Source organism: Leptolyngbya sp. FACHB-671 (assembly GCF_014695745.1).
In the GTDB taxonomy this organism is placed as follows: Bacteria; Cyanobacteriota; Cyanobacteriia; order Elainellales; family Elainellaceae; genus JAAUTN01.
Genome location: NZ_JACJOV010000062.1, coordinates 1 through 41,907, shown reverse-complemented (window position 1 = coordinate 41,907; position 41,907 = coordinate 1). Strand labels below are relative to the sequence as shown.

At 50.2% G+C, this 41,907-nt stretch carries 31 protein-coding genes; 13 read left to right on the top strand and 18 right to left on the bottom strand.

Annotated elements, in window-relative coordinates; all coding sequences use genetic code 11:
• Positions 1–306: 306 nt before the first annotated feature.
• Positions 307–1,071: a sterol desaturase family protein gene (locus tag H6F93_RS07235; protein ID WP_190679894.1), complete on the bottom strand. Its 765-nt coding sequence runs from the start codon at positions 1,069–1,071 to the stop codon at positions 307–309.
• 1 nt (position 1,072) lies between these two features.
• Positions 1,073–3,391: an NACHT domain-containing protein gene (locus tag H6F93_RS07230; RefSeq protein ID WP_190679893.1), complete on the bottom strand. Its 2,319-nt coding sequence runs from the start codon at positions 3,389–3,391 to the stop codon at positions 1,073–1,075.
• A 427-nt stretch (positions 3,392–3,818) separates the two neighbouring features.
• On the opposite strand from H6F93_RS07230, the gene H6F93_RS07225 reads away from it, so the two are divergent.
• Both H6F93_RS07225 and H6F93_RS07220 read left to right on the top strand, forming a co-directional pair.
• Entirely contained in the window at positions 3,819–4,274 is a 456-nt protein-coding gene (locus tag H6F93_RS07225) for a metallophosphoesterase family protein (RefSeq protein ID WP_190679892.1), read from the top strand.
• 25 nt (positions 4,275–4,299) lie between these two features.
• Positions 4,300–4,563 (top strand): hypothetical protein, encoded by a 264-nt coding sequence (locus H6F93_RS07220; RefSeq protein WP_190798669.1) that lies wholly within the window; start codon positions 4,300–4,302, stop codon positions 4,561–4,563.
• 39 nt (positions 4,564–4,602) lie between these two features.
• Here the strand turns inward: H6F93_RS07220 and H6F93_RS07215 are convergent, their stop codons facing one another.
• Both H6F93_RS07215 and H6F93_RS07210 read right to left on the bottom strand, forming a co-directional pair.
• Positions 4,603–6,699: a CHASE4 domain-containing protein gene (locus H6F93_RS07215; RefSeq protein ID WP_190679890.1), complete on the bottom strand. Its 2,097-nt coding sequence runs from the start codon at positions 6,697–6,699 to the stop codon at positions 4,603–4,605.
• A 276-nt stretch (positions 6,700–6,975) separates the two neighbouring features.
• Positions 6,976–7,455 (bottom strand): hypothetical protein, encoded by a 480-nt coding sequence (locus H6F93_RS07210; protein WP_190641507.1) that lies wholly within the window; start codon positions 7,453–7,455, stop codon positions 6,976–6,978.
• 46 nt (positions 7,456–7,501) lie between these two features.
• Between H6F93_RS07210 and H6F93_RS33635 the strand changes: the two genes are divergently transcribed.
• Positions 7,502–7,654 carry a hypothetical protein gene (locus tag H6F93_RS33635; protein WP_206755712.1) on the top strand — a complete coding sequence of 51 codons (153 nt, stop codon included), beginning with the start codon at positions 7,502–7,504 and terminating at the stop codon, positions 7,652–7,654.
• A gap of 69 nt (positions 7,655–7,723) precedes the next feature.
• Positions 7,724–9,340 carry a WG repeat-containing protein gene (locus tag H6F93_RS07205; RefSeq protein WP_190679889.1) on the top strand — a complete coding sequence of 539 codons (1,617 nt, stop codon included), beginning with the start codon at positions 7,724–7,726 and terminating at the stop codon, positions 9,338–9,340.
• A 124-nt stretch (positions 9,341–9,464) separates the two neighbouring features.
• Here the strand turns inward: H6F93_RS07205 and ilvA are convergent, their stop codons facing one another.
• Positions 9,465–10,973, bottom strand: coding sequence for a threonine ammonia-lyase, biosynthetic (gene ilvA, locus H6F93_RS07200; RefSeq protein ID WP_190679888.1), 1,509 nt, complete (start codon positions 10,971–10,973; stop codon positions 9,465–9,467).
• 120 nt (positions 10,974–11,093) lie between these two features.
• Between ilvA and H6F93_RS07195 the strand changes: the two genes are divergently transcribed.
• Both H6F93_RS07195 and H6F93_RS07190 read left to right on the top strand, forming a co-directional pair.
• Complete coding sequence (locus H6F93_RS07195; protein ID WP_190679887.1) at positions 11,094–11,729, top strand: Uma2 family endonuclease; 636 nt, start codon at positions 11,094–11,096, stop codon at positions 11,727–11,729.
• A 215-nt stretch (positions 11,730–11,944) separates the two neighbouring features.
• The gene (locus tag H6F93_RS07190; protein ID WP_190679886.1) at positions 11,945–12,874 is read left to right on the top strand and encodes a prohibitin family protein; all 930 of its coding nucleotides are present in this window, start codon (positions 11,945–11,947) and stop codon (positions 12,872–12,874) included.
• Here the strand turns inward: H6F93_RS07190 and H6F93_RS07185 are convergent.
• From H6F93_RS07185 to H6F93_RS07170, 4 genes are all read right to left on the bottom strand, one after another.
• Positions 12,871–13,683 carry a peptidase gene (locus tag H6F93_RS07185; protein ID WP_190679885.1) on the bottom strand — a complete coding sequence of 271 codons (813 nt, stop codon included), beginning with the start codon at positions 13,681–13,683 and terminating at the stop codon, positions 12,871–12,873. The genes H6F93_RS07190 and H6F93_RS07185 overlap by 4 nt on opposite strands.
• 14 nt (positions 13,684–13,697) lie before the next feature.
• On the bottom strand, positions 13,698–13,937 hold the full coding sequence (gene secG / locus H6F93_RS07180) for a preprotein translocase subunit SecG (protein WP_190641501.1): 240 nt from the start codon (positions 13,935–13,937) through the stop codon (positions 13,698–13,700).
• A 102-nt stretch (positions 13,938–14,039) separates the two neighbouring features.
• Entirely contained in the window at positions 14,040–15,638 is a 1,599-nt protein-coding gene (gene gpmI, locus H6F93_RS07175; RefSeq protein ID WP_190679884.1) for a 2,3-bisphosphoglycerate-independent phosphoglycerate mutase, read from the bottom strand.
• Positions 15,639–15,769: 131 nt separating this feature from the next.
• Positions 15,770–17,476, bottom strand: coding sequence for an ABC-F family ATP-binding cassette domain-containing protein (locus tag H6F93_RS07170; RefSeq protein ID WP_190679883.1), 1,707 nt, complete (start codon positions 17,474–17,476; stop codon positions 15,770–15,772).
• Between the two features lie 262 nt (positions 17,477–17,738).
• Between H6F93_RS07170 and H6F93_RS07165 the strand changes: the two genes are divergently transcribed.
• Positions 17,739–20,438 carry a sensor domain-containing protein gene (locus tag H6F93_RS07165; RefSeq protein WP_190679882.1) on the top strand — a complete coding sequence of 900 codons (2,700 nt, stop codon included), beginning with the start codon at positions 17,739–17,741 and terminating at the stop codon, positions 20,436–20,438.
• Here H6F93_RS07165 and H6F93_RS07160 read toward each other — a convergent pair.
• From H6F93_RS07160 to H6F93_RS07150, 3 genes are all read right to left on the bottom strand, one after another.
• A complete protein-coding gene (locus H6F93_RS07160; protein WP_190679881.1) occupies positions 20,435–21,628 on the bottom strand; it encodes an ABC transporter permease in 1,194 nt (397 codons plus the stop codon). The genes H6F93_RS07165 and H6F93_RS07160 overlap by 4 nt on opposite strands.
• A gap of 37 nt (positions 21,629–21,665) precedes the next feature.
• The gene (locus H6F93_RS07155) at positions 21,666–22,619 is read right to left on the bottom strand and encodes an isoaspartyl peptidase/L-asparaginase (protein WP_190679880.1); all 954 of its coding nucleotides are present in this window, start codon (positions 22,617–22,619) and stop codon (positions 21,666–21,668) included.
• Positions 22,620–22,723: 104 nt separating this feature from the next.
• Entirely contained in the window at positions 22,724–22,876 is a 153-nt protein-coding gene (locus tag H6F93_RS07150; RefSeq protein ID WP_190641495.1) for a DUF2256 domain-containing protein, read from the bottom strand.
• A gap of 87 nt (positions 22,877–22,963) precedes the next feature.
• Between H6F93_RS07150 and H6F93_RS07145 the strand changes: the two genes are divergently transcribed.
• A complete protein-coding gene (locus H6F93_RS07145; protein WP_190679879.1) occupies positions 22,964–23,731 on the top strand; it encodes an RNA methyltransferase in 768 nt (255 codons plus the stop codon).
• A gap of 703 nt (positions 23,732–24,434) precedes the next feature.
• On the opposite strand, the gene H6F93_RS07140 is transcribed toward H6F93_RS07145, so the two are convergent.
• Positions 24,435–25,388, bottom strand: a complete 954-nt coding sequence (locus H6F93_RS07140; protein ID WP_190679878.1) for an NAD-dependent epimerase/dehydratase family protein — start codon at positions 25,386–25,388, stop codon at positions 24,435–24,437.
• A 156-nt stretch (positions 25,389–25,544) separates the two neighbouring features.
• Entirely contained in the window at positions 25,545–26,609 is a 1,065-nt protein-coding gene (hemE, locus tag H6F93_RS07135) for a uroporphyrinogen decarboxylase (protein WP_190679877.1), read from the bottom strand.
• Between the two features lie 308 nt (positions 26,610–26,917).
• Here hemE and H6F93_RS07130 point away from each other — a divergent pair, with 308 nt between their 5' ends.
• On the top strand, positions 26,918–27,442 hold the full coding sequence (locus H6F93_RS07130; protein WP_190641490.1) for a phycobiliprotein lyase: 525 nt from the start codon (positions 26,918–26,920) through the stop codon (positions 27,440–27,442).
• Positions 27,443–27,493: 51 nt separating this feature from the next.
• Here H6F93_RS07130 and H6F93_RS07125 read toward each other — a convergent pair whose 3' ends face one another.
• From H6F93_RS07125 to H6F93_RS07115, 3 genes are all read right to left on the bottom strand, one after another.
• Complete coding sequence (locus H6F93_RS07125; RefSeq protein WP_190679876.1) at positions 27,494–28,474, bottom strand: hypothetical protein; 981 nt, start codon at positions 28,472–28,474, stop codon at positions 27,494–27,496.
• An 83-nt stretch (positions 28,475–28,557) separates the two neighbouring features.
• Positions 28,558–31,731, bottom strand: coding sequence for a DUF3769 domain-containing protein (locus H6F93_RS07120; RefSeq protein ID WP_190679875.1), 3,174 nt, complete (start codon positions 31,729–31,731; stop codon positions 28,558–28,560).
• Between the two features lie 100 nt (positions 31,732–31,831).
• Positions 31,832–31,948 (bottom strand): photosystem II reaction center protein I, encoded by a 117-nt coding sequence (locus H6F93_RS07115; protein ID WP_190641487.1) that lies wholly within the window; start codon positions 31,946–31,948, stop codon positions 31,832–31,834.
• 282 nt (positions 31,949–32,230) lie between these two features.
• On the opposite strand from H6F93_RS07115, the gene H6F93_RS07110 reads away from it, so the two are divergent.
• Positions 32,231–32,971: a Uma2 family endonuclease gene (locus H6F93_RS07110; protein WP_190679874.1), complete on the top strand. Its 741-nt coding sequence runs from the start codon at positions 32,231–32,233 to the stop codon at positions 32,969–32,971.
• 47 nt (positions 32,972–33,018) lie between these two features.
• On the opposite strand, the gene H6F93_RS07105 is transcribed toward H6F93_RS07110, so the two are convergent.
• A complete protein-coding gene (locus tag H6F93_RS07105) occupies positions 33,019–34,623 on the bottom strand; it encodes a hypothetical protein (protein ID WP_190679873.1) in 1,605 nt (534 codons plus the stop codon).
• Between the two features lie 91 nt (positions 34,624–34,714).
• Here H6F93_RS07105 and H6F93_RS07100 point away from each other — a divergent pair, with 91 nt between their 5' ends.
• The 3 genes from H6F93_RS07100 to H6F93_RS07090 all read left to right on the top strand — a co-directional run bounded on the left by H6F93_RS07100 (position 34,715) and on the right by H6F93_RS07090 (position 41,719).
• Positions 34,715–38,044, top strand: a complete 3,330-nt coding sequence (locus H6F93_RS07100) for an alpha-mannosidase (RefSeq protein WP_242043339.1) — start codon at positions 34,715–34,717, stop codon at positions 38,042–38,044.
• 234 nt (positions 38,045–38,278) lie between these two features.
• Entirely contained in the window at positions 38,279–40,390 is a 2,112-nt protein-coding gene (locus H6F93_RS07095; protein WP_190679872.1) for a serine/threonine-protein kinase, read from the top strand.
• 63 nt (positions 40,391–40,453) lie between these two features.
• Entirely contained in the window at positions 40,454–41,719 is a 1,266-nt protein-coding gene (locus H6F93_RS07090) for a tetratricopeptide repeat protein (protein ID WP_190641483.1), read from the top strand.
• Positions 41,720–41,907: the final 188 nt, after the last annotated feature.

Genomic DNA, 41,907 nt, shown 5'->3' with positions numbered 1-41,907 from the left:
CAGCTTAGTAAATGTCATCGCAATCGCTGTTTGATGCACTCATACTGGAACTGTAGCGAGCATAGCTCAACTTAACCACCCCCTATCCCTAGTGCCGCTGCGTAAGTCCTGTTTTGATAATACTCATGAGTCAGCTCCTTAAGGATGGGAATGAATGTTCAAGCTAGTTCGCTATTTTTTGATTAGTCTCAGCGGCTAGCTGGTTCACCCTCTAGGCCTATAACTATGACCGATCAGCGTTTGATTTCGTGAATGAGTTGATTGACTCCAACACGATGTGCAAAAAATATTTTTCAAATCGAGCTATTAAGGGCTGAATCGGCGATCGCTAATTTTCTTCCTATAGCTAGGATCATCAGTGCCGAGTAAGATGTCCCAAAAAGTAAAATACAGCCCGTAATGGGTGGTGTACTTGAGATGATGAATGGAATGATGGGCAGGTCCAATAAACCACCGACCAAACCAGTGGTGAGGAAATGAAGCGGGTAAGCGATCGATTCCAAGATGGTTTAATGCTGCCCATACTGTCATCGTTGTGAGAACCGCAATCAGCGTGACGAAATGCAACGGTATAACAAAAATGATGCCGATCAGGAAAAAGGACTGAACAACTGCCTCTAAGGGGTCAAAGGCAAATGAAGTCCACGGGGTAGGATGGTGCGATCGATGATGTCCCTGGTGCAGCCAGGGAAAGAGATTTGGGTGGTGAAATAAGCGATGGGTAAAGTAAAAGTAGGTATCTTGGAGAACTAACACCGCGACATAACTCATCCCCAGATACCACAGCCCATACTGTTGAGGGTGGCTATACAGTCGAGTAATGCCCCAACTGTAAGCGGATAGAGTAAATGCTGCCGCCAGCGCAAACACCCCTGCTGAAAGAACAGAGAGTTGAATATCGCGTTGAATCGATCGCCAAGAAGGAGTCCGGTGTTGCAAGTTACGATCAACAAAGGATTGACTGAATCGCGAGTAGAACAATAAGTAAGTTCCTCCTGCCACCAGAAAATATCGCAACAAAATAATTCCAAAAGAAGCAATACCGTAAAATCCAAACGAGTGACTGATCAATTTAATCTCCTTGCCATTCCCGATCCTCTAATTCCTTTTGAGGCAGCAGCAATGTAGTTTCAATCTCTTGCCGGATTGCTGCTGTGACTTCACAGTTACTATTCAAGCAATCGACTAGAAGCTGATTGGCATCGTAGTAGCTTTGCAGCACTTGCTTTTGCTCAGGGCTAAACTGCCAGGAATGGTGAATATTTCGGTAATCGGCAGTTGTGTCGCGCAATTGTTTTATCCAGGCAGAATAGTGAGTTTGCCACCAAACCTGAAACCGTTCTTGATTTTGATTAGGAGAGGGTAACTGGTCTCTCAACTGTTGGAGCGACTTGTAAAATCCCGCATCTAAAACCATTACCATAATGTTGTTAAGTGCTTCGCCACACGCATTCGCATGGGCAAAATCCTGACTGTGATTAATGGCACACTCTAGCAGTAAATTGTCTAATGCCGCATCTAAAAACATCCCTTGATCAAGGGTACTAGCTAAAGCAAAGTGAGTCGCTGTATGGGGATTTTGGGCAAGAGCAAGGTAAAACGCTCGTGAAGTTGCAACTTTGGGTTGAGATGAAAGGGTTTGGGATTTTTGACTAGCCCACATCAAAAATTCCTGCAAATAGGGGTCTTGAGCAACCAATCCATCAATCTGTTGCTTCATCAACTGCACCAGGGAATCGGCACTCCGCAACATGGCAGCTGTCAACAAGAAAACTTCGCGCCAATGCTGATCGGTAATGTGGCTGACCAGTCCTCCCAGGGTTTGCTCTAGTGCCCGCAAGTTGTGGCTGGCAACAATTTTGCGCGCCGTGAAGTATTCTTGAAATGCCAGATAGGAAAACGAAAAAATTCCTCTTGCCCGCTCGGTCAATAACCCGTGCTGTGCCTCGATCGCATTTAACATGGCCTCGCTTTCGAGTTGCAATTCCTCTGGCTCTAAGGGCACACCCGGCAAGTTCCGCAAATAGTCACCGATATATTGCTCGATCGTGCGCTGCTCAAAGAAATACTGCCCCTGTTCAAAGGTTACTGCTGCTAGCTGACTCAACAGCCTCAGTTTTTGGGGTAACAAAAACCCTCGATACACATCATCGCGTTCAACTCCTTTTGCTTCATCCCATTGGCCCAGCAGCAGATCTAACCCTTGTTTATAAAACTCACTTCGCTTAGTTGGAAACTTTTCTTGACCATGAAACACCCAGCAGGCGAGATGCAAAAACAAAGGGGTGACCACCAGTTGCCGAAACTGCCAGTTTTCTGGCAAGTCTAGCTTCTGAATAAACTGAGCAGCCTGCTCCTGTCCTGATCGAGTTGTTGTTTGGGTGAGCGCCAAAAACCACTTTTGCGCGAAGACAATAATTTGAGCTTGAGTAAAGGGAGCGACTTCTACATCCGTGAACCCTTGCAGCTGCAGCCGTTGGGCAGCAGTGCGACAGGACACAACAAATCGGTTGCGGTGATACTGGTTAGAGAATTTGCGAATCTCTCTCAGAACTGGTGTGATGTCCTGATTCAGCACCTCATCCATGCCGTCCAACAATAGCAAAACTCGCCCCGCTTGCAGCAGAGCTTCCAGCACCGACGGGTTTGAAATTCCGGTGGTGAGAAAGGTCTGACGGATATAGCTTAAGAGGCTAAACTTGCCTGTATCTCTGGATTCTTCAGCAAAATCTCTCAGGGCAATGAAGATTGGCACTTGATGGGCAGCAAACTCACCTTGGTTGCACTGAATCGCTAGATGCTGCAAAAAAGTGGTTTTGCCTACGCCTGGTTTGCCCAATACCCTCAGCTTTGAGTAGGTTTCAACCGCCTGCATTCCTGGTATTTGCTTTTGCTCAACCGCTCCCAAACCTACGCGATCGAATTCGGTGGGCTTCAAGTTTTGCAAATCAGCAATTTCAAACCACTGTTGGCTGGCAATTTCCTCCAGAATATTTACATCCACATAGATGTCATCCAGGCTAACTGGATGGCTGATGTCGAGCAACTGCAAGATTCCGCATTGGGTTTGAATGGTATCTCGATGTTGCGATCGCACCTGTTGCGTCAACCGATCAATATCTAGAGGAATAGTCCCACCTATCTCTCCAGGGTCTAAAAAATCGACCGGCGGACTGTCTGAGATTTCTCGCCAATCTAAGTCAAGGATCGAGCAGATAGATAGAAAAACCTGGCGATCAACAGGTTGCCCCGTGAAAAATCGCCAGATCGGCTGGCGGGTCTTTAGGTTTACCTCCCCTGCTAAATTTTCCTGAGTCCAGCCTTTGAGAGCAAAGGCTCGTTTAGCCTGTTGAATACCAGAAAGGGATACTCGGAGCGATCGCTTGACCATAAAATAAATAGCTCATATCTTAGGCTGAGAAATTTAAACTTTTATAAAAAATAGGCATTTCACGGGTTCTTTTATGTTAACTGCCTTTCAAGGTAGTGAAATAATACATATCCTAAAGACACTGCGTTAATTCTCATCCGGTTGAAATCAAATCAAACTTTCGGCTGCAAAAAATAATCCCTGTTTTTCTAGAAAACTCTCTCAAAGTTCTTTTTTGCTCCTCGCTTCAGTATTTTCGGTTGATTTGGCTTTCACATCATCAGGAGGTAGGCTAACGTCAAATTTCAATTTTGTAACGAATTAAAACATGGCGATCGCAATCTTATACCCCTAATTTTTTTGCCAAATAGATCTGAGAACTACACTAGAGAAAGGAAATCCCGATAAATCACGATCAGGAAGCAATTTTGAACACTCTGAGGAAGACATGCAGGTTGGCGTAATCTCTGACACACACGGGCTGTTGCGCCCTGAAGCAGTAGCGGCTCTGGCAAATTCTGAGCTAATTCTTCATGCGGGGGATATTGGTAACCCGGAAGTTTTGGCAGAGTTGGAAGCGATCGCCCCTGTAGTTGCAGTGCGTGGCAACAATGATACGGATGAATGGGCAAAGGCGATCGCTGAACGTCAAACTCTCAAAATTGAAGATGTATCCGTTCATATCCTGCACATCGGACGAGAGTTCAATCTGTTTGAAACCACCGGTGTACAGGTTGTGATTAGCGGACATTCCCACAAGCCGTCGATTGTAGAAAACAATGGAATTCTTTTTCTCAACCCAGGAAGTGCTGGGCCACGACGATTTAAGTTACCGATCTCAGTGGCTCACCTGCGCGTAGAGGGAAAAGCTGTCCACGCAGAAATTGTGGAACTGGCCGTATAAAGTGAGTTTTTGAGTGACTGATTCAATGTCCGACCTCTCTCCCCAAAGCGTTGCTGAGCAGCTTCTGGCTGATTTTCGCCAAGAGCAACAACTGGTGAATCTAATCATTCAAGGCTGCATTGAACATCGTTGGGCAGTTGGAGAAGCAGAAAAAGAGATATCCAAAGCGATGATTTACAATGCCTTCGAAACCTATGCGGTTGAGCGAGGGATTTCCCTAGAGCAAGCAGAACAATTCTGTGAACAGCATCTAGATGAGTTGATTCAACGAGTGCAATCAGCCCTTTGATTTGTTTGGAAATTTAGGAGCGCCCCAGCAACTTAATTCTTAATTGTGCTCCTCATTCAAAACCTCCTGTTGAATTGGCAACTCGATGATAAATTCAGCTCCTTGCCCCGGTGTGGAAATACACTGTAAGTTTCCTCCATGCCTTTCGGTGATAATCCGATAGCTGATGGATAGCCCTAACCCTGTTCCCTTACCGACCGATTTAGTCGTGAAGAAAGGGTCAAACAATTGACGTTGAGTGGTTTCGGAAATACCTGACCCATTGTCTGCAATCCGAATAGCAATCCGTTGAGAATTGAGCCTCTGAGTTCTGATCCAGATTGTTGCTGATAGCTCCGGATGTAACTGAAAGTGCTGCTGATATTCCTCTAGTGCATCAATTGCATTGCTCAGAATATTCATAAAAACTTGATTAATCTGTCCGGCATCACACTCCACTAAAGGCAGATCACCATACTCTTTGATGATAGTAATGCCAGCAAATCCTGACTTGGCTCTAAGTCGGCTTTGCAGAATGAGCAGCGTACTTTCAAGTCCTTCGTGCAGGTCGGATGGTTTGAAATTTGCACCATCAATGCGAGAGAAGTTTCGCAATGCCAAAACAATCTCTTGGATGCGATCGACTCCAACCTGCATAGAGGACAGCAGCTTGGGCAGGTCATCTATCAAGAAATCCAGGTCGATTGAGTTAGCTTCTGCCTGAATTTCGGCTGCAGGGCAGCAATAGTGTTGTTGATAGCGCTCCAGCAACCCCAGCAAATCATGAATGTAACTGTTGGCATAAGTGAGATTGCCCGCAATGAAAGTTAGGGGATTATTAATTTCATGGGCAACGCCTGCGACAAGCTGTCCGAGAGAAGACATCTTCTCACTGTGAATGAGCTGAGTTTGGGTTTCTTTCAGTTGCCATAGAGCTTGTTCTAGCTGCTGAGCGTATGTTCGCAGATAGTTTTCTGAGCTACGCAGTTGCAGTTCCACCTGGTGACGTTCTGCCATTTCTGCCAACAGGTCTTCATTGGTGCGTCTTAAGTCGATAGTACGCTGTTCAACTCGTTGCTCTAACTCCTCTTTGGATTGACTCAATGCTTGCTGAGAGTGTTCTAATGTGACTAACAACTGATTGAGCATCCTAATCAAACGGGACAGCTCGTCGCGACCACCCTCCTGTAAGCGCAAGGATAAGTCTTCGGTATCACGAATATTGCTAACTTCCCGGCTCAGCCTGGTTAGTCTGGATAAAACGAGCTTTTCTAGTAGCACTAGGGTGACGATGCCAAACAGCAAACCAGTAGAGAATAGGACTTGAATCAAGTACCTCCAGCTTCTTAGCCCCTTGTGATAAACGTCTCGCTCACTGTCTACCCGTATCAGCAGAGCAGGATTGTTGTAGATGTCGCGGATTTGAGTATAGCCAGCAATGCGATCGCGGCTTAGGGGTTCTACATAAATGGATGAAGAGTCACCTAGAGCCATCTGTGCTGCCCGAAAGTCCTCAGGCAAGGGCTGTTGTGCAGGAAAAGCAGCGATCGATAGGTGAGTTAATGCTTCCAGCTTCTTAAATTTAGATGCATCCAGGCATCGTCCAAAAATTAAAGTGCCTCGTATGGGGCCAGAGCGATCGCTGCGTCGAATCGGTTGTGAGGCAACTAGAAAGGGGGCTTCGGGCAGCATCAGAATGCCGCTCAGTTTGCTCTCAAGTTCAGCGTGACGCGCCAAACGGGGATGATTAGTCAGGTGTTCTTGTAAGCCTGAGGGCAAAGGAGTGACTTCATGCTTTTGAAGATCAAAACCTTGAGCAAAAACAATCTTCCCAGCTTGGTTGATGTAAACAACAAGATTTAGTTTGAAATTAGCAATGGAACTGTTATCTAAATTTCCTGCAATGTATGCTGCGTTGCGATCTTCAATGAACTGATAGGTTTCATCCCAAGGCGACCAATCCCCTACCATTGCCTCTAACTCTGCCATATCATTGGCGATCGCATCTGAGACTCGTTGAACATTCTGGTAAGTCTGCTGTATTTCAACCCGTTCAAACCCGGTCAACCAAATCCGGGAGAGAACCAGCGACAGCACCAGCAGCAAACCCAGCAAAGTAGCCGCAATGATCAAGAGCGTCTTGTGGCGAAGCGTCACAGCATTAGTTCCTTACCATTACGGCAATCTCGTTCTGCTTGACTTAACCTTAAGTAGATGAAAAACCCTGCTCAATCAAGCGTTCTATCGCACCCGCTTTCATATAGAACATAACTGAGGTACTTTACCTGAACTGATACCTATATTTGCTCTTTCGCTATGAAAATAGAACCTACTGATATAACCGATATATTAGCTAACCGAAACCAAGCAAGAAGGGATCTATCAAGCTAGTTCTCTAGTAGGTCGCACACTGATCTAGTTTCTAGTTTGAATCTAGCTTGTTGCGGGTGTGAACGGGCTTTCTCCTACAGAAAGCTTCACTTGTTCGTCTAACTTGGACGCAATTTCTTGCAGAGATGTAAGCGGCGTTGGATGATTTGGGTGAATGATAAACACGGTGTTGAGCATTGCACCTCTGCGAAATAGCCCGATGTCTGCTGCACCGATCGCCTCTACTGTTCCTCTAAACCCAACTGCTGAATCACCAATACCTTTTAATTCCAGGAATTCTAAATCTGCCGGTTTTTCTTGCCCCAACAGTTGAGATAATGCATCTGGATTGCTTAACATGGCATCCAAAAATGCCTCACCAAGAGCAGAATTTGACTCACTATCCCCAAAGATATTGCTGATTGGCGATGAGGTCACACAAACCCGTTCAATGATCTCACCGTCTTGCTGCAAGGCAAAGGCATATCCCTGAGCTTCAGCCGCCTCACAGTTGGCGATCGCCCCGGAGGAGCTGTTTTGCATCCCCTCACTCGAATAGTAAGTAAACCCAGGCGGCAAGTCCTCTAGAGTGAGTAACGGTGTAGATGTGAATGCCCAAGCAGCTTGGTTGGACAAGGAGAAGGTCAAAAAGCAGGTCAAGCAGATCAACAGAACTGCAAAAGTGAGTATTTTAGCTATCGGTTTAACCATTAATTTTTATACACTCACAGGCGAAATTTAGATCTTAACGTTTGAAGAGAGCATATTAAGTTCTGTGCTTTATGATGAACACCTTCATCCCTCTCAATTTATGGTTATGAATCTATTGAAACCGATTCTTCTGAGAAGTAAAGTTTCACTCCTGACTGTCGCTCTATGGGGTGTGGTTAGCCCGATCGCCCTTGCTTTTTCTGATACGCAAAGCCATTGGGCAAATCCTTGCATTAACCAATTGTCGACTCAGCGCCTCGTCAGCGGCTATCCTGACAACAGTTTCAGACCCCAATCGACAGTCACCCGTGCAGAGTTTGCGATTCTGATGCTCAATGCCTTCTCGCGGGTTGAGCCAACTCGACAAGCGCCTGCTTTCAGCGATGTGCCGTCTAGCCACTGGGCTTATCGGGCAATTCGAGATGCTTATGCGCGGCAGTTTTTCTCTGGCTATCCAGATGGCAGCTTTCAACCGTCACAGCCAATTCCTCGGACTCAGGCGATCGCCATCCTCGCCAATGCCGCAAACATGAGTAGCTCTGAAGCAGCAGAAGTAACCCTACACCGATATTTTGACGATGCCCAGCAGGTACCAGCTTACGCACGACGGGCGATCGCTGCGGGAACCGTTGGACGCATTGTGGTCAACTATCCTAATGTGCGTCAGCTTCGCCCCAATCAGCCTACAACAAGAGGTGAAGTAGCAGCGCTGCTGTGCCAATCTCTCAATTTGCCGCGTACCGTTCCTTTGGAATATGTGGGGGGCGATCGCAGTCTGTTTGCAATTCCACCCGAGATGGGCGGTGTGTCTCACTTTTCGGCAGGTTTAGCAACCGTTTACGTGAATAGCAAGCTAGGCTACATGGACACGCAAGGAACCATTGTGATTCAACCGCAGTTTGATGAAGCGTTGCCCTTCTCAGAAGAACTGGCGGCTGTTCGGGTAGGAGAGCGTTGGGGCTTCATTGACCGAACTGGGCAACTCGTCATTCAGCCGCAGTTCAACTATGTTCCAGAAGGCTTCTCAGACGGACTGGCGAGAGTTTTTACCAATAATGGTGAAGTTGGCTTTATCAATAAGACAGGGCAGTTTGTGATTCAGCCCCAACTGTATAGCACCACTGCTTTTTCAGAAGGGTTGGCTAGTTTTAGCGTCAATGGCAATTGGGGCTACATGGATAAGACAGGGGCGATCGCCATTGAACCTCAATTTAAGGACGCGAAAGCTTTTGCTGACGGATTAGCCCCTGTGCAGATAACCAGCGGCTATTGGGGTTACATCAATCGCAGCGGTGAAATGGTGGTTGAACCCCAATTTTCTAATGCTGAACCTTTTTCTGAAGGCTTAGCTGCCGTTGAAATGAACGTAGTTGATGCGTCCAATCGCTGGGGCTACATCGATCGCAACGGCAATACCGTGATTCCAGCCCAGTTCTATCTTCCCAATTACGAATTCCGAGGCAGCGTATTGACTGCTTTCTCGGGTGGCATCGCGATGGCTCGTATTGGCGATCAAGTTGGTTTTGTCGATCGCTCCGGTCGATGGACCGTAATACCTAATGCAGTAGCTCTACATAGCGTTTCGGCAGGTTTAGCAAAGGTGAACGTCGGTGGAACCTGGGTCAGAGAGCAAACGGGTTGCACTCACAGTGACGGCTGTTTTTACAGCATCAATTTGCAGGGAGGCAAGTGGGGGTACATTCGAGTGCCTCGATAAAATTAGCGACTATCCCTGTAAGGGCTTAGCGTTCGGGCAAAGAACCTCGGTCTATTCCGGAGCTATCCGCCGAATGCCAAGCCCTTACATATCTTGGGTTACGATTCAGCTTTTCAAACATCGTCTACCCCAAAAACAGCTTATAAGCCGGATTCTGGCTCTCATCCCAATAGCGATAACCCAGGGTATCCAGGAAGGTTTGCCACTCCTCCATTTCGTGGGGTGGCACCTGCATTCCCACGACAATTCGCCCGTAGTCTGCACCGTTGTTGCGGTAGTGGAACATGCTGATATTCCAGTTGGGGTGCATGGAGCCGACAAACTTCATCAGGGCACCGGGACGCTCAGGAAACTCGAAGCGGTAAAGCAACTCGTGGTGAGCTAAGGGCGATCGCCCGCCAACCATGTGCCGCAAATGCAGTTTGGTTAACTCGTCATCAGTTAAGTCCAGGGTTTTGAAGCCTTTTGCCTCGAAGGTTTCAGCCATCCGAACGGCATCGGCTCGGTTCTCAATCTGTACACCTACAAAAATGTGGGCTTCTTGCTCATCCGCAATTCTATAGTTAAATTCGGTGAGATTGCGTTTGCCGATACACTCACAAAAGTTACGCAGGCTGCCCCGCTCTTCAGGAATCGTGACAGCAAAGATAGCTTCGCGGCGCTCGCCCAGTTCTGCCCGTTCTGCCACAAACCGCAGGCGATCGAAGTTCATATTTGCGCCACAGGCGATCGCGATCAGGGTTTGCTCTGTAATTTGCTCTCGCTCAACGTAGGCTTTGGCAGCGGCGATCGCCAGTGCTCCAGCAGGTTCTACGATCGATCGCGTGTCTTCAAACACATCTTTGATTGCAGCGCAAATATCATCGGTTTCTACCAGGATGATGTCATCTACATATTGCTGGCATAGGCGAAAGGTTTCTTCACCCACCTCGCGCACCGCAACCCCATCGGCAAACAAGCCAACCTGAGGCAATCGCACCCGATGTCCGGCTTTGAGCGATTGATACATTGCGTCTGCATCAACGGGTTCAACCCCAATAATTTTAATTTCAGGACGCAAGCGTTTTACGTAGGCGGCAATTCCAGAGATCAAACCGCCACCGCCAATCGCCACAAAGATTGCATGAATGGGCTTCTGACACTGTCGCAACAGCTCCATTCCAATCGTGCCCTGTCCTGCAATCACATCCGGGTCATTAAACGGATGAATGAAAATCAGCCCTTTTTCTGCTTCAAGCTGACGGGCATGGGCATAGGCTTCGTCAAAAGTATCGCCGTACAGCACCACTTCTCCGCCTCTGGCTCTGACCGCATCAACCTTGACCTGAGGAGTGGTGACGGGCATGACGATAATCGCTCGTGTACCCAAGTGTTGAGCGGCAAGGGCAACTCCCTGAGCATGGTTTCCCGCAGAAGCGGCGATCGCTCCCTGCGCCAGCACGTCTGGCGGCAGTTGCGCCATTTTGTTATAGGCACCCCGCAGCTTAAACGAAAACACCGACTGCATATCTTCCCGCTTCAGCAAAAGCCGATTGTTCAACCGAGCAGACAGATTTGGCGCATAGTCGAGCGGCGTTTCCTGAGCCACATCATACACACGAGCAGTCAGGATACGTTCCAGGTAGTCAGGCATGAGGAGATGAGGGTTGGCAAATGCTTAATATAGGCAATTCTACTCTATAGAAGGGGTGCCTTATCCAAAGGTAAACTGCTTTAGACTGAAGCAAGAAATATCAGTCGCTAAAGTGCCGTGATGAGTCAGCTACAGGCAAAGATGCCAACCGACACTTGGGTGAATGCGTCCTGGGAAGAGTACCTTCAGGTCATTGATAATCCTGCCCATGCGGAAACCAAAGGCTATTACTACAACGGACGCATGAGGCTCGAAATGTCTCCTCTTGGTAATCCCCATTCACGCGATCATTTCATTGTGATCAGTGCGATCGCTCTGTTCGCGAGTGTCCGAGGAATTGACTTAGACGGACATGACAACTGCACCTATCGCAAAATGGGCTATGAAGAGGCTCAACCCGACGTTTCTTTTTACCTGGGTGCGAATGCAGAAGCAGTACCCTGGGAAGCAACAATTATCGACCTGGACGTCTACCCGCCGCCTGATCTGGTGGTTGAAGTCGCTTATTCTTCTTTAGCAGATGACAAAGGTGAAAAGCGGCTACTGTATGAGGGATTAGGGGTGCGAGAGTACTGGATCATCGACGTGCAGAATGTGCAGATTATCGCCTTTGAGGTGCAAAACGGAGGTAGCCGTAGGATTGCTCAATCCCAAGTTTTTTCAGGGTTAGACATAGGACTACTGGAGGAAGCACTGCGTCGTAGCCGCCAGATGAATCATGGCAAAGTGAGTGCCTGGCTGCTATCTCAGCTTTAAGTTATCTCATACTAATTCTCTTTAAGGCTGCATATTTTGGAGTGTGCTCCACATACGCGGAGCACACTCCAAAATATGCAGCTTCAATGTAGAAACGGTATCAGCTTTATAAATCTGTGGTTAAGCCGAAATTTATTCAGGAGCAACTGTTGTATCCAGTGTGGGTTGTGGGAAGAGTTTGGCTAGACCTTTCATCTTTAACTTAGAAGAGGTTTATGGCTTTTGTTGTTTCTCTCTTGACGACTCTAGTTGCGCTACTGGTTTATTTCTCTAGCAAAAAGATGACGAGTTCTCGCAATCGTTCTGGTGTGCAGGCGATCGCCGCTCTCATCGGGTTAGTTTCAATCCTGGTTTGTTTCTCACGCACGTTAAGAATCATTTCGGCTGGCAATGTTGGAGTAGTAGAGTCCTTTGGCAAGGTTGCGGAGCGTCCTCTCACTCCGGGAATTCATGCGGTTAATCCATTCTCTGATTTAGAAGTTTTCTCAACTCGCCTCAGAGACGTGACCGAAGAGATTGAGGTGACTTCCCAGGAAGGGTTGACCTTCAATCTGCATGTTAGTTTGCAATATCGCTTGGAACCCCAGCAGGTCGTTAATTTCTACCAGTCGATTGGGGATGACGAAACAGAAATTGTTCGCTCTCGGTTTCGCTCTATCGTTCGAGAAATCACGGCAAGTTATCCAGTCGAATCGGTTTACTCTAGCCGACGGCAGGAAGTATCGGAGCAAATGCAAGAACGACTGAGTGAACAACTTGAACCGTTAGGATTTAGCGTAGAAGGCGCTTACCTGCGAGAGGCGATTTTGCCTGAAACACTGCAAGCTGCAATTCAAGAAAAGCTAAGCGCGGAACAGGAAAGTCAGCAAATGGCGTTTACCCTGGAGCGCGAACGCCAAGAGGCAGAACGCAAACGAGTTGAGGCGCAAGGCGTAGCAGATGCTCAGGCAATTGTGGCTGAAAGTTTGACGGCTGAAGCCTTGCAGTTGAGGGCGATCGAGGCAACTGAAAGTTTAGCTACGTCTGACAATGCCAAGGTAGTTGTGATTGGTGGTGGCGAAGGCGGAGCGCCCCTGGTGTTTCAGCTGAATTCAGACTTGGCGGGACAATCTTCAGCCCCACAAGTTTCGACTGCCCCAAACTAGTCCAATGCCCAACCTAGTCGAGTTGGCTGTTCATAAATCCGTTTGAGTGTGTTGACATCCCTGGCTGATATTTGAGGAGGGTTACGAACCTGCGAGAAATAAAGTGCATCGGTTTCTGACAAGCTGTGTCCCCAGATGCCCAGGGCATGACCTAGCTCATGTCTTGCCGCTGCGCGAATGTAGTGGTCGGTTTGGCTGGGGCGCAGCAGAATGTTGAAGCGTTGGGTGAGATAGGCGGGCGCGTTGACTGGACGTACCCGATAAATTTGATAACGGGTCTCCGCAGAGCGGGCACGGAGATTCCCTTCCTGCCAGCCTTCAATGGGTGGGGTCGATCGCCAAATAGAAATATCAGCCGCTTCAAAGGAATCAATCTGCTCTAGCGGCAAATAGGCATTCCACTCCTGAACCGCCTGCGTGACTACCTCAAACCAGGCTTGAGAGCGGTTGCCTCCCACCAAGGCTTCCGTAGGCGGCTGCACATAAACTTTCACTGGAAGCCTTGACCACACCAGATAGCCCAGCTCAGTGGGAGTGATTTCTGAAAAGTAATCACCTTGATTACTGGAATCTGCCCATTGCGCCAATGTCAGCGGTAGCGGATGCACCTGGGGCGCAGGCAAACTTAGCGGCGATGAGGGTTGCGGCTCTACCTGAGCTAGAGCAGGAATGGGAAATTGAAAATGTAGAAAGATCGATAGGAGAACGGCGATCGCCACTCCACTCCAGAACAGACTCACCTGCGGCAAAAATCGCCACCTGCAACTCAGATGGCGATTTAAAGAAGCTGAAGGGCAATCGCCTTTCATTCTTGAGCAATATCCTACTGGGGAGGGTTTAGCCAACCCGCACTCAGTACAATGGTCAACCCCATAAAGATGATAGTGAGCGTCCAGGTGATGCGGTTGAGGGTTGTCTCAGCGCTCTTGGTGCTGGTAAAGAGCTGCGCCTGTCCGCCCAGTCCGCCTAGACCGTCACCTTTGGGACTATGCAACAGCACAAGAACAATCAAACCAACAGCGGACAATAACCACAAGATTTCTATTGCACTGGTCAACGTCATAACGGATACCTGGATAGCTGACTCTATTCTACAGACAACAGGGATGAGTTAGTTTTTTTGGTGCAGAAGCGTCGCTCTTGCACCAAAAACCTGGTGAAGCTCCTATAGAGAAACTCGCACGGGCGTGCGGTTTGCTTTGACTTCAAATCCAACTGGCTCCAGAATGGAGAGCCCAGTCATCTCTGGAGGCTGCGGCAGCTTCAAGATTTCCAGGATCGTCGGGGCAATGTCTGCCAACCGTCCGTCTGAGCGCAAGCTAACCTCTGTGCCGTGTCCGGGAATTTTGCGTCCCTCTCCCTCAACCAGGATGAAGGGTACCAGATTGGTCGTGTGAGCAGTCCAGGGATTGCCCTGCTCATCGTACATGTACTCAGCGTTACCGTGATCAGCAATGATAATGGTTGTGCCGCCAGCCCGAACAATGCTTTCCAACAGCCGACCGACGCAGCGATCAACCGTCTCGATCGCCTTCACAGTTGCTTCCATCTGGCCAGTGTGACCGACCATATCGGGGTTGGCATAGTTGATCACGATGAGCGAATAAATCTGCTTTTCGACAGCAGCGATCGCCACATCTGTCACCTGCTTAGCCGACATTGCGGGAGCGCGATCATACGTTGCCACCATCGGGCTTTGCACCAGTTCCCGGTCTTCTCCTTCAAACGGCTCTTCGATACCGCCATTGAAGAAGTAGGTAACGTGGGCATATTTTTCCGTTTCTGCGGTGCGAAACTGACGCAAACCATGCTGGGCAATCACCTGTCCCAGAATGTTATCGAGATTTTGCGGCTCGAACGCAACCAATACGGGCAAATTGGAGTCGTACTGGGTGAAAGTGGCAAAGGTTAGCGGCGTCACTCTTGCTCGCTCAAACCCTTTGAAATTGGGGTCAACAAAAGCCTGGGTTAACTGACGGGCGCGGTCAGGGCGGAAGTTGAAGAAAATCACCCCATCTCCGGGCTGTACCGCTCCGGGTGCAATGCGAGTGGGAATGACAAATTCATCGGTGACTTCTTCCGCATAAGAGGCTTTCAGCACCTCTAATGCAGTGCGACCATCGCCTTCGCCATCTTGAGTCATCACCTCATAAACGCGCTGAATTCGATCCCAACGGTGGTCTCGATCCATGCTGTAGTAGCGACCACTCAGGGTCACGATGCGCCCCAAGCCAATTTGAGCAATGTAGTCTTGAATGCGTTGAATCGCGGCTACACCATCGGTCGGTTTTGTATCCCGCCCGTCGGTGGTCAGATGAACGCAGACTTCAGAGATATTTTGGGTCTTTGCCAGGTCTAACAGTCCTAGCAAATGACTGAGGTGAGAATGGACCCCGCCGTATGAGCAAAGCCCAACTAGGTGCAGTTTGCCACCGCTTTGCTTAATTTCTTGACAGGCTTTAAGCAGGGCTGGATTGCTCAACAACGACCCGTCTTCGACTGCATCTGAGATGCGAACTAGCTCTTGGGGAACGACTCGACCTGCGCCGATGTTCAAATGCCCCACTTCGGAGTTCCCCATTTGCCCATCGGGAAGCCCCACGTTTTTGCCAGAGGTGTGAATCAGAGTTCGGGGATAAGCAGCCCAAAGGCTATCCATGATTGGAGTACTAGCAGCGGCGATCGCATTGCCATTGGAGTCTTCCCGATGACCCCAACCGTCTAAAATGACTAGCACCACAGGAGAAACCGGCGCTTGTGTCATGCAGATAGCCCTTTTGTTGAATAATTTCTCAGCAATAATATCATTCGAGTTCCTAAGTCTGACTAAGTCAATCTGGGGAAATTGATATTTGTCTGTACTTCCTGTATTTCTGTCTGTGGTTAGAGCTGCACCTAAACCTTTTTGACCTTGGCTTTTTGTTTTTGTTTCTCGCGCTTAGCAGCAGCTTTTGCATCCTTTTCAGCAGCGATCGCTTCTAGTCTAGCTTTCTCTTTTTCCTCGGCTATTTTGTCCAGGTAATAATGATAATCACCCCGATAAAGCCGTAGCTCTCCGTCCCGAATTTCAACGATTTTATTAGCGACCTGAGAGATAAAGTAGCGATCGTGAGAAACAATGATTACAGTACCATCATAATTTTGAATGGACTCTTCTAGCATTTCTTTTGCAGGAATATCTAGATGGTTTGTCGGCTCATCCAAAATTAATAAGTTAGCAGGACGTAGCAGCATTTTTGCCAGTGCCAGTCGCGCTTTTTCGCCTCCACTTAAAGCCGAAACCTTCTTAAAAACGGTATCACTACTGAACAAAAATCGACCTAATAATGTCCGAACTTCTTCGTTTTTCCAGTCGGGCACTTCGTCATGAATTGTTTCCATGACGGTTTTATCTAAGTCCAGCGCTTCTGCCTGGTTCTGCTCAAAGTAGCCAGGAATTACGTTATGATCCCCTAACTCAACGGCACCTTCTGTGGGTTGCTCCATGCCCATCATCAGGTGAAGCAGGGTAGACTTACCTGCTCCATTTGGACCAACAAAGGCAACGCGATCGCCCCGTTCAATCAGCAAATCCGCTCCCAAAAATAGAATCTTTTCATCATAGGTATGCACCAGATCTTTGATGATCACCACCTCGCGGCCGCTACGGGGCGCAGGCGGAAAGCGGAAGTGAAGGGTTCTGACGCTGCCAGTAGGAGCTTCGATTCGCTCAATTTTCTCTAACTGCTTCTCACGGCTTTTTGCTTGAGTACTGCGGGTCGCACTAGCCCGAAACCGATCAACAAAGGTCTGCTGTTTCTCCAGTTCCTTTTGCTGCCGTTCAAAGGCGCTGAGTTGCGCCAGTTGTGCCTCTTCTTTTTGTTGGAGGTAGGCAGTGTAATTGCCAAGATAAGTGGAGGAAACGCCCCGTTCAGTTTCAACGATCTGGGTGCAGAGGCGATCGAGAAATTCGCGGTCGTGAGAGACAATCACCATCGGTGTAGTCAGCCCTCTCAGATAAGTCTCTAACCATTCGATCGTTTCCAGGTCGAGGTGGTTCGTCGGCTCGTCCAGCAGCAGTAGGTCGGGTGCCTGGAGCAAAATTTTGCCCAAACTCATCCGCATCTGCCAGCCGCCGCTGAAAGCACTCACCAGGCGATCGCCATCTTCTGGGTCAAACCCCATCTCTGGCAAAATCTTCTCAATTCGCGCCTCCAAGCCATAACCATCCAGCCCTTCAAACTGCCGCTGTGCTCGGTCTAGTTTATGAATCAGCTTATCCAATTCTTCCATGCTGGCGGTTTCCATCTGCCGCTGAACCAGGGCGATCGCCTGTTGCGCTGCATTGGCTTCAGTAAACACCGTCCAAAATTCTTCCCGCACGGTGCGGCCGGGATCAACCTCAAACTCTTGGGTCAGGTAGGCAATGTGCAGGCTGTTGGGGCGAATGATTTGACCAGAAGTGGGCTCCATCTCACCCGCAATGATCTTGAGCTGCGTTGATTTGCCTGCGCCATTTACCCCGACTAAACCAATGCGATCGCCGGGTTTAACTTCCCAGTTGATATCCTTGAGAACTTCACCCGTCGGATAAATTTTGCTGACATGTTCCAGGCGCAACATCGTAGAGTCTCCAGACTGTGAAGGATAAAAGGAAAAGGCGATCGGTCAATTTAGCAGCCGCAAGAACTTAGTCTGCTCAGGTCAGGCATTGCACAAGTTCCGCTTCATAAATATTAACTGCATTAACATTCTTTCATGGGTTGGCTCTCAATCTTTGCCAGAAGTTTACTCTACTGCCTATAAGTCGCCGTCTATCCTGGAGCTATGGGTACCCTAGGCATCTGCCGGATTTTTTAATCACCGCTTCGGAGATTGCTTTCTCATGGTTACAGCAGATGCTGCAGAAATACAGGATAGTTTGGCACCACAGCCTTTTAATGGCGAAACGTCTAATAGCCCAACGTCCAGTTCAGCATCTAGACGGTTAGAAACCGAGGCAATTCAGCCAAGAGTATCTGCATCGGAAGCAGTGCAAGAAGCAGCCATCCAGAAATCAAGCATTCAGGAATCAGGCATCCAGGAAACGACCGTAGAAAAAGCGCTAAGGGAACGAGAGGCAAATCTTCTAGCTCTGATCGAGAATACGCAAGATGCGGTCTGGTCGATCGATCGCCAGTATCAGATTGTCACGCTCAACTCCACCTTTAAGCAGCAGTTTCAGATCGTTTATGGGGTCGAGTTAGCGCTGGGTATGAATATTATCAGTTGTCTACCCGACACCGCAAAAGCCATCTGGATAGACTACTATGACCGGGCACTGAGGGGCGATCGCTTTGCTATTGAGCTATATGTTGATTTGCCCGACAGCCCTGCATATATTGAAGTCTCGTTTAACCCCATTATCACGAATACTGAGGAAATTACAGGCGTAGCCGTTTTTGGCAGAAACATCACTGATCGCAAGCGAGCTGAGGCAGACCTGCAACAGGCAAAAGATCAGCTTCAGGCGGTACTGGATGCCGTCCCTGGCTGCGTTTCCTGGTTTAGCTCAGACTGCAAATACTTAGGGATCAATCGTTACTTGGCGGCCACTTTTAACGTTCGCCCAGAAGATTTTGTCGGCAGAGAATTGGGTTTTATGGAATCCAGCCCCGGATTTGCCGAGTTTGTGCAGAAGTTTATCGCCAGTTCAGTGAAGGAAAGCTCGGTAGAAATTGCATCCCGAGTTGGCGACTCGATCCGCAATTACATCGTCGTTGCCCAAAAATATTTTCAGGATCAGGCAGCCGTCTTCGTTGGGCTGGACATTACTGACCGAATGAAGGTTGAAGAAGCGCTGCGGGAAAGCCAGGAACGTTACGCTCTGGCAGTGCGCGGTGCCAACGACGGGCTGTGGGATTGGAATCTGAGAACCAACGAAATTTACTTTTCTCCCCGTTGGCGGGAAATGCTGGGCTACGAGGAGGGAAAGATTGGCAACACTTTAGATGAATGGTTTAGCCGAGTTCACTCGGAAGACCTATATCGCGTTAAAACTCAACTCAATGCTCATCTAGATGGGTCAACGGTTCACTTTGAGAGCGAGTACCGAATGCGGCATCGAGACGGCTCCTACCGCTGGTTGCTGAACCGAGGACTGGCAGTGCGAGATGAGAATGGCAAAGCCTGCCGCATGGCGGGATCGCAGACTGACATCACCAAACGCCGTCAAGCCGAAGAGCAGCTTTTGCACGATGCCCTGCATGACGTGCTCACAGGACTACCCAATCGCGCTTTGTTTATCGATCGCCTCTCTCAAGCAATTGAGCGAACTAGACGCCCCCAGAGCTACCGATTTGCGGTGCTGTTTCTAGATGTCGATCGGTTTAAGGTGATCAATGACAGCCTCGGTCATGTAGTTGGGGATCAGCTTTTGGTGGCGATCGCCCAACGTCTGCAAACTTGCCTTCGCATCGGCGATACAATCGCTCGGCTAGGAGGGGACGAGTTCACAATTTTGATGGAAGACATCAGGAGCCACACCGACAGCACTCAACTGGCAGAGCGAATCCATCAAGAATTCTTGCTGCCATTCAATTTAAATGGGCAAGAGGTCTTTACTACCGTCAGCATTGGCATTGCTCTAAGTGAATCGGGGGGCGATCGCCCTGAAGACTTGCTGCGAAATGCAGACACCGCCATGTACCGCGCCAAAGTTTTAGGGCGGGCTCGTCACGAGATATTTGATGCAGCAATGCACGCCCGCGCTGTTGCTCTATTGCAGCTAGAGACTGACCTGAGACGGGCCGTTTCAACCCTGCAAGTAGGTTTGACCAGTCAAGAATTCCAACTGCGCTATCAGCCCATCGTCTCGCTAGAAACTTCCGAAATTATTGGGTTTGAGGCGTTGGTTCGCTGGCAGCACCCAGAGCGTGGCTGGATTTCTCCCGGTGATTTCATTCCGGTTGCCGAAGATACGGGTTTGGTGATCCCGTTGGGAAAGTGGATTTTTGCAGAGGCGTGTCGTCAGCTTCGGGAATGGCAGCTTCAGTTTCCTCACAGCAGAGCGTTATCCGTCAGCGTGAATCTTTCGACTAAGCAGTTTGCCCAAACCCAACTGATTCAGCAAATCAGCCAGTTACTTCAGCAATATCAGATAGAACCTCATCGCTTGAAGATTGAGATTACCGAAAGCGCCATTATGGAAAATACTGAGTCCGCAACGGCTCTACTAGAGCAGCTCAAGGCGCTGGGGCTGCAGCTGATGATTGACGACTTTGGCACAGGCTATTCGTCCCTAAGCTATTTGCATCAGTTCCCGATTGATACGGTCAAAATTGACCAGTCCTTTGTCGGCAGAATGGGAGCCGATGACGCAGAAGACGAGGGATCTGAAATTGTGCGAGCGATCGTCACGCTGGCTCACACCCTAAACATGAACGTGGTTGCTGAAGGAATTGAAACTGCTGAACAAGTTTCACAACTTAAAACCCTGAAAGCCGAATATGGGCAGGGCTATTTTTTTGCGAAACCTTTGAGTAGTGAAGAAGCTGGCATTCTGATCGAGACTGATCCCCAACGCTTAAACGAGGACGTCGCCTAGCTATCCCCGGGAGCTGAAGCAAGTTCTCCAGAGGCAGTACTGCTGATATTTGATGTGCCGTGTAAGTTGCGGGGATCAAGCGCGTCTCGCAAACCATCCCCTAGCAGGTTAAACGCCAGCACGGTCAATACAATTAAAATTGCAGGCGACCAGACCAGCCACGGTTGCAGCACCAAAATTGAGGCATTGGTAGCTAAAGACAACATATTTCCCCATGACGGATCAGGCTGCTGAATGCCCAGACCAATCAAGCTAAGAACGGCCTCCGCCACAATGAAACTGGGAATTGCCAGCGTTGCAGAAATGATGATGTAGGTCGCAGTTTGCGGTAGGACGTGCCGAATGATGATGTAGAGCGGTCGCCCGCCCATTGCCTTAGCCGCCTGGACAAATTCTCGCTCCTTAATAGAAAGCACCTGACCGCGAACCACCCGTGCCAACCCGGACCAACTGACAAACGAGGTAATCAGCACAATCAGCAAGAATCGCTGGGAACTGGTCAGTCCAGCAGGCAATACAGCAGCTAAGGCAACCAGCAAATAGATGGACGGGATCGTCATCAACACTTCTACGAAACGCATCAGTATGCCGTCAGTGGCTCCGCCAAAGTAGCCAGAAATACCGCCGACCAACATTCCCAAAGGAAAAGAGATAACGATGCCAACCAAACCAATGCTGAGGCTAATGCGACCGCCATGCACAAGGCGGCTGAACTGATCCCGCGCCTGTTCATCAGTACCCAGCAAGTTAATTGTACCTTCCCCCGCTGCGCCAAACAGGTGCAGGTTTCCGGGAATGCCAGGGAAAAGCTGCACTTCCTCGAACCTGGGATTCGTGAGTGAGAAGCGGGTCGGCAGCGGCAGCCGCAATTGCAGCATCCGATATTCTGAACCTTGTACAAACAGGCGTAGGGGGGAAGGGCGCTCAAAGTCTACGAATAGCTGGCGATCGCCCGTCTCCAGATCTACAGGACCCTGCGTTGTGGGGTAAACGTGTGGACCAATAAATTGTCCTTCTTGAGTACGCCAGTAAATTTGAGTCGGTGGCAGGAGGGAGCCGTCAACCTGCGAAGCATAAGGGTCGTAGGGCGCAACAAATTCTGCCGCTATCACAACTACATAAAAAATCAGCAGCACAATCGCGCCGAATTGGGCTAGTGAGTTTTTCCTGAGTTTTTGCAACCAGTTCATATGCTGCCTTCCCGCCACAGTTGATGTTGATTATAGGTTAGACACAGCCAGTCAGAGAGCCGTCGTCCCATTCCAGGGTGTCACCGATCTCGGTGCCATCGTGGTAAGCCGCTAGCAAAACTTCGCTAGTTTTGCCCCAAGCGATCGCCCCACTCTGGTCAATACCAATCGCGCCTAAATCTCGCTGATTTTGCTGAGCCTCTGTAAAGGAGCGATCAAACGCGGCTGGCAGCGTTAGCCCATCGGTGACACGCACTACAATTCGGGCAGCTAAGCATTCATCAATGATGTCTTCGCCAATGCCCGTACAGCTCACCGCTGCATGGGAAGTACCGTAGTTGCCTGCAGGCATGGCAGAGTCGCTAACTCGCCCAATTCGCTCAAACCCCTTACCGCCTGTGGAAGTGCCAACTGCAAGCTGCCCCTGCTGATCTAACACAACCACGCCAACAGTGCCCCGTCCTGCACTGCTTTCAGTAACTAATTCACGTTCGGCAACGACTCCAGCCATTTCTTTATTAAAGTCACCCCGTCGTTCCTGAATCCATTCCAGCAGACGCAATTCAGTGAGGGGATCGTGGTCAGGGACCTGAAGCTCTCGCAGTAGATTTGCCGCACCATTATCAGATAGAACGCGATCGGGCGAGCTCTGCAGTGCTAAAGCTAGCTCGATTGGATTTTTGACCCGCGAAACGTTAATTACACCACTAAACCGCTGGCTAAAGCCGTCCATCAGAGCAGCACTCATACGAATCTGCCCGTCAGATTGCAGCACAGAACCCGTTCCTGCATTGAAGCGAGGATTGTCTTCTAGCAACTGACAACCCCGCACAACCGCACATGGAGCACTCATGCCCTCCAGTAACAGTCGATAAATTTCTTCAACAATTTTGTGGAGCGACTGGCGCACCGACTCAACGCCTCCCTTGCTTTTGAGAGAGCTTCCGGCTCCACCGTGAATGATGATTTTGGGCTGCACTGCGATTGACATAAAATTCCTTTAGAAGTTTTGAGTTCTGAGTTCTAAGTTTTAAGTTCTGAGCTTTGAGTTGGAACTTGAACTCACAATTCAACTCCCAAAATTCAAAACTTAATTTAGTTCTCTTTGGCGGTTGAGCGGCGACGACGGCAGCGCTCGGAGCAATATTTCACTTCATCCCAGCAATCTTCCCATTTTTTGCGCCAAGTGAAGGGGCGATCGCAAACTGGGCAAATTTTGGTGGGCAGGTCTGATTTGGAGCGGGGCATAGAAGGGGCTAGAGGCTAGGGACTGAGGGCTAGGGTGTAGGGTGAGAGTAGCGACGTGACTTTGAAAATCTAACTTTTATATCCTAGATGGTTGAGCAAGTATTAGTAGGGGTAAGGATTGTGCTGGTGGAGCCAGCCGGGCCGCTGAATGTGGGGGGAATTGCCCGGGTGATGAAGAATATGGGGCTTAGCCAAATGGTTCTGGTAAATCCTCACTGCGACTGGTTGGGGGAAGAAGCACGACTAATGGCAGTCCATGCGGCGAACTTGTTGGAAACGGCGCAGCGAGTGGATAACATACCGGATGCATTGAAAGGATGTCAGCGGGCGATCGCCACTACTTCACGCGATCGCAGCCCTGAAGCCTCCCTCGTTTCACCCAAAGTAGGCTTACCCTGGCTGCTAGAAGCCAACCATCCTAACGCAACCTCAATGGAATCGGCGCTAATTTTTGGCCCCGAAGATCGAGGCTTAAGCAACACCGAATTAAGTTATGCCCAACGCTTCGTCCGCATTCCCTCCAGTCCGACCTACCCCTCACTCAACCTGGCTCAAGCCGTCGCTATCTGCTGCTACGAACTTCATCAAACCGCCCTCACCTTCTCCGAACATCCAGCCCCTAGCCCCCAGCCCTTAACCCCTACCCCCCCTTCCCTCGACCTGCTCGAGGGCTACTACCAACAGCTCGAAACCCTGCTGCTCAAAATCGGCTACCTCTATCCACACACAGCCCCCAGCCGCATGGAAAAATTCCGCCGCCTGTTTAACCGAGCAGACCTCTCAACCGAGGAAGTGACTATGCTCAGAGGAATTCTCAGGCAAATGGAATGGGCATTGGGGCAAAAGGATTCGTAGGTTGGGTGAAGCAAAGCGAAACCCAACAAAGTCAGAACTTACGCAAGCAGAACGAGCATCAAGCGATCGCCAGACAAAAGGCACTTAAGTGTCTCATTTTAAGCTCCTTAATTTTAGGGAAGAAGAGGTCTTAGAGCGTTCTAACCTGCGTATACTCATGTAAATAAAATTACATTAGCTTTGTCTTAACTTAATATTTCTCTCACGAATATTTGCTAGATTTAGTCCCTAGCGTACATTTGTATTCCTCAGTTCCAGAGTGCAGTTGGCGCTAGACAAGGTGATTCAGTATTACCGAAGAGGCGGGTGTATCGTATGGATTTTGGTGCTGTAGTGGGTTTGTTGTTGTTAGTTGCTTATGTTTGTACATTCTTGTTTCCTCCGAAGGAAGTGACTCCAGAAAAGAAACTGGCGGATGCACTGAGTACGCTCCTATCCAAAGGGATCAAAGTTCGGATTGACAAGCAGGATTAGGTGGTGAGCGTCGAAGCACTCTGAAAAACTTTCAAAGTTCAGGACTTACGCAAGGGGCAAGTAACCGGAACAGTTTCACCTTCTTGTCTTTAGGAAAGCCGCGCACTCTGATGAGCTTGCCTTGTTGCAATTCCTCACTATGCCAAGCCTTATCAAGAGTTGATTGGCGTGTAGAACTGCGACTTCTTACAGAAGTCGCAGTTCTTTACCCCTACAATTGGCGATCGCCCTACCTGACAACACCACTAACCTTCAACAAATCAGCAATGGTTGGACAGTAAGTCGGTAAACCGTAGCTAGCAGGACTAACCGGATTCTCATAGGTAAAGTGGCGATAGCTGAGGCAAAACCGATCCCAGGCTTCCATCTGAATCCGAAATAGCACGATGAATAGGTCAGCTAACTGAGTTGAGAGCGGAATTCGTACGGAAATGGGTTTGTTGAGATAATGACAGACTTGCTCTACTGCCTGATTTACCGTAATTGCGGAATTGCCTAAAACTAGCTGACGCGATTCTCCTGGTGCTGGCGCGTGTTCGATCAGGTGTAACACAACCTGAGCAATATCTTCCCCATGTAAGAAGTGAAAGCTGCCGTCAGCTTTAAAGAAGCGGATTAGATTGATCCACTTTGCCACTTCGGGCAAGCCGGAGGTGAGGTGAGAATAGGGCTTTTGACCATCTCCACCAAAGACGAGCGTAGGAAAAACGGTGGTGATGCGATGGGCGATCGCCAGCCTTGGCAACTGCTGAAAACAATTGTGCTTGGACTTGATGTAGTCTGTGCCTAACTGTCCCGCTTCCTTCAAAAGCTGATTGTGGCGACCCAGAATGCTAGCGGTAGAAAAGTAAATCACCTGCTGGCACACATCCGGGTCAAGCAAATTCATCAACCGCAGCGTTTTCAAAACGTTGATGTCATACACCTCCTGAGCGCCACCCCAGGCAGTCGCGGTCAGTATTGCGGTATCGATGGTTTTGAGCAAATCGGCAAACTGCTCAATTTCTCGCAGGTCAGCCTGAAGGATAGTGACTCCTGGACGAGCATTGTAGTCAAACTTCAGCTTTTGCGGATTTCTCACCAGCAAAAACAGATCATGAGACGTTTCTCGAATGAGGCGATCGCAAATGTAATGACCAATGCAGCCGCTAGCACCCGTTACCAAAATTCGCTTCGCAGTCATAATCAAGCAACCATCTTGTATCAGCGCACCGCTAATAGGGTGCATTCAATTGAGTAAGGGCGTGGCATTCGGCAACGGTCCTGTAGTTTTGCCCAGGATCTATTCCCGAATGCCGCGCCCTTACAGGGTTGGCATCATTTTAGCGGCGTAGTGCCATTAGGCATGAACCGCCAACAGTTGGTCTGCCTGTTTCGCAGTTTCAAAGAAGAAAGCCGCATTTTCCTCTGGCGTGTCGGGCAAGATGCCGTGTCCCAGATTGAGAATGTGCCCCTGGTTGCCTGCCTTGCGAATCGTGTCGAGAACGCGATCGCGAATGAACTCGCGTGAGCCAAACAGCACACCGGGGTCAAGGTTGCCCTGCACCTTCATCTGCCGTCCCAACCGCTGACGAGCCTCTGCCATATCAACCGTCCAATCAAGACTGATGATATCGGCTCCAGAACGCCCCATCCGCTCCAAAACACCCGCGCTGCCACTCACCAAAAGAATTAGAGGTGTATCGGGGTGCGTTTCCTTTACCTGCCGGAAAACGCGCTGCTGATAGGGCAGGGCAAACGTTTCATAATCTTGAGGGCTGAGTTGACCCGCCCAGGAATCGAACATTTGCACGACCTGTGCGCCACTATCGATCTGGTAACGAGCGTAGACGGCGATCGCATCTGCCAATTTAGCCAAAAGCTGATGCAAAATTGCTGAGTCAGAGAAGGCCATTCCCTTAATAACCGAGTAGGTTTTTGAGCCTTTACCTTCTACCGCATAGGCTGCCAATGTCCAAGGCGCGCCCACAAACCCCAACACGGTTGAACGATTGCCCACCTCCTGCCGCAATGCCTGCAAGATTTCTTGAATAAACGGCATCGACTCAGTTGGGTCAAGCGGCCGCAGCGCATCTACCTGTTCCTGAGTACGAATGGGGCGCTCCATAATCGGGCCTTTCCCTTCTGCAATGTCCATCTCAATTCCCAGACCGGGCAGAGGAGTGACGATGTCAGAAAACAGAATTACTCCGTCTGGTTGGAATGCCCGCCAGGGTTGCAATGAAACCTCGATCGCCACTTCTGGAATCTCAGAACGCTGTCGAAACGACGGATATTTTTCTCGCAAATCCCGATAGGCTTTCATGTAGCGCCCTGCCTGTCGCATCATCCACACAGGAGGACGGTCTAACGTTTCACCACGAGCAGCCCGCAGCAGATAAGGAACCTGGGTCAGTCCAGCCATCTAAAGTTTCTCTCTTAAAGTTACAGACTTCACAGCAAGGGTTTGGCGATCGCTAACTTCTATAAATCTTTGTGTTCAGACGCTGACGGTTTAGACACAAAAATGCGCTTAGATTCAGCAATTCCAGGATTAAGATTATATAGCGATTCTGCGTGTCGAAGGGTCATTGGTCATGGGCTGTTTGCCGCAATAGCGGTTTACAAATGACAAAGGACAAAAGGCGAGTCACAAATGACTAACGCCAACTCAGCTTAAACTAGTGAGTATTAGAGTGAACGTTAAGAACTGTTAGCAACTGCATCGACTTCATGGATATTACAGAATTTTTTCAGCAAAGTGCTGGCAAATGGTTTTCACAGCGCACCAGTCATCATCTCGCTTTCAAGCAGTCTGAGAGCGGCAAATCTGACATTCGCATTGAAATGCTGCCCCAGGATGCACCTGAAGTAATTGAGCTGTGCCAGCAAAATGAGGTCGAGCCGACTCTGGCGCTCTGCGGTGCGCGAGTCACCTGGGACGGCACGATGGAATGGGACAAGGAAAAGCACGAAGGATCTACCGTTCTAGTTCCTGTTGCCGATCCAGATAAGCCCAACGAAGGGAAATTGCTGAGAGATACAGGTTACGCAGAGAAAGCACCTGTTGCCGGACGGTATGTCATGGGTGACGACGGTTCCCTAACGCTGATTACTGAATACGAATCAATGTACTCTGAAGAGCGCCTCTGGTTCGCCAGCCCTAATCTACGTCTGAGAACCAGCATCCTAAAGCGTTTCGGCGGCTTTAGCATGGCTACATTTTGCTCTGAAATCCGGATGGGCGGGCAGGGCTAAGAATGAAAGATGAGGGACAAGGAGACAAGTTTCGTCCTTAATCCCTCATCCCTACTCCCGCTCCCGCTGTTCCTGCAGGGAAATACTATCTCCAGCTAGAGCAAGGTCGGTGAAGTAGTCATCTCTGCTTTGCACAACAGCTTTGAGCTTGGTGTAAAAGTTGGAAACGCCTGTAGAGGGGACAAACTGGTGAATGGGGTGTTTGCTAACGCGATCGCCTGCCCATTGCACCAATTCTGTTGCGTCTAACCCAGCGTTGACGGGTCTAAACGTTGGAATGGGAGACTCTGTGACTTCTGAGCCAGGTAATTGAGTGGGGGTAGAAGTGGAATGTTCACGGTTGGCTTCTACAGATTCATGGGTTGCAGAAGTTGCTGAGGGTTCAGGGGTAGCTGAGGGCATTTCGACAGTGCCGTCTTCAGGAAGGGAAGTTCGTGATGGCTCTAGGGGGGATTTAGCAGCAGGAAGGAGGGCACGGAAGGGGCGATCGCTGGTGTCTGGTCGCAGTATTTCTTGCGCGGGTGGTTGCTTAGATGGCGTGTCGTCTACTCTTGCATCCGATGATTTTTTTTCTACATCAGTAACACTAGCTTCACTCGTTTCACCTACTGCGATCGCATCTTCAAAAAGCTGGAGTTCTGAAACCTCAGCGCTTCTCGGCAAGATTGCGGCAGAATGGCGATCGTTACTCAAGCTCGAAGTTTGGGGGGAGGGGCGAGTTGGAGCAGGCAGTTCAGATGAGGTGATCGAAGATTTTGGAAATCTCCCACAAACCATGCGCTCAAACTCATGGTTGAAGTGATAGAGCGGCTGTCCTCGCCTCTTCCAGAGCGTCAAGATTTGGGTTACAGACACCGCTTTGTAGCGTCCCTGATAAAGCGCTTCTACTAGCGCAGACCGCAACCAGTTGGCCGGATATTCTCTCAGCCAATAGTCAATTAGACGCTCAATTGTGAAGCCACCCAGGTCAAAACTGTAATGGGCCAACAACTCAGCAGCATCTATAGCAGCATCTCTCGCCAGTTCTGTCATCGCTAGGGTAGAGTCAAATCAAAACTTTAACAAAATTCTGATCATTCCGCCGAGCCTAAACGTTAGTCTGTTTTTCCACAAACTTAATCGTTCCTGCGGCGTACACCTCCGTCTACTGTGCCTGATTCGTCCCCACCAAAGGGTTCAGGATCAATATTCCAGTTAAAGTCGCTGATGCGCAAGCCGAGAGAGGCTTGTTCTCGTCGTGGGTTTACTCGTAGCGTAATCGCATAGGTTCTTCTGCTGTATTCCAAAATGTATTCCGTCTGGATTTCGCGATCGCGATCTAAACTGAGCGAAGTTTGAAATCCAACCCTGAAGGGCCCATAAAGCTGCTGAATAATGCCGCCCGAAATTACCCGGTCATCCACAACCCGATCAAATCGGAACGGCGATTCTCCATCTCGAATATTTTGAGAATAGGTCAGGTTGAACCCGGTGTAGTCAAAGAATGGGCGAGAGAAATGCCCAAATTGTCCACGCACTCCAAGGCTAGCGGTGTAGACCTGCTGAGTATCGCCATTGCTGTAGGCGCTAAACACCCCCCTCAAACCAGCCACCAAGCTCACGTAGGGAACAACGGGGTTGGGGGTATATCTTAACCCCTCTGTTGCGGTGGGAGGAAGCGGTTCGCCTTGCCACAGCAAAAAGCCTCGTCGCAGGGCAACACCAGCCTGATAGCGAGTTAGCTCAATTGGGTTACCGCCATCTGAGGCAAGGATCAAGTTACGGCGATCGGTGTTAGCGCTAATGAGTTGTACGCCAGTTTGATAGCTCAGATTAATGCCAGTGTTGCCTAACTCATAAGTAGGTGAAGTAAGCACTAAACCCAAACTGCGCTGCACAGTCTGGAAACCTAGAGAGCCATTGAAGAGGCGATCGCGATAGCTATATTCTGCGGTCAGGGTATGGTTAAATAACCGCTGCTGTAGCCGTAAGCTGCCGCGAAACTGGGTCTGCAATTCGTCCAGGTCGAGGCTGGTAAAAACAGCGTTTCCTCGCAAAACCGTAGTTGGGCTGAACTGGACATTTAACTCGCCGATTAACCCATAGTTTGCGGGGTCGGTTAGGTTGAAGCCGTTATCGTAGGCTCGCTGAAGCAAAATTTGCGGTCTGAGTGAAAGCTCCACCTGAGGACTAAGGGCATACTCAAAATTGCTTTCAACAAAGAAGCCACCCCGGTCTTCTTCGTCAAAGCCGAACTGAACCAGTCCAGGACGGCGTTCTCGGTCATCTAAAATGACTCGATTTTGGAAATAAGGAATCGATAGCCCCTGATCAAACACAATCCGAGGTCGCCTTGCTCGAATTTCACTGCGAGTTGGCGATAGCCGCGTAAAGGTAGCGGTGTCTGCCCTTAGCTCTAGCTCTGGTGGTGAGAATGGGTCGTTGGTGATGCGAACGTTGGTTGCAACCCAACCATCAGGCGTAAACTCAACCTCATCTGCCTCAAATCGAATCCGCCGAACTTCGCCGCCTGTGCCGCCTCGCCTCGCATTTCCTGAACCCAAAGTTACGGATAGCCCACCCGGACTGCTAACAGGCGCATCAGAATCTTCATCGGCTTCAGAGTTAATTGCATCTGAGGCATCGGTTGGAATTTCGTCTTCATCCTCGTCTTCGACAGTGGGTGTGCTATCCAGATCGGGCTGAGTGTCAACATCAGGTAGCGCACCGGAATCATCCACGCCCGTAACAGCACCTGTTTCATCAGGTTGAACTTCGGGCTGTTCAGCGCTGATCAGGTCGCCCCTGAGTGGCTCTTGCGCTCCAGCACTGGCGTCAGTAGGCAACGTTGCCGAAAAGTCGTCACCCGCTGAGGGCAGAAATATTTCACCGCTGGCATTGAGGATGTCGCCGCGCTCCTGAACAAAGTTGTAGACGAAACGTTCGCCCCTGAACTCCTGCTGTCCGCTAACCAGGGTGACATTTCCTTCGGCGACTGCAATGCGATTGAGCAAATTCACCCGTAGCCGATCTGAGGTTAAAACGGCTCTGCGAAAGCGCATTTCAACGCTGCCTTCGGCGACAAATACCTGCTGAATTTGGTCAAACCGCTGGCGATCGGCAGAAAGTTCGATTACTTCTCCGGTGCCCGATGGGTCGAGCAGAAACGGCTCGCCATCCGTAGGAATTTGGTCAGGAGATACCCCATCTACAGGGGGTTCTTGCTCTTCTCCATTCATTTGAGGTGAATCAGACGGCTCACCTTCCTGCGGCTCACCTTCTTCGAGTTCCACTTCTTCTGATAGCGATTCTGGAAGGGGAGGCAGTTCATCGGGAATGACTAAAGTTTCCCCTGATGGCTGGGTGCTATCTGAGTCAGGCAAGCGATCGGGTAGTGATTCAGGGTCAATGGGTTCACCCGATTCATCTGGTGGCAATGGAGCTGAATCAAGCGGAGGCAAAGGTTGAGGTTCTAGCTCAGGTAGTTGAGCCAATTCTGATTCCGCTTCTTGAGCAAAGATATTTAGCCGTAGCGACTCGAGAATGGGAGAACGAGTTCTTTGAGGCGATCGCCCTGCCAATTCAGACAAGTAACGGAATGAAATCTGCCGCTGGAAGAGGGACAGGGGAGACTCGGCGGCTGTTGCTCCCGCCACGACCGAATTGCTAATGCTTTCATTCCCAACTGTTTCACTAGCTACTTCCCCGACACCTGCCTGTGAAGCGATCGCAGGCAAAGCGGAAGAGGCTCCATTCGCAACTGCTTCTCTCTGGCTTGTTATGGATGGGGGAACGGTTGCAGGGAAGGCAGAAGGTGCAGCCCTTTCTGCCGCTTCGCGCTCGGTTACTAAGGTTGGCGAAGCGATCGCTGGGGATGAGGACGGGGATACGGCACTCGCAGCCGCTTCTGTTCTAGTTGCAGTCGATGGAGCGATCGCTGCAGGTGAAGCAGAGTCCGAAGCTGTAGAAAATAAGTCTTCGGAAGTAACGCCGTAGGTGATCGCAACCTCTTGCTGACTTGAGAGGGCTGACTGCGGTGGGTTGAGTTCAACGGGAGCACCTAACAGAGCCGCATCAGATGCTCCAGTATTGGCAGCATCTGAGACGGTTGACCACTCGACTGAAGCGGGCGATCGCTCTGGCGCAAAGCGTTCGGGTGGGGTAGGAACCGGAGCAACACCGCTGCCCGAAGTGAGTTGGGCAGGCTCCGCAGGCAAAACAGCCGTTGAAGAAGGTAAAGGATGGCTAATTTCCTCTGGTTGCGACAGCTCGATAACCGGAGAAGTAGGCGGCAGAACCGGGTAGGGCATACTTTGGCACGACAAATTTATGCGGACAGCCCGGATACATCGCTTTAGCCGTCCTCAGCGCAGACTGATTGCCTGGGGGAGCAAGGAGTGTTTTGGCTGTCTATTCTAAATCCCGACGATTAGGGTTACGAGCGGGATCATTTGACAAAAATCCAAACACAAAAAGCGCAATAAAGAAGCTAACAACGATGTAAACGGCGATTTTAAGAGTCAGCATGTGAAGCATCTCCAGCAATAGGCTTTCTTATAATATCGAAACAGTGTCCTTTTTCTTACACAGCATTTGGATTGCTGTCGGATGACTGAAGATCTTTGACCTAAATGCTTGATGAGAGATAATTCGCTGAAGCATCACTGAGGGGCACAGCGATCGCCATTTAAGGCAGCAACAATACACTCTACCTTAAGTCAGATGGGTTCTGGTAATTGGATGTTCCCCAAGATGACGGTCTAGGGAGATAAGGTAGGATCAGGACACTTCGATCGACAGGATGTTCCGATGACGATCGCCTCATCTCAGCCGGCCCTTACCCTTCCGGACCACACGCAACTGCCGGAAACCGACGGTACATTTGTGAAAAATTTCCAGGAGCATCCGCAGAGTTTGCTGCTGACTGATTCTATCCGCCCGATTCTTGATGCCCTTCACCCAACAGGACAGTACGCTATTGGTCAAGACTGCGGCATCTACTGGCGGCTGACCGAGCCACCAGAGCGAGGCGCTGAGGCTCCTGATTGGTTCTACGTGCCGAACGTACCACCGCTGCTCGATGGAAAAAGGCGGCGCTCCTATGTGATGTGGAAGGAAATAGTCGCTCCCCTGATTGTGATTGAGTTTGTCTCGGGTGACGGCTCCGAGGAAAGAGACACAACCTCGCCCTTTACAGACGATGCAGCGAAGGCTGGGAAATTCTGGGTGTATGAGCAGGCAATTCGAGTGCCGTTTTACGCCATTTATGAAGTAGACAAAGCCTCAGTTGAAGTTTACGAATTAATTGCCAATCACTATCAACGCTGTGATCCCAACGAGCGAGGGCATTTCCCCATTGCACCGATGGGTGTGGAATTGGGAATTTGGCAGGGGCAGTACATTAATCAGACCTTTCCCTGGTTGCGCTGGTGGGATAGCAACGGCAACTTGCTGTTGAACGGAGACGAGCGAGCCGAACAAGAAAAACAGCGCGCTGACCGCTTAGCGAATAGGTTAAGGGAGCTGGGGTTTGACCCAGATGAAATATAAGTCCAGCAAGACGTGATAGTCGGAGGACTCATGCAAACCAATAATCCTTAGCTGCGCCGACCGTGCCGGAGCCAGTTCCAAACTTTAGCAAGGGTTTCTTCTATCCAGACCATGCCTGAATCAAGCCATTCTAGGAATTGCTCTAAAGGATGTTTGACGTAGCCGACAAGAGTAGCTTCCGTTTCAATCCAGGTGGTTTGCAGGTCAGATGAGCTTTGAGGATTGGGTTGATCTAGCTGTCCGGGTACGTCTGGTTGGCAGGGTTGTAGAGCTGAGCCAGTTTCAGGGGAGGGAGGCATTGGGGCGATCGCCACTGTCCTTCCTGAGTCTTCAACCTGGGCTAATCTCTTCTCTGACCAGACCGTTCTCAAGCTTGGCAAGATTCTGCTGAAGCGATTTGCCTGAGGATTGGCTTGAGCATTTGCCTGAGGAGAATCTTGCCGCTTACCTGCAAACGGAAACACACCGCTAAAGCGAGAACTTTTTAGCAGGCGCATAGGTGTTGCGGCTGAGGGATTCAAAGTTGCTCGCTGCCGTCGTTCCCAGGGGTTGACCATTGCCGCTGAAAACTCCGTCATCTCAATAAAGCCGCTGGTGTCGTCATCCTCGGTCCAGGGATCGTCAGCCCCAGGCTCAGTAAAGTTGGCAAGGTGGGTGTAGGCGATCGCTTGATCAGCTTGCAGTTGCGCGACCAAAACAGACTCATGGAATAAGTTGGTGGCGATCGCCACCGAACCGGTCTGCATCCACGCCATTAGCCGCCGAAACAGTCGCACGGGAGGCAGTGCATTTTGGTGAACTTCGGGTAGCGGCAGGGGAAACGGGACCGGCTGCTGCTCCGCCCACAAGGCTCGTCGGGTTCGCCAGTACTGAGCCACTTCCCACACAATGCGTCGGTGTAACTGAACCTGCTGCTCAGTCGTCAAAATGTCTAGAATCTGACTCTGATTGGTAACTAGCACTAAGGAACGGCTAGTCAACAAAGATGCAATACCAATAATTTTGCTGGAGGGGGAAAGCGATCGCGCGGTTCCATTTGCACTGACAGCCCCATTTCCATTGACAGCACTGCTTCCACTGATGGTGCCGTTGGTAGTGCCGTTCTGACTTACAGCAATTCCTGCTTCGGTTGCCTTTCCAAACGCACTGTGTTCAGTCGCACCGTGTTCAGTCGCACTATATTTAGCTGCATCGGAACGGACTATTAGTCCATCAATTTGAATCGCTTGCACAGTCAGTTCAGCCTGATTCTGAAGCTGAGACAGATCGGATGAGGCGGCTAGCTCCAGCGGCGTTTTCACCGTTGGCAGCAGCGCGAACGCTTCTACCGTCTGCAACACTTTATAGATTGGCGTATCAGAACTGAGGGTGGGTTCGGGTCGAGGAGGCGCGTTGACATGCTTCACTTTCTCAATCGCCTTCTCGACTGCCTTGAGCCGAAGCGAAGTCGTTTGCACCGCCTGTCGAAGCTGCTGCGCCGTCACTCGTCCCGTCTGAAATGCCACATAAGCTGGATATAGCAAAATCTGCACACCCCAGGTAGCGGTCGTTTTAACTGAACGAACAGTGCGTCTGATCTGTTCACTCAATTGCAGCGATCGCCGATTGAGAAAGTTAAATACGCTGCTCTGATAGCGACCGGGGGAAGGCATGGGTCGAGGGGGAATGCAATGCTGAGGGGGAGTGAGGGATTCTGTTGTACAGTCGGGGAAGCCGTACGAATGCCCTGATCTTAGTCGAAAGATGACCGATGTTACCTCAGTTGCCCAAAATCAAATGCCGCAAAATGCTGTCTTAACTGTCATGGAGCAGAGCGATCAGGCGATCGCCCATTTGCGTCAACTGACCCAGCTCGATATTCAGGCAAACTGGCATTATTACCTTGAGGATTTATCGATTGCAGAAGCAAACCAACCTGAACGGTGGAAAGAGTGGGCGATCGCTTCCCTTAATGCACGGCAGCACGTCGCCTGGGCAAAAGGACAGCAAGTGCTGTGGCTGGGACAAACTCTGACCATTCCGCCAGCTTTAGAGGGGTATTTCCTGGAAGGGCTGGCTTTGCGGCTGGCTGTGGTCTGGTGGGCAGAAGACGCACAAATTTTTGTGAATGGGAAGCTGGTGCAAGAAGGCGATATTTTTGACGCTTCCACCCGAATTTTGCTTAGCCCATTTGCCAAACTGGGAGAGCAAATTCACGTTGCGCTGCGGCTGGTCAGTCCCAGTCATGATGATGGTGCGTTAGTCAAGTCGCTCTGCCTCTACGAAAATTCATTTCCCGATTCGCCTACTCCTGAACCAGGATTTGTGGCAGATGAGTTGGCTGTTTTGCAGCGATATCTCACCGCCTTTGCACCCGAAAAGCTGGAAAGGCTAGCGACAGCCATTGCTCAGCTCGATTGGGCAGCCCTGCGGGATCAATCCACAGCATCTCGTCTTCGCTTTGACCAATCGCTGCAAGCCCTGCGACAAGAACTTCAGCCGCTGGGCGACCGGCTAAAACAGCGGCAAGTTCAGCTTGTGGGACATGCCCACCTGGACCTGGCGTGGCTGTGGACGGTCAGTGACACCTGGGAAGCAGCAGAGCGCACTTTCAAATCGGTTCTCTCGCTTCAGCAAGATTTTCCTGAATTGACCTTCTGTCACTCATCGCCTGCGCTATTTGCCTGGGTCGAGCAGCACCGCCCTGAACTGTTTGCTGCAATTCAAGCCCAGGTTGCAGCGGGTACGTGGGAAATCGCAGCGGGGCTTTGGGTGGAGCCAGAGCTAAATTTGGTCAACGGTGAGTCGATTGTGCGGCAGGTGCTTTATGGTCAGCGCTATGTGCAGGAAAAGTTTGGCAAACTGAGCGCGATCGCCTGGCTGCCCGACAGTTTTGGGTTTTGCTGGCAGCTTCCTCAAATTCTCAAGCAAGGGGGCATTGAGTACTTCGTCACCCAAAAACTGCGCTGGAACGACACCACAGAATTTCCCCATGAACTGTTTTGGTGGCGATCGCCCGACGGCAGCGAAATTCTTAGCTTCATGTCACCCCGTATCGGTGAAGGTATCGATCCGCTAAAAATCTCTGAATATGCTTCCACTTGGGAAGCCAAGACTACCGTTCAGCAATCTCTTTGGCTTCCTGGTGTGGGCGATCACGGCGGCGGACCCACTCGCGACATGCTAGAAGTCGGCCACCGCTGGCAGCACTCCCCCTTCTTCCCCCAACTCACCTTCAGCACCGTCCTGGACTACCTGCGATCGCTGCCTCAGATGGGCAATGCCCACCCCCCTTCCCTAGTCCCTAGTCCCCACCAGCCCCCAATCCCTTCCCTCCCCACTCTGAACTCCGAACTCTACCTCGAATTCCATCGCGGCTGCTACACATCTCATGCCGACCAAAAATGGTGGAATCGTCGCTGTGAACGGTTGCTCTATCAGGCTGAATTATTCAGCTCCGTGGCAACCCTGCTTACAGGCGCAAGTTATCCTAAAGCGGCAATTGAAAGTGCCTGGAAACAGGTGCTTTTCAACCAGTTTCACGATATTTTGCCCGGTTCCTCAATCGCAGAAGTCTTTGACGATGCCAATCAAGCCTGGATAAAGGCAGAGCAAATCGGAGAAGAGCTTTTGGTGAAGGCACTGGAGGCGATTGCCACTCAAATTCACCTCCCTGCTCCACTACAGCCTGATTGTCAGCCCATTGTGGTCTTCAATTCACTGAACTGGGCGCGATCGGAAGTCGTCGCAGTTCCCGTTTCTGAAGCAAATTTAGAATGGCGAGTTTTCAACCTGGAGGGATGTGAACTTTCCTGCCAGATGCAGCGGGATCATGATGCTCATTTGCTGTTTCACGCGGAAAGTATTCCTGGATTGGGCTATCAGGTGTACTGGTTGAAGGGCGATCGCCCCACAGGGGAGACTGCTTCGCACCCTTCTCAAATTTTGGCTGAATCATCTGCCCCTTCAGAGGCTTGGGTACTGGAAAACAAAACTTTGCGGGTCAGCATCGATCCCGAAACGGGAAACCTGAGCAGCGTGTTTGACAAAGTGCAGCAGCGGCAGGTGTTGAGCAATGCGGGCAATCAGCTTCAGTTTTTCAAGGATAGCGGTCAGTATTGGGATGCCTGGAATATTGACCCTGACTACACCAAACATGCTTTGCCAGCAGCAACACTGAAGCAAATTTGCTGGCTAGAGCGGGGTGAAATTCAGCAGAGGCTCAGAGTAGTACGCCAGTTTGGGCAATCGGAATTTCAGCAAGATTACATTTTGCAGCGGGGATTGCCCGTTCTCAAAATCGCCACTGTCGTCAACTGGCAAGAAAGTCAGGTGCTGGTGAAAGCGGCTTTTCCACTGAATTTGAAAGCTGACTTCGCGACTTATGAAATTCCCTGTGGGGCGATCGCTCGTCCCACGCTTCCTCCCAATGACCAAACCCATGACCAAGCCGATACTGCCTCACTCCCTGATGCGGTTCGAGCCAAGTGGGAGGTTCCAGCCTTACAGTGGGCTGACCTGAGCCAGTCTGATGAAGGCATTCACTACGGCGTGAGTTTGCTCAACGACTGCAAACATGGATACGACAGCCAGCCGTCTCAGTTTCGGTTGACACTGCTGCGTAGTTCAGAATGGCCCCATGCCGCAGCCGATCGCGGCATTCATCAATTTTGCTATGCGCTTTACCCTCATAGTGGCGACTGGCAATCAGCCGAGACGGTGCATCGCGGCTATGAGCTAAATCAACCGTTGCTGGTGGTCCGCCCCAAGCAGGAAGGCAACCGCAAATTGTTGCCACCAACCGGACAATTCCTTCAGCTAGAATCACAAAACCTGGTTCTTACTGCCTTTAAGCAATCAGAACAGGGTGATCGGTGGGTTTTGAGAGTTTATGAATGTGAGGGGCGATCGGCAGAGCTAAAGCTGGCGGATCTAGGAGATCTTCTATCTGAATATCTCGATCCTGAAACTGCCCAAATCACGACTCTGCTAGAGGAGTCAGATGGTTCTTCTTTAAACCAAGAGACACGAGCTTTTCACATTTCTCCCTGGCGAATTGCAACGTTCACATTCAAACGACAGCGCGATCAATAGCCCGATCGCCTTAAATGAAGGCAATTTTCTGGAATTAGGTAATCCCAGATCGTAGATCAAAGGGCAGCTTTTGAGGGTGAATGGGTACCCACGTCAAGAGCATTAAAGATTTCCAATTTCAAAATTGGCAACCAACAGCCAACACTTGTGCGATCGCCCGCATAATCTTGAAGTAAGCTTGGTGCTGAAAACCTTTCCTCGTCCTATCGCTAAGTTTGGTGTGACCTGAGTTCCATGTCATCAATTTACTGTAGTCAAAGTCATGAGAACCCACCGGGCAGCCGATTTTGCCGACTGTGTGGCGAAAAGCTTGCGGTCAACAGCCAGGCATACCCAGGCTCAATTGCTCAAGGGATAGACACCACGATTGGTTTGCGCTATCGGATCAAGCGGCAGTTAGGTCATGGTGGCTTTGGTCGCACTTACCTGGCAGAAGATTTAAATCGGTTTAACGAACCGTGTGTGCTGAAAGAGTTTGCTCCCCAGGTTCACGGAACCTACGCTCTACAGAAAGCAGAGGAATTGTTTGAGCGGGAAGCAGGCGTACTGTACAAGCTTCAACACCCCCAAATTCCACGCTTTCGAGAATTATTTCGGGCAGATTTTGAGAAACAGGCGCATCTATTTCTAGTTCAGGATTATGTTGAGGGACAAACCTATCGGCAGCTTTTAGATGCGCGTAAGCTTCAGGGAATGAGCTTTACTGAGTCGGAAGTGATGCAGCTTCTGATTCAGCTTTTGCCTGTGTTGCAGTACATCCATAGCGTTGGAGTAATTCACCGAGATATTTCGCCCGACAACTTGATTTTGCGCTACAGCGATCAATTACCTGTGTTGATTGATTTTGGCGGGGTCAAGCAAGTGGCAGCGGCAGTTTCGCAATATGTGCAGGGAACGATGCAGGCACAGCCGATGTCTGCGCCAGAGACTCGACTCGGCAAGGTTGGTTATGCCCCCGAAGAGCAAATGCAGCTTGGTAGGGCTTATCCTCACAGCGATTTGTATGCATTAGCAACGACAGTGTTGGTGCTGTTGACGGGCAAAGAGCCGCAAGAGTTTTTAGGCAGCTTGCCGCGCCGCAACTGGGGTCAGGAGCTAAACCTTAGTCCAGGGCTGAGTGCCATATTGGAACAGATGCGATCGCCCCGCCCCAACGATCGCTACCAATCCGCTGCGGAAGTCTTGCAAGCCCTGGGAATTACCCCCGTCGATCTTGGCTACGTTCAAACACAGCCGCCCCCCAGCTACATTCCCCCTGCGCCGCCTAACTCTGAGATTCAGGGAACTGTGGCGATTGCCCCTCCTGTCACACCTCATAGCCCTACACCCTACGCCCCTACACCCCACACCCCCTCTCGCCAAGGTTTTGGCTTTGGCAAACTTCTAGTAGTGCTAGCTCTAATTTCGGGTTCCGCCGGAGCGGGCTGGTGGGCAACCACAAACTGGATCTTGCCAGAACAGACACTCGACCCACCTACAGAAGAAGCTGTTGAGCCAGGTTCCGATGAGTCTCCCCGCTTCTCAGAGGCAGAGCAAGCCCGCAAAGCAGAACTTCAAACACAGCGAGAGGAATTAGGCATTCCCTACGAGTTTTACGTCAACCTGGCAAATGCGGCGTTTTATGAACGCTATCCTGACCAGCGAGGACGCACCCTCACTGATGGTCCGGAGGATGAAGAATGGCGATCGCACTGGGACGAGATCGCCGCTGAGTGGCTGGATACTCTAGAAACTAGCCTCAGCCCAGAAGCGCGCGGACAGTTGGGCAGCTATGACGAAGGCGATCGCGAACAGTGGAAACAGCAAGCCAATCAGCTTTATGTTGGCAGTCGATCGCTCTATGACCTGGCAGATGCTCAATTCTTTCATCTGTTTCCTGAGCAGCGAGGCAAAGATTTTCTCGACCAGCCACTGGGACAGGTGTGGCAAGGAATCGTGTTTGACCGCTTGAGAACCTTGCAAGATGGCTCAATGCTGGAACAGATAAAGTTTGACGCTGACTCCTACAGCGAACAGTTAGAGGAAAGTCTAGAGCCAGGAGAAGGTCGAGTCTACACGGCTAACCTCTCAGAAGGGCAAATTCTGCGCCTGGATTTAGATGCTCCCTCTGACGCTACTCAACTTTCGGTGTATCTACCTCGCCCCACGTCTAACCTGCCCGTTTTGCTGGAAGACTCTACAGACACCCGCTGGTCGAGCAAGCTGCCCCAGTCGGGCTTCTATGAAGTGGTAGTGGTCTCAACTGCCTCGGAGCCAATCGACTATCAGCTTGACCTCACCGTTGATAACGTCACCTCATCGCCTGTGGAGCCGGAAGAACCGGAAGCCCCAGAAGCCAAAAACTAGTGTCTGCATCCCTCACAGCTACTTCCCCATAGCAACCCCACAAGCTACCCATGTCTCTAACCCATGTCTTTACTAGAGCATTCGCTGGAAAATTATGAAGATAGGTTGTTTGAATTAGAAACGGCTGATCCGCTGCCGTCGGTCGAGCAAGTTTTAGATGTGTTGACGGCGCGAGATGTGGTTCATGCATTGTTGTGCGATCGCACCAGAGATGTCATCCGTCGCCCTGCCGTCCTCACGTACCTCGATCGCCGTTTAAGAAAGCAGTCTGACAGAATTACCCGGGTAGCTGACCTAGAAGATCTGCGAACCAGCTTTCACCCTAAAGCTGAAGCTTGGTGGTGGTTCTTTGAAGCTCCCGTCCCAGTTTACTGGTGGGATCGGTTCGATCGCCTGTGGAATGCGCTGGCGATTTTCCTATCGCTGCTCAGTCTGTTTGCGCTGTACAGCATTTCTACCCGGTTTTTGAGTGGCGATCGCGACACTCTCGGCTCAGTTGTGGTTGCCTTACAAACAGCACTCACAGGTTTAGTAATTGGCGGAGTCGTAACCAAAGATGGTCATATGACGATCGATCGCGTTTTGACCACGCTCAAAGTTCCAATCCACTTTAAGCAAGAAGGGCGGCTGATTCTGGTGACGCTGCTGCTGGCATCTCTAATTGGTTTTCGGCTATCTTTTCCGCTAATTGCTAATGCCTACACCTTCAATGGCGCAAAGGATTATGAAGCGGGGCGGCTGGTCGAAGCTCAGTTGAACTATCAGCGCGCAATTAACCTCAACCCAGACAATCTGGAAGCTCGATTTAAGCTGGCACTGGCGTTAGAGGATTTGGGCGAATTGGAAGATGCCAGTCGCGAATATCGCATCGTCAGCAGTAGCCGCAAAACTAATCCAAATGCGCTGAATCTAGAAGGATTGAATAACCTGGCGCGTTTATACATCTTGGCTGAAGACTATGACGAGGCGATTCCTTTACTCCTGCAAGCAAAGGATCAAGTCAAACCTGAAGCAGAATATCTGCGGTATTCCATTCTTAAAAACCTGGGTTGGGCCAGGTTGGGACAGGAGCGCTATGACGAAGCGGAGGTATATCTACAGGAAGCCATTAAAGTCAACAATGCTATGGCACCCGCACACTGCTTGCTGGCACAGGTGTTGGAGAAATTGGATCAGCCACAAGACGCGATCGCCGTATGGGAACGCTGCCTCTCGTCTGCGAAGGTAACTGACCCAGATGAGGATAAGTGGTATGGAATGGCGAGAGAAAGATTAGGAGAAATGGTGCCTCAGACGGTCTTTCAAAGTGAAGATGCCCCAACTGAATAGACTACATTTCTTGTGAAAGGGGCATCTTGCCCCTTAAGTGGACAAGCTATTCGCTCTACGGATCATTTAATTCACACAGGACTTACGCAGCGGCACTAGGGATAGGGGGTGGTTAAGTTGAGCTATGCTCGCTACAGTTCCAGTATGAGTGCATCAAACAGCGATTGCGATGACATTTACTAAGCTGG

Excerpts from the sequence above, each read along its gene's own strand:
- H6F93_RS07230 (WP_190679893.1), bottom strand. The coding sequence starts at position 3,391 with ATGGTCAAGCGATCGCTCCGAGTATCCCTTTCTGGTATTCAACAGGCT.
- H6F93_RS07225 (WP_190679892.1), top strand. The coding sequence starts at position 3,819 with ATGCAGGTTGGCGTAATCTCTGACACACACGGGCTGTTGCGCCCTGAA.
- H6F93_RS07220 (WP_190798669.1), top strand. The coding sequence starts at position 4,300 with ATGTCCGACCTCTCTCCCCAAAGCGTTGCTGAGCAGCTTCTGGCTGAT.
- H6F93_RS07210 (WP_190641507.1), bottom strand. The coding sequence starts at position 7,455 with ATGCAAAACAGCTCCTCCGGGGCGATCGCCAACTGTGAGGCGGCTGAA.
- H6F93_RS07205 (WP_190679889.1), top strand. The coding sequence starts at position 7,724 with ATGGTTATGAATCTATTGAAACCGATTCTTCTGAGAAGTAAAGTTTCA.
- ilvA (WP_190679888.1), bottom strand. The coding sequence starts at position 10,973 with ATGCCTGACTACCTGGAACGTATCCTGACTGCTCGTGTGTATGATGTG.
- H6F93_RS07195 (WP_190679887.1), top strand. The coding sequence starts at position 11,094 with ATGAGTCAGCTACAGGCAAAGATGCCAACCGACACTTGGGTGAATGCG.
- H6F93_RS07190 (WP_190679886.1), top strand. The coding sequence starts at position 11,945 with ATGGCTTTTGTTGTTTCTCTCTTGACGACTCTAGTTGCGCTACTGGTT.
- H6F93_RS07185 (WP_190679885.1), bottom strand. The coding sequence starts at position 13,683 with ATGAAAGGCGATTGCCCTTCAGCTTCTTTAAATCGCCATCTGAGTTGC.
- secG (WP_190641501.1), bottom strand. The coding sequence starts at position 13,937 with ATGACGTTGACCAGTGCAATAGAAATCTTGTGGTTATTGTCCGCTGTT.
- gpmI (WP_190679884.1), bottom strand. The coding sequence starts at position 15,638 with ATGACACAAGCGCCGGTTTCTCCTGTGGTGCTAGTCATTTTAGACGGT.
- H6F93_RS07170 (WP_190679883.1), bottom strand. The coding sequence starts at position 17,476 with ATGTTGCGCCTGGAACATGTCAGCAAAATTTATCCGACGGGTGAAGTT.
- H6F93_RS07165 (WP_190679882.1), top strand. The coding sequence starts at position 17,739 with ATGGTTACAGCAGATGCTGCAGAAATACAGGATAGTTTGGCACCACAG.
- H6F93_RS07160 (WP_190679881.1), bottom strand. The coding sequence starts at position 21,628 with ATGAACTGGTTGCAAAAACTCAGGAAAAACTCACTAGCCCAATTCGGC.
- H6F93_RS07155 (WP_190679880.1), bottom strand. The coding sequence starts at position 22,619 with ATGTCAATCGCAGTGCAGCCCAAAATCATCATTCACGGTGGAGCCGGA.
- H6F93_RS07150 (WP_190641495.1), bottom strand. The coding sequence starts at position 22,876 with ATGCCCCGCTCCAAATCAGACCTGCCCACCAAAATTTGCCCAGTTTGC.
- H6F93_RS07145 (WP_190679879.1), top strand. The coding sequence starts at position 22,964 with ATGGTTGAGCAAGTATTAGTAGGGGTAAGGATTGTGCTGGTGGAGCCA.
- H6F93_RS07140 (WP_190679878.1), bottom strand. The coding sequence starts at position 25,388 with ATGACTGCGAAGCGAATTTTGGTAACGGGTGCTAGCGGCTGCATTGGT.
- hemE (WP_190679877.1), bottom strand. The coding sequence starts at position 26,609 with ATGGCTGGACTGACCCAGGTTCCTTATCTGCTGCGGGCTGCTCGTGGT.
- H6F93_RS07130 (WP_190641490.1), top strand. The coding sequence starts at position 26,918 with ATGGATATTACAGAATTTTTTCAGCAAAGTGCTGGCAAATGGTTTTCA.
- H6F93_RS07125 (WP_190679876.1), bottom strand. The coding sequence starts at position 28,474 with ATGACAGAACTGGCGAGAGATGCTGCTATAGATGCTGCTGAGTTGTTG.
- H6F93_RS07120 (WP_190679875.1), bottom strand. The coding sequence starts at position 31,731 with ATGCCCTACCCGGTTCTGCCGCCTACTTCTCCGGTTATCGAGCTGTCG.
- H6F93_RS07115 (WP_190641487.1), bottom strand. The coding sequence starts at position 31,948 with ATGCTGACTCTTAAAATCGCCGTTTACATCGTTGTTAGCTTCTTTATT.
- H6F93_RS07110 (WP_190679874.1), top strand. The coding sequence starts at position 32,231 with ATGACGATCGCCTCATCTCAGCCGGCCCTTACCCTTCCGGACCACACG.
- H6F93_RS07105 (WP_190679873.1), bottom strand. The coding sequence starts at position 34,623 with ATGCCTTCCCCCGGTCGCTATCAGAGCAGCGTATTTAACTTTCTCAAT.
- H6F93_RS07100 (WP_242043339.1), top strand. The coding sequence starts at position 34,715 with ATGACCGATGTTACCTCAGTTGCCCAAAATCAAATGCCGCAAAATGCT.
- H6F93_RS07095 (WP_190679872.1), top strand. The coding sequence starts at position 38,279 with ATGTCATCAATTTACTGTAGTCAAAGTCATGAGAACCCACCGGGCAGC.
- H6F93_RS07090 (WP_190641483.1), top strand. The coding sequence starts at position 40,454 with ATGTCTTTACTAGAGCATTCGCTGGAAAATTATGAAGATAGGTTGTTT.